The 57,671-nt window shown below is 73.2% G+C and carries 38 protein-coding genes and 1 pseudogene (2 of these 39 only partly in view); 21 read left to right on the top strand and 18 right to left on the bottom strand.

Annotated elements, in window-relative coordinates; all coding sequences use genetic code 11:
• Nucleotides 1-424 carry the 5' portion of an SDR family NAD(P)-dependent oxidoreductase gene (locus ACE4Q9_RS34030; RefSeq protein ID WP_397988498.1) on the bottom strand. Its footprint begins 368 nt before the window's first position, so 424 of the gene's 792 nt are visible here — the first part of the coding sequence; its start codon is at nucleotides 422-424; its stop codon lies off the left edge, out of view.
• Between the two features lie 96 nt (nucleotides 425-520).
• Between ACE4Q9_RS34030 and ACE4Q9_RS34025 the strand changes: the two genes are divergently transcribed.
• From ACE4Q9_RS34025 to ACE4Q9_RS34015, 3 genes and pseudogenes are all read left to right on the top strand, one after another.
• Nucleotides 521-1,114, top strand: coding sequence for a TetR/AcrR family transcriptional regulator (locus ACE4Q9_RS34025; RefSeq protein WP_397988496.1), 594 nt, complete (start codon nucleotides 521-523; stop codon nucleotides 1,112-1,114).
• Nucleotides 1,115-1,222: 108 nt separating this feature from the next.
• Nucleotides 1,223-1,485, top strand: a pseudogene (locus tag ACE4Q9_RS34020) (helix-turn-helix transcriptional regulator); the annotation flags it as partial.
• A 504-nt stretch (nucleotides 1,486-1,989) separates the two neighbouring features.
• On the top strand, nucleotides 1,990-2,784 hold the full coding sequence (locus ACE4Q9_RS34015; RefSeq protein ID WP_397988494.1) for an SDR family NAD(P)-dependent oxidoreductase: 795 nt from the start codon (nucleotides 1,990-1,992) through the stop codon (nucleotides 2,782-2,784).
• A gap of 50 nt (nucleotides 2,785-2,834) precedes the next feature.
• Here the strand turns inward: ACE4Q9_RS34015 and ACE4Q9_RS34010 are convergent, their stop codons facing one another.
• Nucleotides 2,835-3,944: an FAD-dependent oxidoreductase gene (locus ACE4Q9_RS34010; RefSeq protein ID WP_397988492.1), complete on the bottom strand. Its 1,110-nt coding sequence runs from the start codon at nucleotides 3,942-3,944 to the stop codon at nucleotides 2,835-2,837.
• A gap of 341 nt (nucleotides 3,945-4,285) precedes the next feature.
• On the opposite strand from ACE4Q9_RS34010, the gene ACE4Q9_RS34005 reads away from it, so the two are divergent.
• From ACE4Q9_RS34005 to ACE4Q9_RS33965, 9 genes are all read left to right on the top strand, one after another.
• Complete coding sequence (locus ACE4Q9_RS34005) at nucleotides 4,286-4,417, top strand: hypothetical protein (protein WP_397988490.1); 132 nt, start codon at nucleotides 4,286-4,288, stop codon at nucleotides 4,415-4,417.
• A 2-nt stretch (nucleotides 4,418-4,419) separates the two neighbouring features.
• A complete protein-coding gene (locus tag ACE4Q9_RS34000) occupies nucleotides 4,420-5,334 on the top strand; it encodes an NAD(P)H-binding protein (protein ID WP_397988488.1) in 915 nt (304 codons plus the stop codon).
• A 313-nt stretch (nucleotides 5,335-5,647) separates the two neighbouring features.
• On the top strand, nucleotides 5,648-5,833 hold the full coding sequence (locus ACE4Q9_RS33995) for a hypothetical protein (RefSeq protein WP_397988486.1): 186 nt from the start codon (nucleotides 5,648-5,650) through the stop codon (nucleotides 5,831-5,833).
• Between the two features lie 90 nt (nucleotides 5,834-5,923).
• Nucleotides 5,924-6,691: a hypothetical protein gene (locus ACE4Q9_RS33990; RefSeq protein ID WP_397988484.1), complete on the top strand. Its 768-nt coding sequence runs from the start codon at nucleotides 5,924-5,926 to the stop codon at nucleotides 6,689-6,691.
• 11 nt (nucleotides 6,692-6,702) lie between these two features.
• A complete protein-coding gene (locus ACE4Q9_RS33985) occupies nucleotides 6,703-7,596 on the top strand; it encodes a DUF692 family multinuclear iron-containing protein (protein WP_397988483.1) in 894 nt (297 codons plus the stop codon).
• Nucleotides 7,593-10,730 (top strand): carbamoyltransferase C-terminal domain-containing protein, encoded by a 3,138-nt coding sequence (locus tag ACE4Q9_RS33980; protein WP_397988482.1) that lies wholly within the window; start codon nucleotides 7,593-7,595, stop codon nucleotides 10,728-10,730. Before ACE4Q9_RS33985 ends, ACE4Q9_RS33980 begins: the two co-directional genes overlap by 4 nt.
• Nucleotides 10,727-11,965, top strand: a complete 1,239-nt coding sequence (locus ACE4Q9_RS33975) for a YcaO-like family protein (protein WP_397988481.1) — start codon at nucleotides 10,727-10,729, stop codon at nucleotides 11,963-11,965. Before ACE4Q9_RS33980 ends, ACE4Q9_RS33975 begins: the two co-directional genes overlap by 4 nt.
• Nucleotides 11,952-12,725, top strand: coding sequence for a TfuA-like protein (locus ACE4Q9_RS33970; RefSeq protein ID WP_397988480.1), 774 nt, complete (start codon nucleotides 11,952-11,954; stop codon nucleotides 12,723-12,725). Before ACE4Q9_RS33975 ends, ACE4Q9_RS33970 begins: the two co-directional genes overlap by 14 nt.
• A gap of 28 nt (nucleotides 12,726-12,753) precedes the next feature.
• On the top strand, nucleotides 12,754-14,028 hold the full coding sequence (locus tag ACE4Q9_RS33965; RefSeq protein WP_397988479.1) for an MFS transporter: 1,275 nt from the start codon (nucleotides 12,754-12,756) through the stop codon (nucleotides 14,026-14,028).
• Here ACE4Q9_RS33965 and ACE4Q9_RS33960 read toward each other — a convergent pair.
• Genes ACE4Q9_RS33960 through ACE4Q9_RS33950 form a run of 3 tightly spaced genes read right to left on the bottom strand, consistent with a single transcriptional unit; the run spans nucleotide 13,961 to nucleotide 16,615 of the window.
• Entirely contained in the window at nucleotides 13,961-14,521 is a 561-nt protein-coding gene (locus tag ACE4Q9_RS33960) for a GNAT family N-acetyltransferase (RefSeq protein ID WP_397988478.1), read from the bottom strand. The two genes, ACE4Q9_RS33965 and ACE4Q9_RS33960, sit on opposite strands and share 68 nt — an antisense overlap.
• Nucleotides 14,522-14,556: 35 nt before the next feature.
• Nucleotides 14,557-15,879: an erythromycin esterase family protein gene (locus tag ACE4Q9_RS33955; protein ID WP_397988477.1), complete on the bottom strand. Its 1,323-nt coding sequence runs from the start codon at nucleotides 15,877-15,879 to the stop codon at nucleotides 14,557-14,559.
• 52 nt (nucleotides 15,880-15,931) lie between these two features.
• Nucleotides 15,932-16,615: a CatB-related O-acetyltransferase gene (locus ACE4Q9_RS33950; protein WP_397988476.1), complete on the bottom strand. Its 684-nt coding sequence runs from the start codon at nucleotides 16,613-16,615 to the stop codon at nucleotides 15,932-15,934.
• A gap of 85 nt (nucleotides 16,616-16,700) precedes the next feature.
• On the opposite strand from ACE4Q9_RS33950, the gene ACE4Q9_RS33945 reads away from it, so the two are divergent.
• Nucleotides 16,701-17,345 carry a TetR/AcrR family transcriptional regulator gene (locus tag ACE4Q9_RS33945; protein ID WP_397988475.1) on the top strand — a complete coding sequence of 215 codons (645 nt, stop codon included), beginning with the start codon at nucleotides 16,701-16,703 and terminating at the stop codon, nucleotides 17,343-17,345.
• A gap of 49 nt (nucleotides 17,346-17,394) precedes the next feature.
• On the opposite strand, the gene ACE4Q9_RS33940 is transcribed toward ACE4Q9_RS33945, so the two are convergent.
• From ACE4Q9_RS33940 to ACE4Q9_RS33925, 4 genes are all read right to left on the bottom strand, one after another.
• A complete protein-coding gene (locus ACE4Q9_RS33940) occupies nucleotides 17,395-17,601 on the bottom strand; it encodes a ferredoxin (protein ID WP_397988474.1) in 207 nt (68 codons plus the stop codon).
• Nucleotides 17,601-18,812, bottom strand: coding sequence for a cytochrome P450 (locus ACE4Q9_RS33935; RefSeq protein WP_397988473.1), 1,212 nt, complete (start codon nucleotides 18,810-18,812; stop codon nucleotides 17,601-17,603). The genes ACE4Q9_RS33940 and ACE4Q9_RS33935 overlap by 1 nt, the downstream gene beginning before the upstream one ends.
• An 83-nt stretch (nucleotides 18,813-18,895) precedes the next feature.
• Nucleotides 18,896-20,428 carry an FAD-dependent monooxygenase gene (locus ACE4Q9_RS33930; protein WP_397988471.1) on the bottom strand — a complete coding sequence of 511 codons (1,533 nt, stop codon included), beginning with the start codon at nucleotides 20,426-20,428 and terminating at the stop codon, nucleotides 18,896-18,898.
• Nucleotides 20,429-20,502: 74 nt separating this feature from the next.
• Nucleotides 20,503-21,264 carry a thioesterase II family protein gene (locus tag ACE4Q9_RS33925; RefSeq protein WP_397988469.1) on the bottom strand — a complete coding sequence of 254 codons (762 nt, stop codon included), beginning with the start codon at nucleotides 21,262-21,264 and terminating at the stop codon, nucleotides 20,503-20,505.
• 819 nt (nucleotides 21,265-22,083) lie between these two features.
• On the opposite strand from ACE4Q9_RS33925, the gene metK reads away from it, so the two are divergent.
• From metK to ahcY, 5 genes are read left to right on the top strand one after another with little or no spacing between them, the layout of a single operon-like run.
• Complete coding sequence (gene metK, locus ACE4Q9_RS33920; RefSeq protein WP_397988467.1) at nucleotides 22,084-23,292, top strand: methionine adenosyltransferase; 1,209 nt, start codon at nucleotides 22,084-22,086, stop codon at nucleotides 23,290-23,292.
• Between the two features lie 30 nt (nucleotides 23,293-23,322).
• Nucleotides 23,323-24,306, top strand: a complete 984-nt coding sequence (locus ACE4Q9_RS33915) for a carbohydrate kinase family protein (protein WP_397988465.1) — start codon at nucleotides 23,323-23,325, stop codon at nucleotides 24,304-24,306.
• Nucleotides 24,294-27,755: a methionine synthase gene (gene metH / locus ACE4Q9_RS33910; RefSeq protein ID WP_397988464.1), complete on the top strand. Its 3,462-nt coding sequence runs from the start codon at nucleotides 24,294-24,296 to the stop codon at nucleotides 27,753-27,755. Before ACE4Q9_RS33915 ends, metH begins: the two co-directional genes overlap by 13 nt.
• Nucleotides 27,752-28,609 carry a methylenetetrahydrofolate reductase [NAD(P)H] gene (gene metF / locus ACE4Q9_RS33905; protein ID WP_397988463.1) on the top strand — a complete coding sequence of 286 codons (858 nt, stop codon included), beginning with the start codon at nucleotides 27,752-27,754 and terminating at the stop codon, nucleotides 28,607-28,609. The genes metH and metF overlap by 4 nt, the downstream gene beginning before the upstream one ends.
• Complete coding sequence (gene ahcY / locus ACE4Q9_RS33900) at nucleotides 28,599-30,002, top strand: adenosylhomocysteinase (RefSeq protein WP_397988462.1); 1,404 nt, start codon at nucleotides 28,599-28,601, stop codon at nucleotides 30,000-30,002. Before metF ends, ahcY begins: the two co-directional genes overlap by 11 nt.
• A gap of 75 nt (nucleotides 30,003-30,077) precedes the next feature.
• Here the strand turns inward: ahcY and ACE4Q9_RS33895 are convergent, their stop codons facing one another.
• A complete protein-coding gene (locus tag ACE4Q9_RS33895; protein WP_397988868.1) occupies nucleotides 30,078-30,749 on the bottom strand; it encodes a DUF4097 family beta strand repeat-containing protein in 672 nt (223 codons plus the stop codon).
• 220 nt (nucleotides 30,750-30,969) lie between these two features.
• The gene (locus tag ACE4Q9_RS33890; RefSeq protein ID WP_397988461.1) at nucleotides 30,970-31,293 is read right to left on the bottom strand and encodes an acyl carrier protein; all 324 of its coding nucleotides are present in this window, start codon (nucleotides 31,291-31,293) and stop codon (nucleotides 30,970-30,972) included.
• A gap of 198 nt (nucleotides 31,294-31,491) precedes the next feature.
• Between ACE4Q9_RS33890 and ACE4Q9_RS33885 the strand changes: the two genes are divergently transcribed.
• Nucleotides 31,492-32,718 carry a cytochrome P450 gene (locus tag ACE4Q9_RS33885; protein ID WP_397988459.1) on the top strand — a complete coding sequence of 409 codons (1,227 nt, stop codon included), beginning with the start codon at nucleotides 31,492-31,494 and terminating at the stop codon, nucleotides 32,716-32,718.
• Nucleotides 32,719-32,733: 15 nt separating this feature from the next.
• On the opposite strand, the gene ACE4Q9_RS33880 is transcribed toward ACE4Q9_RS33885, so the two are convergent.
• Entirely contained in the window at nucleotides 32,734-33,468 is a 735-nt protein-coding gene (locus ACE4Q9_RS33880; RefSeq protein ID WP_397988457.1) for a helix-turn-helix domain-containing protein, read from the bottom strand.
• A 232-nt stretch (nucleotides 33,469-33,700) separates the two neighbouring features.
• Here ACE4Q9_RS33880 and ACE4Q9_RS33875 point away from each other — a divergent pair, with 232 nt between their 5' ends.
• Nucleotides 33,701-34,363, top strand: a complete 663-nt coding sequence (locus ACE4Q9_RS33875; protein ID WP_397988455.1) for a DUF4097 family beta strand repeat-containing protein — start codon at nucleotides 33,701-33,703, stop codon at nucleotides 34,361-34,363.
• A gap of 125 nt (nucleotides 34,364-34,488) precedes the next feature.
• On the opposite strand, the gene ACE4Q9_RS33870 is transcribed toward ACE4Q9_RS33875, so the two are convergent.
• Nucleotides 34,489-35,691 (bottom strand): cytochrome P450, encoded by a 1,203-nt coding sequence (locus ACE4Q9_RS33870; protein ID WP_397988454.1) that lies wholly within the window; start codon nucleotides 35,689-35,691, stop codon nucleotides 34,489-34,491.
• 251 nt (nucleotides 35,692-35,942) lie between these two features.
• Here ACE4Q9_RS33870 and ACE4Q9_RS33865 point away from each other — a divergent pair, with 251 nt between their 5' ends.
• Nucleotides 35,943-36,698 (top strand): thioesterase II family protein, encoded by a 756-nt coding sequence (locus ACE4Q9_RS33865; protein WP_397988452.1) that lies wholly within the window; start codon nucleotides 35,943-35,945, stop codon nucleotides 36,696-36,698.
• Nucleotides 36,699-36,801: 103 nt separating this feature from the next.
• Here the strand turns inward: ACE4Q9_RS33865 and ACE4Q9_RS33860 are convergent, their stop codons facing one another.
• From ACE4Q9_RS33860 to ACE4Q9_RS33840, 5 genes are all read right to left on the bottom strand, one after another.
• The gene (locus tag ACE4Q9_RS33860) at nucleotides 36,802-39,939 is read right to left on the bottom strand and encodes an AMP-binding protein (RefSeq protein WP_397988450.1); all 3,138 of its coding nucleotides are present in this window, start codon (nucleotides 39,937-39,939) and stop codon (nucleotides 36,802-36,804) included.
• Nucleotides 39,940-40,006: 67 nt separating this feature from the next.
• Entirely contained in the window at nucleotides 40,007-43,138 is a 3,132-nt protein-coding gene (locus ACE4Q9_RS33855) for a type I polyketide synthase (RefSeq protein WP_397988867.1), read from the bottom strand.
• Nucleotides 43,139-43,143: 5 nt separating this feature from the next.
• Nucleotides 43,144-49,695 (bottom strand): type I polyketide synthase, encoded by a 6,552-nt coding sequence (locus ACE4Q9_RS33850; protein WP_397988865.1) that lies wholly within the window; start codon nucleotides 49,693-49,695, stop codon nucleotides 43,144-43,146.
• A gap of 60 nt (nucleotides 49,696-49,755) precedes the next feature.
• Nucleotides 49,756-55,302 (bottom strand): SDR family NAD(P)-dependent oxidoreductase, encoded by a 5,547-nt coding sequence (locus ACE4Q9_RS33845; protein ID WP_397988448.1) that lies wholly within the window; start codon nucleotides 55,300-55,302, stop codon nucleotides 49,756-49,758.
• Between the two features lie 40 nt (nucleotides 55,303-55,342).
• Nucleotides 55,343-57,671, bottom strand: the 3' portion of a protein-coding gene (locus tag ACE4Q9_RS33840; RefSeq protein WP_397988447.1) for a type I polyketide synthase. It continues 761 nt past the right edge of the window; 2,329 of the gene's 3,090 nt are visible here — the last part of the coding sequence; its start codon lies off the right edge, out of view — the gene reads right to left on this strand; it ends in the stop codon at nucleotides 55,343-55,345.

Raw genomic sequence — 57,671 nt, 5'->3', positions numbered from 1 at the left:
TCACGAGGGCGCCCCGGCCGTCGGCGGCCAGCGACGGGAGGAAGGCCCGCGTGAGGTCGGCGACCGCGCAGACGTTGAGCTGGATCATGCGGCTGATCTGCTCCGGGTCCTGCGTCAGAAAGGCGCCGTGGCTGCCGAAGCCGGCGTTGTTGATCAGGGTCTGGACGGCGATGCCGCGGGCGCCGAGTTCGTCCCGCAGCCCGGCACCGGCGCCCGGTTCGGCGAGGTCCGCGGCGATCGCGGTGGCGGTGACGCCGTACTCCTCATGGAGTTCGGCGGCAAGCGTCTCCAGCCGGTCGAGGCGGCGGGCGACCAGCACCACGTCGGCGCCGCGCGCCGCCCACTGGCGGGCGAATTCCTCGCCGAGGCCCGCGCTGGCGCCGGTGATCAGGGCACAGGTGCCCCGGTACGAGAGGGTGGGCATGGGCGGCGCTCCGTTTTCGTCGTCCGTATGCGATGACATGGCAATGTAGGCACGTGACATCATTGTAGTCAATCGACAACATCGAGGAGGAAGTCCGTGCAGGAAGGCTCTTACCATCACGGCAATCTGCGGTCCGCCCTGCTGCAACGGGCCGAGGCGGTGCTGGCCGGGGCCGGGGTCGCCGGGATTTCGCTGCGTGGACTCGCTCGGGACGTCGGCGTCAGTCATGCCGCGCCCACCCGCCACTTCCGCGACCGCCAGGCCCTGCTCGACGCCCTCGTGCTCGACGGGTTCACCGACCTCGGCCAGCGCATGCGGGCGGCGGCCGGCGGTCCGGGGCCCGTGGAGCGGCGGCTGACCGAACTGGGCCGCGCCTACGTCGGGTTCGCGACCGAGCGCGCCGCGCTGCTCGGGCTGATGTTCGCCGCGAAGCACGAGGAGCCGGTCGGAGAGGAACTGCACCGGCTCGGCCACACGTGCCTGGAGATCACCGCCGAACTGATCGCCGAGGCGCAGCAGGTGGGAGTCGTGCGCCCCGGTGATCCCGTCCGCCTCGCACAGGTCGCCTTCTCCGCCGCGCACGGGCTGGCCACCCTCGCGGTGGGCGGGCTGCTGGACGACACGCCGGTGGACGAGGCCACCGACCTGGTCCTGGAGACCGTGCTGGCGGGGCTGCGGAATCCCCGGTGACACCGTCCGGGCTGCTCGCGGCCAAGGTCCGCCGGAGCGGGTCGGGGGAAGGGGTACGGGAGGCTGCCGTACCCCTTCTCTGTCAGTGCCCCCCGGCATCATGGGGCCATGCGTGCGCCCCGGCTCATCAAGGTGATGCTCCTCCTCCAGGCGCGGTCCTGTATGACCGCCGGCGAGCTGGCGCGGGAGCTGGAGGTGTCGGAGCGGACGGTGATGCGGGACACGCAGGCGCTGTCGGAGGCGGGGGTGCCGGTGTACGCGGACCGGGGCGCTCGGGCGGGTACCGGCTGGTCGGCGGGTACCGAGCGGGGTTGGCGCGCGGCGAGGCGGAGGCGCTGTTCCTCAGTGGCCTGCCGGGGGCGCTGCGGGAGAACCCTTGAGGTGTTGACCTTGAAAATCCGCTTCTGTTTCCCGGCTGCGGGAGCAGGCTCCGGCGGGCTTGCCGGGCCCGGTCCGGCGGTCAGCCGGGGCAGGTGCGAAGACGCGCTGACTCGCGCGATGCGGGCCAGTTCTTCCGGATCCTCGTGACGGACATCGCCCTCGACGTGCCGCGGCCGACGGCCTCCTCCTCGGCGGCACCGCTTCGAGTCCCAGCAGGCCCCGCCTGAGATCGTCGGGAAGGTCGCCCATCTGAAGGAGGCGGCCCGCACAAGTACCGCGCGTCCGTCGAAGGCGCCGCCCTCCCGCGGTGCGATCGTGGGAAAACGCTGGGGCGAACGGCGTAACCCCCGAGGCCGCTCGTGCCGCGCCCGCGCCCGCACCCGCGCCCGCGCCCGCGGGCCGACCATCGTGATCCCCGAGTCCGCCATCACCCCACGGGTACAGCAGGAGCGGCACCGGTGCATCGCCACCGCCTCGACGGGAAGACACCCATCATGAAGATCGATCTCTCCGGCCGCACCGCCCTGGTCACCGGCTCCACCCAGGGCATCGGCCTCGCCATCGCCACCTCGCTCGCCCGCGCGGGAGCCCGCGTCGTCGTCAACGGCCGCGGCGAGGAGCGCGTCGCGGACGCCGTCGGCACCGTGCGCGCCGGCTCCGGCAGCGAGGACGTCACCGGCGCCGCGGGCGACCTCGCGGCCGAGCAGGGCGCCGCCGGCGTCCTGAAGGCCGTGCCCGCGGTCGACATCCTCGTCAACAACCTCGGCATCTTCGGCAGCGCGGCGCCGCTGGAGATCGACGACGCCGAATGGCGCCGCTACTTCGAGGTCAACGTCCTCTCCGCCGTCCGGCTCATCCGCGCCTACCTGCCGGGCATGAAGGAACGCGGCTGGGGGCGGGTCCTGAACCTCGCCAGCGACTCCGCCGTGGTCACCCCCGCCGAGATGATCCACTACGGCATGACGAAGACCTCGCTGCTCGCCGTCGGCCGCGGGTTCGCCAAGGACGCCGCCGGTACCGGGGTCACCGTCAACTCCGTCATCGCCGGGCCCACCCACACCGGCGGGGTCGAGGAGTTCGTCCGCGAACTCGTGGGCGACAAGCTGCCCTGGGACGAGGCGCAGCGCGCGTTCATGGTCAAGTACCGTCCCCAGTCGCTGATCCAGCGCCTGATCGAGCCCGAGGAGATCGCCAACATGGTCGTCTACCTCGCCTCGCCCCTCGCCTCCGCCACCACCGGCGGCGCCCTGCGCGTCGACGGCGGCTACGTCGACTCCATCCTCCCCTAGCCACCGGCCCGGGTCCTGCGCGGGAGCGCGCCGGGGGGGAGGCCGCGGCGTCAGGGCTGTTCGGGGCCGGCGAACACGGCGGCCAGGGCGGGGGCCGTCATGGCGCCGATGTCGATCCCGTCGGTGTCGGCGAACTCCAGGGCGCGTTCGAACATGGCCTGCTCGTACGCGGTGAGCGCGGTCTCCGTGTCGCCGGGGTGGGCGGCGAGGGCCCGGCCGAGTTCGGCGCCGTCGAGCATGGCCAGGTTGGCGCCCTCGCCATTGGGGGCGGCGAGGTGGGCGGCGTCGCCGAGGAGGGTCACTCCGGGGACCCGGTCCCACCGGGTGCCGGCCGGCAGGGCGTACAGGGAGCGCAGGGTCGGCGCGGTGTCACCGGCGGTGATCAGCGTGGTGAGTTCCGGCGCCCAGTCCTCGAACTCGGCTGCGATCCGCGCGGCGGGGTCGGCGGGATCGAGGGCGTCGAACCACTCCTGCGGCTTGGCCAGGCCGACGTAGACGTGCAGGGTGTCGTTCCGCTCCCGGTGGGCGAACAGCTGCTTGCCCGGCATGGGTGCGATCATCGAGCCGCCGCCGACCGCCTTCGCGGCGGCGGGGTGCCGGGTGGTGGCGTCGTACAGGTACGTCTCCATGACCGACCTGCCGGTGTATTCGGGGGTGGCCGCGGTGAGCAGGGGGCGGACGCGTGACCAGGCGCCGTCCGCGCCGACCAGCAGGCCCGTGACCAGGCTCGTGCCGTCGGCGAAGGTCACATCGTGGCGGCCCTCGCCCAGGGCGCGGACGCGGACGGTCTTGCGGCCCCAGCGGACGGTGCCGGGCGGGAGCGAGTCGAGCAGGAGCCGCCGCAGTTCGCCGCGCTGTACCTCGGGGCGTCCGCCGGTGCCGTCGTCGGCCTTGTCGAGCAGGACGGTCCCGTCCGTGTCGAGGATGCGCATCGCCTGCCGGCCGTCCAGCACGATGGCACGGAATTCCTCCATCAAGTCGGCTTCCTGGAGGGCGAGTTGGCCGTTGTAGTCGTGGATGTCGAGCAGTCCGCCCTGCGGGCGCGCGGCCGGGGAGGGCTCCGCCTCGCAGACCGTGGCCGGTATGCCGTGCAGATGCAGGACGCGGGCGAGGACGAGGCCGCCGAGTCCGGCACCGATGATCGTGACGTCCGTGTTCATGAGGGGGCCTCCCGGTGGTGAGTTGCTCTGGTGGCCGGGTCCGGCGAGGGCCGGCGCCCGGTGGGCTCCACTGTCCGGGCAGCCACCGACAAACCACCGACACGTCACCGACAGGCCGCCGTCAGCGCCGACAATCCGGCGACGGCGGCCCTGGCCTGAGTCCGAAGCTGGGGATCGGGGGCCCCAGGTGAGGGCGGGGACGCGTTCGGTGCCGGGCGCGGGGACGACCGCGCGCCGGCGGCCAGGACGACGTCGCCAGGGCAGGCAGTGGTGACTGACCGCCGGCCGCGGGGGCCGCGCTAACATTACGTCCTCTCATTTTGTCGGGGACTGGACAACCTGTGACGACCACCACCGCGGAACGCGCCGCACGGGCCGAGGCGCTGATGAGCACTCAGGCCACCGCCGGCAGCCTGGCCGCCGCCGTACGCGCGGACATCAGCGTCGGCCCGCGACCAGTCCGGGCCTCGTGACGATGGCGCGCGAGACCCGGCACATCGTGCTGACGGGGGCCACCGGAAAGGTCGCCCCGCTGGTGGCCCGTCACCTGGCAGCGGCCGGGCACCGGCTCACCCTCACCGGCCGAAGCGTCTTGCGGGACCGCCCGCCGCAGGGCCCGAACGGTACGCAGGGCGGCCTTCAGCCCGCGCCACGGCGCCTGGTGTGCGACTACGACCGGCCCGCGAGCCTCCGCGAGGCGTTCAGCGGGGCGGACGCGGTCTTCGTCGTCACGAACGACCCCAGCCGCCCCCAGCACGACCAGAACATTGTCCGGGCGGCCTTGGACTGCTCCGTCGGACACATCGTCAAACTGTCCGCGGCCGCCGTCCGTGATCCGGCGGCCAATGACCTCGTCACCACGTGGCAGCGGGAGAACGAGGAGCTCATCCGGAGCAGCGGCCTTCCCTGGACGATGCTCCAGCCGCGGTCCTTCATGACGCACGCCCTGGCCTGGGCTCCGGGCATCCGCGACAACGCGACCACCGAGGCGCTGCACCCGCACAGCCGCAATGCCTGCATCGCGCCGGAGGACATCGCCGAGGTGGCCTCACTGGTCCTCGGTGACGACACCCATCACGGCCGGTCGTACCAGCTCACCGGCCCCGAGGCGTTGTCCGCCGAGGACCAGACCCGCATCCTGGCCGGTCTCCTGGGCCGGCCCCTGACGTGCCGGGCCCTGTCCCCGAGTGCGGCACGCGCCGCCTACCTGCGCCGCTATCCTGCGGCGTTGGCGGACGCGCTGCTCGCCAGCGCGGAACGGCAGGCCGCGGGCGCCAAGAGCGCGACCACGGAGACGGTCGCACGTCTCACGGGCCGGGCGCCCACCACCTTCGCCCAGTGGGCCACCGCTCATCTCGGTCGCTTCACGTCCGGGGACAGGCACGTCTGAGGGTCTGCCGCGCCTTCGCGTACCGACCCGTCGCTCAGCCGGCCGCCGCCGCGACGACGGGCGTCCCGGACCGCGTCGCGGACCACTCGGAGCCCCCGGCCGGCGGTTGATCGCGCACTCCGGCGTGCCGTGGGTCGGCTCCCTGGCGTGATGGCCCGCCCGTTTTGACTCCGGCTCCGTCCAGCGGTGCCGGCGTACGGCAGCAGCACCTCACGCCACCGGTCCAGTGAGGTTCAGACGGGGCTCGAGGCCGCCCTCCTAGCTTTGGCCCTTGCCAGCGAGACGACGTTCTCAACTGCCACAGGGAGACCCGATGTCCGACAAGACCGCTGCCATCCTCGCCGCCCTCGACGGTGACAAGTCACTGCGTTCGGCGATCATCCAGCACCTCGCCACCACGCACGCGCAGGAGTTCGTCAACCCGATGCGCGCCGAGCTCGGCGGCAACGACGACCTTTCGCTGGGCTCCGTGACCTCCAACAAGGAGTGGCAGGAGTAACGAGCCGCGGCCCCGGCCGGGTTCCCTCCGGGGGGCCCGGCCGCCGGTCTTTCCTCGTCCCTCGTCCACGTCGAAAAGGCGGTGATCGTCTTGCCCACCCTCGCCCCCGACGCGTGCGCCGTCGGGCCCGGTACGACTCGTGCGCTGCTGCTGCGCGACGACCGGGAGGCCCGCACGGAACTGCTGCTGCGCCTGCTCTACTCGAAGTCGTCCGCCGGCGTGGTCGCCGACGCGCTGGCCGCCGGCGAGGGGCAGGTGTGCCCGGAGACGGCCGCGGTGCTCGCCACCGTCGACTTCCACGCGCTGACCGTGGAGCGCGCGGCCCGGCTGCGGAACCTGGACCGCCAACTCCAGCGCACGTGCCCGCCGTTGTGGCAGTGCCTCGGCAAGGAGACGCTCACCCCGCTGGTCGAGGGCTACGCGGACGCCGACGCGTTCTGGCGCAGCACCGGCCGCACGCTGTTCGAGAACTTCTGTCTGTACGCCCATGGCGCCGTCCGGGGCGAATCCGCGCTGCTCGCGGACGTCTTCCAGCTTTTCGGACTGGTGAGCCGCTTCTCGGCGCCCGAGCTGATCGCGCCGCCCGAGGACGTGTGCGCCTGTACCACCGGGATCCCCGGCGAGGGCATGGACCTGACGAAGTCGGCCTTCTCCCCCTGGGACGACGGGGGGCTGCTGCCGCCGGTCGTGCCGGGCGCGCTCCAGGTCGAGACGTTCCGGTCCGCGTGGCGCTTGGTAGACGAGCGGGGCCGGCTGCCGCGCTCCGCGGCGCCCGGCGCGCTCGAAGCCGGTGACCACCAGATCGTCGTCGCCGCTTTCCCCGGTCACCGGGTGACGGCCGCGGCCCTTCCGCTGTGAAGCAGGTCAACATGACACCAGCCCAGGCACACCCCGTCGCCCGGCTCGGCTTCGGGCTCGACTGGCAGTACCGCGACCGCTACCCGCAGAGCATGGCCGAGCTGCGTACCAAGTACGACGGCCGGCTGAGCCACCTGTCCGTGGTGTCGCTGCCCAGCACCGCGGACGCGCGGGTCTTCATGGACGAGTGCGCCCGCGGCCTGCCCGTGGTGCATCACCTGCCGGGCGTGGCACCGGCGGCGCCCGGTGGTCCCAACCTCGATCTGCACACCCGTCTGGAGGCGGTGAGCGACGTCCTGGACGCCGTGTGGACGTGCGAGGACATCGGTCTGTGGTCGATCGGCCCGTACCCCCTGCCGTACTTCACCCCGCCCCTGTTCGAACGCGAGCTCGCCGACCATGTCGTCGAGGGCATCCGCACCCTGCACCGCCTCAGCCGCTACCGGTTCGTGCCGGAGATCCCCTCCTGCACACTGGCCGTCGGGCGGATGAGCCTCGGCGACTTCTTCCACCGGGTCACCGACGGCGCCGACTGCGATCTGCTGCTCGACGTCGCTCATGTCTTCTCGTACGCGGTCGCCGCGCGCCGGCCCTTCGCACAGGTGCTGCGCTCGCTGCCGCTGGAACGGGTGGTGGAGATCCATGTGGCGGGCGGCTACATCGACCCGACCTTCGACAACCGCTACCTCGACACCCACAGCCACGCGGTGGCCCCGGCCGTCATCGACCTGCTCCAGGAGGCGGTAGCCGCCTCGCCGCGACTGCGCGCGGTGACGTACGAGATCGGGGTCGGGCTCGACGCCCAGGACCTGGACGAGGACTTCGGCCGGATCGAGGAGCTGCTCGACGAGGCCGACTGGACGCCGGCGGCGTCGGACGGCCTGGCCCGGGCGGGTGCGGCATGACGGGGACCGGGACGGCCGTCCGGGTCCTCGTGGTCAGCGACGGGTCCGTACCGGCCGCGGCGGGCTCGCCCACCGACGGCCACACCGAGCGAGTGGCCCGCCTGTGCGCACGGCTCGCGCCCGGCGCGGAGATCGGGTACGCCAGCGCCGCGGACCTCGGGGCGCGCACGCTCGCGGCCGATCTGCGCCGCGTCGTCACCGGCTGGGACATCGTCGCCATGCCCTGGTCCTGCCCCGAGGCGGACGCCGAACGGCTCGGTGTGCGGCGCGCCTTCGAGGAGGTCGCCCGCGATCCCGCCATGCCCCTCTTCGCCGCCGCCGCCGGTCACGACGGTCCGGGGCGGCTGCGCTTTCCCGCCTCCTGTACGTCGGTGCTCGCGGTCGGCGTGACGGGGGCCGACGGGGCGCCGACGGCGTACTGCGGGAGCGACCTGGTGGGCCGCAAACCGCAGGTGCTGGTCGCGGACGGGGCGTATCCGACGGAGTCCGCGTCCGGCGGGTTCGAACCGATGCGGGGGACCTCGGCGGCGGTCGGCGTGGTCGCCGGGTGGGCGGCCGTGGTGCTGGGCCGGTTGCGGAGCGGCGGCCAGGCCGTGCCCTCGGCGTCGCTGCGGGCCGCGCTGCTGGCCGGCACCGGGCCCGGTGGTGTGCTGGAGGGCGGCCCCGAGGAGCTGGACGCGCTGGCCGCTCAGGGCGCCGGCGTGCGGGTGTTCGCTTTCCAGGGCGGCGAGTTGCCGCTGCGCGTCGGCGGCGGGCCGGCGCGGGTCGCCGTCGTCGCGGTGGGTGCCGCGGAGCCCCTCTGCGGCGAGGAGCGGCCGCTGTGGTTGCCGCCCGCGGCGGAGGTGTCCGTGACGGCTTCCGAGGGGGAGCGCGCGACCGGTGCCGGGTGGCTGGTGGCGGACGCCGGGCAGGGCACCGTCGTGGTGGAGTGCTCCGGTCCGGCCTATGCGGCCGTGTACGGAACGGCCGTGGACGGAACGGCCGTGGACGGAACGGCCGGGGCGCGGGAGATCGGGCGCGCCGCGTCCGCCGCATCCGCCGCGCCCGCCGCCTCCGCCGCTCGGCGCGGGCCCGTCGTGCTCGGGCTGTCCGCCAGTCACGACGCCTCCGCGTGCCTGCTGAGCGACGGAGTGCCGCGCGTCGGTGTGCAGCAGGAGCGGATCACGCGGCGCAAGCACGACGGCGTCGGCTATCTGGACTCCCGTGCGGCCGCGGACTACTGCCTGGACTCGGCCGGGGTGGACCCCGCCGGTGTCGACGCGTTCGCGTTCAACGCGCAGCCGCTGCTGCCCGGTTACGTGGGGCTCTCGGTGCCGTCCGCGGCACGGGACTTCGACCTCTTCGATCCGTTCGGCGAGCGGACCGTGTACGTCTCGCACCATCTCGCCCACGCTTTCTCGGCGTTCTGGACCTCGCCGTTCGAGGAGGCGGTGGTCGTCGTCTGCGACGGCTCCGGGGGTTCCGTGCTGGGCGCGGACGACCTGCTGGTCAGCGGGCCGGAGCTGAAGGAGTACCTGGAGCGGCGGCCGGCCGGCCGGCTGCCGCGGATCCATGTCTTCTCCGTCTACCACTTCGACCGCGGCGGGTACCGGCTGCTGTTCCGGGAGCTGGCCGACTCCTTCAACGTACGCGTCGGTTCGTCGTCGATCGGGGAGACGTACGCGGCGGTCAGCCAGTACGTCTTCGGGGACTGGCAGGAGGGCAGCGGCAAGCTGATGGGCCTCGCCCCCTGGGGCAGGCCCGGAGGCGCGGGGCCCAGTCTGCTCGAGGAGGGCCCCGACAAGCTGCCGCGTTTCCGCACCGACTGGAAGGACCTGTACCGCCGGCCGTCCGACGGCAGCGACCCGCTGGACCACGCCGACCTCGCCGCCCGCGTGCAGGCGGACCTGGAGGAGGCGCTCCTCGCGCGGATGCGGTACGCGATGTCGCTGGTCCCCGGCTGCCGGAACCTCGCCTACGCGGGCGGTGTCGCGCTCAACTCCGTCGCGAACGACCTGATCGCCCGGGAGAGCGGCGCCGACCGCTTCTTCGTGGTGCCGGCGGCGAGCGACGCCGGTGTCTCGCTGGGCTGCGCGGCGGCCGGGCACTTCCGGCTGACCGGCTCGACGCGCCGGGACATCGGCGCGTTCGACGACTATCTGGGCCATCCCTACACGCAGGAGGACCACGACAGCGCCCTCGCGCTCGTCGGGGACCGGGTCGGGGCAGAGCCGCTCAGTCTGCCCGCTCTCGCGGACCGGATCGCGGCCGGCGAGGTGATCGGCTGGTTCCGGGGCGGCTCGGAGTTCGGGCCGCGCGCGCTGGGCCACCGGTCGGTGTTCGCGGACGCCCGCAGCCGGGACACCTGGGACTTCATCAACGCGCAGGTCAAGTTCCGGGAGGACTTCCGCCCGCTGGCGCCGATCGTGCCGGAGGAGGTCGCCGCGAAGTACTTCGAACTCGACGCGCCCTCCCCGCACATGCTGCGCGTGGTCAAGGTGCGCGAGGAGTACCGGGCGCAGCTGGCGGCCGTCACCCACGTCGACGGCACGGCCCGGGTGCAGACCGTGTCCGAGGCCGCCAATCCCGAGGTGCACCGGCTGCTGCACCTGGTCGGGGAGCGCACCGGCTTCCCGGTGATGGTCAACACGTCCCTCAACCGGCGCGGCGAGCCCATGATCGAGACCGCCGGGCAGGCCCTCGACATGCTGCTGGCCACCCATCTGAGCGGCATGGTCCTCGGCGACCGGTTCGTGCGCCGGCTCGCCGGACTGGGTACGACGCTCGGCCTCGACTCCTGTATCGCCCTGGCACCCGGCGCCAACCTGCGGTGGGAGCAGGACGGGTCCGGCGCCCTGCTGCGCATCACCGGCGGAGCGGAGGGGAAAGCCGGGCTGCGGCTGCCCCGGTGGGCGTTCACCGCGCTGTCGCGGGCCGAGTCGGGGGTGCCGTTGTCCGCGTATCTGCCGCAGTGCCTGGCGGGCACGGGCACCGGAGTCGACGCGGCGCTGGCCTTCCTGACGGCGCTGCACGCGCGCTGCCTGGTGGTCGTGACGCGGGAGCGCGTCGTGGCCGGCCGGACGACCGCGCCGGCCGGCGACGGCGTTCCCGGCCCCCCTCCACCCGTACGCCCTCGTGAGGAAGCCATGTCATGACCGACCTCCTCGCCCCCGCGCGCACCCATGCCCTGAGCTGGCTCGAGGAGCGCGGCGGCGCCCCCGCCATGATGTCGTGCGGCACCTCGCACCGGTCCGTCGGCGCCGAGGAGGCCGTCGCCCGGGTATGGCCGCTGCGCAACCGGCTCGGCATCAGCCGGGTCGCCGACCTCACCCCGCTGGACTTCCTCGGCATCCCGGTGTTCAGTGTGACGCGGCCGGGTGCCCGCACCGGCCAGATCACCCTGTGCCAGGGCAAGGGCAACGGGAAGACCGAAGCGCTGGCCTCCGCTCTGTTCGAGGCCCTGGAACGGCACTGCGGTGCGCTTCCCCGGCCGCTGCGGTCCGCCCGGCCGTCCGAACTCGACGCCGCCGGCCTCGTCCGGCTGGACGCCGCCGACCTCGGGCTGCCGGCGCTGCCCGACGAACCCATGGAGTGGATCGGCGGCACGGACGCGCGGGACGGCACCGACGTACTGCTCCCGGCCGCCGAGGTGGTCTTCCCCTACGACACCCCGCCGGGCCATGTGCGGCCCGTACGCCCGAGCACCACGGGGCTGGCCTCCGGCGCGACCTTCGCCGAGGCCGTACTGCACGCCCTGTACGAGGTGGTCGAGCGGGACGCCACCTCCCGCTATCTGCACGGCGGTCCGGGGCGGCTGGTCGGCCTCGACACCATCACCGGCACCGCCGAGACCGAGCTGCTGCACAAGTACGCGCGGGCGCGCGTCGACACCGTGGTCATCGACCTGACCCATACGACGGTCCTGCCGACGTTCGCCGTGTTCCTGTCCGACCTGAACTCCGCGCAGGCCCATCTCGCCGTCTCCGGCTTCGGCACCCATCCCAACGCCGGGGTGGCGCTGCGCCGGGCGCTGACCGAGGCGGCACAGGCCCGGGCCACCGCGATCCAGGGCAGCCGCGAGGACCTTGACCGGGTTGCCGACGTCTACCGCGCGGACCCGGCGCGGCAGCGCTCGGCGTTCCTGCGGCGCGCGCTGGTCGCCAAGGCCGAGGGCGTCACCGACTTCCGCGAGCTGCCCGACCCGCCGCCCCGGTCGACCCGCGCCACGCTGCGGCATGTCGCCGCTCGGCTGGCGCACGGCGGTTACTACCGCGTCGTCTGCACCGATCTGACCGTCCAGGAGTTCGGCCTGCCCGTCGCCCATGTCGCGGTGCCCGGCATGGCCGACTCCGTCGTCGACCCCGGTAGGAGCCATCGTGTGGCCCAGTGACACCGCCCGGCCGATCGTGTTCGGCGCCGCCTCGGTCCAGCCGCTGGACCCGGCCGTGCTGGCCGGCGTGGAGCTGCGCCCGCCGGTGCGCCGCGGCGACCTCGCGCCATTGCTCGGCCGCAGGCCGGGCACGGTGGTGCTGATCGACGGTCTGTTCGGCGGGTCGATGGCCGTCACCCCGACCGAGTGCCGCGAAGTGCTCGACGCGGGCTGGACGCTGGTGGGTGCCTCCAGCATGGGGGCGCTGCGGGCCGCCGACCTGTGGCCGCTGGGCGCGATCGGTATCGGCGACGTCTTCACCCTGTACCGGCTGGGCGTGCTGCGCTCGGACGCCGATGTCGCCACCCTGCTGAACGCCGAGGGCGGCCATGCCGAACTGACGGTGTCCGTCGTCCATCTGCGGGCGGTCCTCGCGGCCGCGGCCGGTGCGGGGATCGTCGCCCCGGCGGTGCGTACGGCCATGTCCCGGGCGGCCGAGGACATCCACTGGACCGAGCGGTCATGGCCGGCGTGCCGGCTGGCCTGGCGTGAGCTGGGGGTGCCCGAGCCGGTGATCGCCGCGGCGCTGCGGCTCGGCCGGGACACGTCCCTGCACCCGAAGGTGCGCGACGCCGACACCGCGCTGCGCTCGGTGCTGTCGGACACCTGGACCGGTGACGGCATCGGCGCGGTGCGGCACTGCCCGGCCTGCCAGGAGCGCCTGGAGGGTGCGGTGTTCTGCCCCACCTGTGTCTCCGAGGCACACGAGACCTGCCTGTGAACCATCCGGAAAGGACCGGTGACTGATCATGCCGATGCCGGTGACCGCGCGGTTCGGGATCCGCCCGACCGGCCCGACCGAACGACGGCTTCTGACGACGGTCGCCATCGACGCCGTCGGCGGTGGTCTCTTCCTGGCCGGGGCCGCCCTCTTCTACTCCCGCGTGGTCGGGCTGTCCGCCGGTGAGATCGGCGTCGGGCTGTCCGTGCTCGGCCTGGTGGCGCTCGCCGCGACCGTTCCCAACGGCGCGCTGGTGGACCGGATCGGGCCGCGGCGCGCGCTGGTCGCGCTGCATCTGTGGCGCGCGGTGTGGTGTTCCGCGCTGGCGTTCGTCGGCTCCTTCTGGCAGTTCCTCACCGTGCTGTGCCTGCTGGGGCTCGCCGAGTACGCCGGCATGCCCGCCCTCCAGACCTACGTCGGTGCCGCCTTTCCGGACGCCGAGCGGATCGGCGTGATGGCCAGGGTGCAGGTGCTGAAGAACACCGGGTTCCTGGTGGGCGCGCTACTGGCGGCGGTGGCCGTGGGCAGCGGCACGGATCTCGGGTACCGCTCGCTGCTGCTGGGCGACGCGCTGTCCTTCGTCGTCGCGGCCGTGCTGATGATGCGGGCACGCGAGGTGGGCGGCCACCGCAAGGTCCGGGCGCGCACCGGGTTCGCGCCGTTCCGCGACCGCCGGTTCCTGCTGCTGACGTGCTGCAACGGTTTCCTCCAGCTCAACTTGTCGGTGCTGGTGATCGGCATGCCGCTGTGGGTGACCCAGCGGACCGAGGCGCCGGCGGCGATCGCGCCGCTGCTCATCGCGGTCAACACCGTGATCGCCATCGCGCTCCAGGTGCCGCTGAGCAAGGGTGCGGAGACGGTGCCCGGCGCGGGTCGGCACATGCGGCGCGCCGGGGTGTTCCTCGCCCTGATGTGCGGCACGCTGACGCTCGCGTCCTGGGTGCCGCCGGCCGCGGCCGCGGCGCTGATGCTGGCCTCGGTGGTGCTGCACACCCTCGCCGAGATCTGGCACTCCTCGGGCGGCTGGGGGCTCCAGTTCGCGCTGTCCCCCGAGGCGGAGCGCGGAAGTTACGCCGCCGCCTACAACCTGGGCCCGACCGCGGAGGGCATGGTGGGGCCGTCGCTGGTCGCGGGCGGTGTGGTGGCCGCGGGGGCGGCCGGCTGGACGGTGCTGGGCGTGCTGTTCGCGGCGGCGGGGCTGGGCGCGCACGCCGTGGCGGTGCGCGCCGCCCGGCTCACGCGACCGGGTGTTCGTCGTGCAGCACCCGCTGGAAGATCCGGTGATCCCGCCACCGTCCGTTGATGTGCAGATAGTGCGGGGCCAGGCCGATCACCTCGAACCCGCACTTCTCCAGCACCCGTGCGGAGCCGGTGTTCTCCGGGAGGATGGTCGCCTCGATCCGGTGCAGCCCGATCGTGTCCCGCGCGATCCGGCAGACCCGCCGGACGGCGCCGGTCGCGATCCCCCGGCCCTGCTGGTCCGCGGCGACCCAGTAGCCGAGATAGGAACTGCAGAAGGCGCCCAGGGCGATGCCGGACAGCGTGATGGTGCCCACGATCCGGCCGTCGCGTTCGAACAGCCACGGCACGATCCGGCCGTCCGCGTACTGCCGTAGCTGTTCCTCCAGGCGCCGCTGCTGACCGGCCACGGTGAAGAAGGACTCCGGGCGGCGCGGTTCCCAGGGTTCGAGGTGCGTCCGGTTCCCGGCGTAGGCGGCGCACAGTGCGGGGGCGTCCGCCGGTTCGGCGAGCCGGAGTATCACGCCGTCCGCGATGTCTTCGCTTTCGATCTCCATGCGCGCACCCTAGTCTCGGCCGCGGCTTCCCGGTCTCAGCCCCGGCTTCCTGACTGGCAGAGCAGGGAGCCGGTGTCGGCGACGGTGGAGGTCGGGGTGTGCAGGACGGCGTCGAACGCCTCCAGGACCGGGGTGTGGAGGTAGGCGCTCTGGATCCGGATGCGGTCGGGACCCGAAGCGGGGCCGGAGTCCTCCCGGCCCGCCTGCGGGCGGGCCCGGCGCAGATCGGCGACGCTCAGCCCGAGTCCGGCGTCGGCGAAGGCGGCCTCGACGCTTCCCGGCTCGGCCGGCTCCAGCGCGGTGGCGTCGATGGTGAAGCCGAAGGGGGTGTTCTCGTCGCGGGGCATGTCCGCGGTGTGTCCGGTGGTGCTCACCATGCCGACGGCGACGTAGTCGTCGCCGAGCGCGTGGTGCAGGTGGTGTCCCATCGGGAGTCCCGTGAGCCAGCCGTCGAAGGACACTGGTGTCCGCTGGATGTGGGCGTTGTGGGCCGCCAGCACGACGCGGGTGCCGGGTTCGTGGCGTTCCAGGTGCCACAGGAGGGACCCGGCCATGTAGGCGTCGCGGGCCGAGGTGTCGGCGGTCAGCCCGTTGCCGGCGAAGAGACCCGCCATGGCGCGGAAGGAGTGGTCGGCGTGGCAGGCACCTTCGAGCCGGCGCACGGCGATGTCGTAGTCGCGCTGGTCGCCGCGGGAGACGTACAGCGGTTCGAGGGAGCGGAACCGGATGAGCAGGCGGGTCAGGGTCGCGCTGAGGGCGTCCTGCTCGGCGGTGGCCAGGCGCGCCCACGCGGGCGCGGCGACGGCCGCGGAGCCGCCGGCGAACGATGCGGCGATCCGCATCGCCTCCTGGAGGAGCGGCAGGGTTTCGGGGTCGATCCGGCGCAGGTAGTCGGCGACCGGGGTCAGGGCAGGCAGCAGGGAGCCGCCGGCCGCCGGGATGTCGACGCCCGCGAAGCGCACCGGTGCCGGGGCGGTGCGGTTGTGCCGGCGTATCCAGCGCAGCGGCCCGTCGGCTCCCACGGGGATCGTCCCGGCGAGGTGCGCCGTTAGGTCGTCGTCCGTGCCCTCGCCCTGGGCCCACGTGTCGAGGGCGAAGCCTTCGCTGAAGCCGAACTCGAAGGCCAGGACGGTGAACCCGCAGCGCTCGGCCAGGAAGCGCAGGATGCGCTCGCGCAGGGCGGCGAACTCCTCGATGAAGTGGGAGCTTTCGCCGAGCGCGACGACCCGTGCGTCACCGATGACGGCGCGCAGCGGCTCCAGATCGTCGAGCGGCGCCTCGGGGTCGAGGTGGTCGAGGGGGGCGGCGTGGGCGCGGAGCCAGTCGGTGAAGGTGTCGCGGTGCGGTGCGGAAGGCATACGGGCAGCTCGATTCTCGGTGCTTGGAACGGTGGTTCGTGGTGCAACTGGCTCAAGAGCCGAGGGGCGTTGGGGACTGCTGCGCCTTCCCCGCGGGTCCGGGCGCCGCCTTCTCCAGGTCGTCGACGCTGCCGGACATGATCGTGCGGATGTGCTCGGTGATGTGCTCAAGCGGCCAGTCCCACCAGGCCACGGCGAGGAGCCGGTCCACGTCGGCGTCGCTGTAGCGGCGGCGGATGAGGCGGGCGGGGTTGCCGCCGACGATGCCGTAGTCGGGGACGTCGTCGACGACGACGGAACCGGAGGCGATGATCGCTCCATGGCCGATGCGGACGCCGGGCATCACCATGGACCGGTAGCCGAACCAGACGTCGTGGCCCACCACGGTGTCGCCCCGTCCGGTCAGGCCGGTGATGAGGTCGAAGTGCTCGGACCAGGAACCGCCCATGATCGGGAAGGGGAACGTGGAGGGGCCGTCCATGCGGTGGTTGGCGCCGTTCATGATGAACCGCACGCCCTCGCCCAGCGCGCAGAACTTCCCGATGACCAGCTTCTCCGGCCCGTAGTGGTACAGCACGTTGCGGGTCTCGAACGCGGTCGGGTCGTCGGGGTCGTCGTAGTAGGAGAAGTCTCCGACCTCGATCAGCTCCGAGGTGATCAGCGGCTTCAGCAGCACCACCCGCGGCTGGCCGGGCATCGGGTGCACCACGGTCGGGTCGGCGGGTACAGGCGGCATCACGAAGGTCGTCTCCCTACTAGTGCGACAGATGTTGCTTTAATAGCCTGCCATCAGGTCGACGCCCCGAGCAAAGGTTTTTGTGATGACTCCCGCAGACCCGGAACCGGAAAGCACCCGTCCGCCGACCCGCCGCCGACCCGGGGGCCGCACCGCCCGCATCCGTCGGCTGGTGCTCGACGCGGTCGTCGCCGAGCTCGGCGAACACGGTTACGACAGACTCACCACCGACGCGGTCGCCGCCCGCGCCGGTGTGCACCGCACCACGGTGTACCGGCGCTGGGGAGACGTCGGCGGCCTGCTCGCCGACTTCCTCGACGCGGCGTCCGACGACGACTGGGAGCCGCCGGACACCGGTTCACTGGAAGGCGACCTGGCAGCGCTGAACGAGGAGATCCAGACGGCCCTCACCGCACAGCCGCCGATCGTGATGGCGCTGATCGCCGCCTCGTTCCGCTCCGAGAAGGCCGCCCGGGCCCAGCAGCGCCTGTGGGAGGACCGGTACGCGCGCTGCGAGATCGCCGTCAGCCGGGCGGTGCGGCGCGGCGAGCTGCCCCCGGACACCGACGCCCGGCGCCTGCTCGTCGCGGCCACCGCACCGCTGTACCACCAGCTGGTGCTCTTGCGCACGGCACCCGATGCGCGACTGCCCGGCCAGGCGGCGCGGACCGCCGCCCTCGCCGCGGCCGCGGGCGCCTTCGCCGAGTCCCCGTCGGCGGGGGCCGATTGAGGGGGACTTCACCGGTTCCGCATCTCTTCGAGGTGCTCCAGCCGAGCGTTCAGCTCTCGATGGTGATCCGTACGGCTCCGGAGGGGCAGGAATCGGCGGCGCGGCGGACGGACTCGTCGCCCGCGCCCGCCGCACGCAGCAACGTCACCCGCCCGTCCTCGTCCTGGTCGAAGTCCTCGGGCGCGATGAGGGCGCACATGCCGGCGCCGACGCAGCGGCTCGGGTCGACGACGAGCCTGAGAGTGCCGCTGTCCATCACTCCTCCCCCCACGTGACCGGGAGGTTCCAGACGCCGTAGATGTTCTCGCGGGTGCGCATGGGGATGTCCTCGGCGGAGGCGGCCAGCCGCAAGGACGGGAAGCGCTCCAGCAGCGCGGGGATGGTGACCCGCATCTCGACGCGGGCGAGCTGCTGGCCCAGGCACTGGTGGATGCCGTGCGAGAAGGCCAGGTGGCCGGAGGGCTTGCGGCGCAGGTCGAGCCGGTCCGGGTCGGGGTACTTCTTGGGGTCCCGGTTGCCGACCGCGAGGGAGAACACCAGCGTCTCCCCGGCCTTGATGGTCTCGCCGCCCACCTCGACGTCCTCCAGGGCGGTCCGGAACGCCATGTCCGCCACGCTCAGGTAGCGGAGCAGTTCCTCGACCGCGTCGTCGATCAGGGTCGGGTCGTTCCGCAGCTCGGTGAGCTGCTCGGGGTGGTTGAACAGCACGAACATGCCGGTCGCGATCATGTTGGACGTGGTGTCCATGCCGGCGCCCAGCAGGAACGCGCAGAAGCCCGCGATCTCGTCGAGGGTCAGGTCCGTGGCGGCCAGATCGCTGATCATGTCGTCCGTCGGGTCGGCCCGCTTCTCCACGACCAGGCTGTGCAGGTAGTCGTGGACGGCGTTGTGCGCCGCGCCCCGCTCCTCCAGGCTGACGTCCCAGCTCATCACCGTACGGGCCTGGTTGAGGAACTCCTCCCGGCGGTCCTCCGGGACGGCGAGCAGTTCGCAGATGGTCAGCGACGGAATGGCCTCCGCGAACACCTTCACCAGGTCCACCGGCGGGGTCAGCTTCTCCATGGCGTCCAGATGCTCGTTCGTCATCTTCTGGATGCGCTCGGTCAGCTGCCGCATGCGCCGGACGGTGAACAGTCCGGTCACCGCCTGGCGGATCCGGGTGTGGTGCGGCGGGTCGATCCCCGACGGGTCACCGACCATCGCGGGCGGCAGGGTGCCGCCCTCCTCGACGAACGGGAACGGGAGGTGCCACAGCTCGTAGCGGGCGCTGAAGCGCTTGTGGTCGGCCAGCACCTTCCGCATCAGCTGGTAGTCGGTGAGTATCCAGGCATAGTGGCCGTCCGGCAGCCGGACCCGGTGCACCGGGGCGGAATGCTGTAGTTCCCGCCATGCCGGGGACGGCTCGATGGGGCTTTCCTGGGTACGGGTCGAGGGCTGGAGCATCAGCTCGATCAGCTGCGCGGTCATGCGTACACCCTCCTGGGCAACGGTGTTGTGGGCGATGTCGACACTCGTCAGTCCTTACGTCTCATGGCGTCGGTCCGTGATCGTCAGTGCGGAAGCCGGCTCGTCGCGTCGGTGGGACCGCCGAACCAGGTGGTGAGGGCGGTGCGCAGGGCAAAGGTGCCGGGCACGCCGTCGTCGGCCGCCCAGGCGACATGGCCGTCGGGGCGGACGAGGAGCGCGGCGGGGGCGGGGATCTCGCCGACGGCCGGGACGACCCAGTGGTCGTCCACGCTCCGCGCCTCGACGAGGTCGACGCGATCGGCCCAGGCCCGCGCGAGCGCCGCCGCCTCGGCGCCGCCGCCCAGGTCGAGCAGGACGGGACGGGCGGTGTGCAGCAGCGCGTGGACGCGGGTGGCGCCGTCGGGCGTCTTGAGGTCGGCGTCGGGGACCCGGCGGCCCGTCAGCTCGTGGTCGCCGTCGGCGGGGTAGCGGATGTCCAGGGCGGTGAGCATGCCGCACAGCTTCCGGTTGACGTCGTCGAAGACGAGGAGCGAGCCGAACACCTCGCGCAGCGCGTCGGTCTGCGGGCCGGGGCGGGCCAGGGCCGACTGCGCGCGGGTGTTGAGCAGGACGCGCTCCGCGACGGGGTGGCGCTCGTCGTGGTAGCTGTCCAGCAGGGCCTCCGGGGCCTGGCCACGCACCACCGAGGCGAGCTTCCAGCCCAGGTTGACCGCGTCCTGGACGCCCATGTTCAGCCCCTGCCCGCCGGCCGGGAAGTGGATGTGCGCCGCGTCGCCCGCGAGCAGGACCCGGCCCTTGCGGTACTGGGCGGCCTGCCGTGCGGCGTCGTTGAACCGGGAGACCCAGCGCGGGCTGTGCATGCCGAAGTCGGTGCCGGCGAGCCGGACCAGCGACTCGCGCAGCTGCTCGAACGTCACGGGTTCGTCGCGGTCGGCGACGTGGTCGTACTCGGAGGTGATCACCCGGTACCAGCCGGGCTCGAAGGCGATGGCCGAGTAGTCGCCGCCCGCGCAGCGCCGCACCCAGATGTAGTCCTCGGTCAGGTCGGGGAGTTCGACGTCGCCGATCAGCGCGGTCATGGTGGGCTCGGTGCCGGGGAAGTCGATGCCTGCCAGTTTGCGTACCGTGCTGCGGCCGCCGTCGCAGCCCACGAGGTAGCGGGCGCGCACCGGCGCGGAGGCCGCGTCCGGCGTCCGCAGCTCGACCGTCACGCCGTCCTCGTCCTGCCGGACCCCGCTCACCTCGGCGGACCTGCGCACCCGCACGCCGAGTTCGGCGGCCCGCTCCTCCAGCAGCCGCTCGATCTCGGACTGGAGGATCATCAGCGGGTAGGCGTGCCGGGACTCGGCCGGGTCGAACTCCAGGTAGAGGCCGGAGAAGTGGCCCACCGGCTGGAGTTCGCCGGCGGCGAGGAAGCGGTCCAGGATGCCGCGCTGGTCCAGCACCTCCAGGGTGCGCGAGTGCATCCCGCCGGCCCGCGACTCGCCCGTCCGCTCCGGGAGCCGCTCGACCACCACCACGTCGACGCCCGACAGCCGCAGCTCGCAGGCGAGCATCAGTCCCGTCGGCCCGGCGCCCGCGATCACCACGTCGGTGTCCGTACCGGTGTTTCCCACGTCGTTTCCCCTCGTTGCGTGGTGCCTTGACTTCGTTGGATCGGTGCCGGCCGGCGGCCGGTGGCGAGGTGCGGTCAGGGGGCGGCGGTGCCGGCGAGCAGACCGCCGGTGACGGCCCGCGCGACCGCGTCGACGTGGTCGAAGAGGTAGAAGTGGCCGCCGGGGAAGACCCGCAGGTCGAAGTCGCCGGTGGTGTGCTCCCGCCATGCCTCGGCCTCGGGGAGCGCCACCATCGGGTCGTGGTCCCCGATCAGGACGGTCATCGGGGCGGTGAGCGGCTCTCCCCCGCGCCAGCGGTACGTGCCGAAGGCCTGGTAGTCGCCGCGCAGCGCCGGCAGCACCATCTCCTGGATCTCGGGGTCGTCGAGCACGGCCCGGTCGGTGCCGCCGAGCCGGCCCACGTCGGCCAGGATCTCGGCGTCGTCGAAGAGGTCGTAACGGGTCCGGTCGCGGACGGCGGGGCCGCTCCGGCCGGAGAGGAACAGCCGCCGCGGGGAGGGCAGTTCGCCGCGGGCCAGCAGGCGGGCGGTCTCGAAGGCGACGAGTGCGCCCATGCTGTGGCCGAACAAGGCGTACGGCCGTCCCGGATCCGCGGCCAGTTCGCGGGCCAGTTCCCCGGCCACCGCCTCGGCGAGCGGGGCCAGCGCGGTGAACGGCTCCTCCTCGTAGCGGTCCTGGCGCCCCGGATACTGGACGGCCACCACGTCGAAACCGCCGGCGAGTGCGCGCGCCAGCTTCAGGTAGGCCGTCGCGGAGCCCCCCGCGTGCGGGAAGCAGACGAGCCGCGGTCCATCCCCCGCGGCCGTGGTGAAGCGCCGGAACCACGTGCTGTTCACTGTTGTGTCCCTTCGTCTCGGCCCCGCCGGACCCGCTGTCGCCGCCGGTCGCACCGGTCGGCACGACGGCGCGCAGGAGGAGGGCCCGCCGGTGCCCATCGGGGGAAATGGGGGCGCCGGCGGGCGGTCCGCGGCTCCGTGAGGGCTCGTTCCGGTCCGCATCGGAGCGCACGCCCGAGGTTGCCGCGCCGGCCTCGACAGGTGCTCGCGGAGCGGTGGAGGGGCCGCGTGTCCGGGGCGTCCCAGGCGCTCCGACCGCCGTCGGGCGGCGGGCCGGACGCTGGCCGGTGGACATGCCGCGGGGCACCGCCGCGGTCGTACGGCCGTGCCCCCCACCTCGTGGGTCCCCTCGGTGTGTGCCCCGCCGACCGTGCGGGGCTTCCCGGTGTGCACCGCGCCGTGGCGGCCCGGTCCGGGGTCTCGGGACCGCGCCGCGCGCGACGTCGAGCGGTCCTCCAGCCGCCCTCCACGGGCCGAGGACACGCTGATGCCGCCGTGGCACCGCCAGGGAGGGGGACGACAGCACGCGTACGGGCCCCGCCGCCGTCCGTGTGCTGCCGGGGACGTCTCCCGGCCGGTCCCGCGGCACGGACTCCGGTGCGGCCGGCCCCGATCGCGGCGTCCGCGTCCCGCCCTCGCCGGCGGCGGCCGGACACGGCCCAGGGGGTCGGCCGCCGTCCGGGCCGCCGCGACCGCGCGGCCGCATCCCCAGCCGCGCCGCCGGCTTCGTACGGATCTCACGGCCGCCGCCCGGCGAGCCCGCCGGCCGCCCGGACCCGGGCGGCACGTTGGACACGACTGCTCACGCCTAGGAGAGACATGGCAACCCGGTTGTTCACCTCGGAGTCCGTCACCGAGGGCCACCCCGACAAGATCGCTGACCAGATCAGTGACGCCGTCCTGGACTCCCTCCTGCGCGAGGACCCGACCTCACGGGTGGCGGTGGAGACCCTGATCACCACGGGCCAGGTGCACGTCGCCGGGGAGGTGACCACCTCCGCCTACGCGGACATCCCCGGCATCGTCCGCAAGACCGTCCTGGACATCGGCTACGACTCGTCGGCCAAGGGCTTCGACGGCGCCTCGTGCGGCGTGTCGGTGTCCATCGGCGCCCAGTCCCCGGACATCGCCCAGGGCGTGGACACCGCGTACGAGCAGCGGCTCGGCCACAGCGATGACGAACTCGCCGCGCAGGGCGCCGGTGACCAGGGGCTGATGTTCGGCTACGCCACGCGGGAGACCCCCACCCTGATGCCGCTGCCCATCGAACTGGCGCACCGGCTGTCGCGCCGGCTGGCCGCGGTGCGCAAGGACGGTGTGCTGCCCTACCTGCGCCCGGACGGCAAGACCCAGGTCACCATCGAGTACCGGGACGACCGCCCGGTGCGCCTGGACACGGTGGTGGTCTCCTCGCAGCACGCGGCCGACATCGACCTCGACCACCTGCTGACCCCGGACGTGCGCCGGCAGGTCGTGGAGCCCGTGCTGGCCCGGCTGGCCGAGGACGGCATCAAGCTGGAGACCGACGACTACCGGCTGCTGGTCAACCCCACCGGCCGGTTCGAGATCGGCGGCCCGATGGGCGACGCCGGCCTGACCGGCCGGAAGATCATCATCGACACGTACGGCGGCATGGCCCGGCACGGCGGCGGCGCCTTCTCCGGCAAGGACCCGTCCAAGGTGGACCGTTCGGCCGCCTACGCGATGCGCTGGGTCGCCAAGAACGTCGTCGCGGCGGACCTCGCCGAACGCTGCGAGGTGCAGGTCGCCTACGCGATCGGCAAGGCCGAACCGGTGGGCCTGTTCGTGGAGACCTTCGGCACCGAGCGGGTGCCGCGCACCGTGATCGAGCGGGCCATCCGCGAGGTGTTCGATCTGCGTCCGGCCGCCGTCATCCGCGATCTGGATCTGCTGCGGCCGATCTACTCGCGCACCGCCGCCTACGGCCACTTCGGCCGTGAGCTGCCCGAGTTCACCTGGGAGCGCACGGACCGTGCCGACCAGCTCAACGCCGCCGCGGGTCGCTGACCGGCCGGACCGACAGGGACGGGAGTTCCCATGCGCATCGCGGTGACCGGCTCCATCGCCACCGACCACCTCATGACGTTTCCCGGCCGGATCGCGGATCAGCTGATCCCCGACCGGCTCGACCGTGTGTCGCTGTCGTTCCTGGCCGACGACCTGGAGGTACGCCGCGGCGGGGTCGCCGCCAACATCTCCTACGGGCTGGGCGGGCTGGGGCTCGGCCCCGTGCTCGTCGGCGCCGTCGGCAGCGACTTCGCCGAGTACGAGGTGTGGCTCAAGGAGCACGGCGTCGACACCGGCGCCGTGCATGTCTCGGCCCGGCGGCAGACGGCCCGGTTCCTGTGCCTCACGGACCAGGACGCCAACCAGATCGCGGCCTTCTACGCCGGTGCCATGGCCGAGGCGCGGGACATCGACCTGAGCCGCCTCGATCCGGTGCCGGACCTCGTGGTCGTGGCGCCGGACGACCCCGAGGCCATGGTGCGGCACACCGAGCGGTGCCGCGCGCTCGGCATCGCCTTCGCGGCCGATCCCTCGCAGCAGCTGGCCCGCCTCGACCGCGACCAGACGCGCACCCTGGTGACCGGGGCGCGCTGGCTGTTCACCAACGAGTACGAGTCGACCCTGCTGCTGGAACGCACCGGCTGGAGTCACGAGGACGTCCTGGTACGGGTGGGGTCCTGGGTCACCACGCTCGGCGCCGACGGGGTCCGGATCGAGACCGCGGACGGCCCGGTGCTCATCGTGCCCGCCGTCGCCGGTGTCCGGATCGCCGATCCGACCGGAGTCGGCGATGCCTTCCGCGCGGGCTTCCTCGCGGCCCTCGCCTGGGGACAGAGCCGCCTGCGCGCGGCCCAACTGGGGTGTGCGATGGCCTCGTTGGCGCTCGGCGAGGTCGGTTCCCAGTCCTACGAAGCCGATCCCGCCCTGCTGTGCGCCGTGCTCGCCGCGTCCTACGGCACGGCGGCGGCCGACGAGCTGGCGGCGCACCTGGGAGGTGTGCTGTGGCCGCGGTGACCGCAGGCTCCGAGACGCTCCGTGCGGCGCTCGCCTCCCGTGTGGTGGTCGCGGACGGGGCCATGGGCACGATGCTCCAGGCCCACGACCCGACCCTGGAGGACTTCCAGCAGTTGGAGGGCTGCAACGAGGTCCTGAACGTCACCCGCCCCGACATCGTGCGTTCGGTGCACGCCGCCTATTTCGACGCGGGCGTGGACTGCGTCGAGACCAACACCTTCGGGGCGAACCATTCCGCCGCGTCCGAGTACGACATCGCGGACCGGGTGTACGAGCTGTCCGAGGCGGGCGCCCGGATCGCCCGCACGGTCGCCGACGAGTTCACCGCGCGGGACGGCCGCGTCCGCTGGGTGCTGGGCTCGATCGGTCCCGGCACCAAGCTGCCCACCCTCGGCCACATCGGGTTCACGACCATCCGGGACGGCTTCCAGGCCAATGCCGAGGGGCTGCTCACCGGCGGTGCGGACGCGCTCCTCGTGGAGACCACCCAGGACCTGCTCCAGACCAAGGCCTCCGTGCTCGGCGCGCGCCGCGCCATGACGGCCCTCGGCGCCGAGGTCCCGCTCCTGGTCTCGATGGCCTTCGAGACCACCGGCACGATGCTCCTGGGCTCGGAGATCGGCGCGGCGCTGACCGCCCTGGAGCCGCTGGGCATCGACATGATCGGCCTGAACTGCTCGACCGGGCCCGCGGAGATGACCGAGCACCTGCGCTATCTCACCCGGCACGCCCGCGTCCCGCTGCTGTGCATGCCGAACGCCGGCCTGCCGGTCCTCACCAGGGACGGCGCGCACTTCCCGCTCGGACCGGAGGGCCTGGCGGACGCTCAGGAGACCTTCGTCCGCGAGTACGGCCTGTCGCTGGTCGGCGGCTGCTGCGGTACGACCCCCGAGCACCTGCGTCAGGTGGTGGAGCGTGTCCGGGGTCTGACCCCGCCGGCGCGTGACCCGCGCCCGGAGCCGGGCGCCGCGTCCCTGTACCAGTCGGTGCCGTTCCGGCAGGACACCTCGTACCTGGCGATCGGTGAGCGGACCAACGCGAACGGGTCGAAGAAGTTCCGCGAGGCCATGCTGGAGGGCCGCTGGGACGACTGTGTGGAGATGGCGCGGGAGCAGATCCGCGAGGGCGCGCACATGCTCGACCTGTGCGTGGACTACGTCGGCCGCGACGGCGTCGCCGACATGGCGGAGCTGGCCGGGCGCCTGGCGACCGCGTCGACGCTGCCGATCGTGCTGGACTCCACCGAGGTCAACGTGATCGAGGCCGGTCTGGAGCGCCTCGGCGGCCGCGCGGTGATCAACTCCGTGAACTACGAGGACGGCGACGGCCCCGACTCCCGGTTCGCGAAGGTCACGGCGCTGGCGCGGGAGCACGGCGCCGCGCTGATCGCGCTGACCATCGACGAGGAGGGCCAGGCCCGCACGGTCGGGAACAAGGTCGCCATCGCCGAGCGCCTGATCGCGGACCTGACCGGGAACTGGGGCATCCATGAGTCGGACATCCTGATCGACACCCTGACCTTCACGATCTGCACCGGCCAGGAGGAGTCCCGTGGGGACGGCATCGCCACGATCGAGGCGATCCGCGAGCTCAAGCGCCGCCACCCGGACGTGCAGACCACGCTCGGGTTGTCGAACATCTCCTTCGGTCTGAACCCGGCCGCCCGCATCCTGCTCAACAGTGTCTTCCTGGACGAGTGTGTCAAGGCGGGCCTGGACTCGGCGATCGTGCACGCCTCGAAGATCCTGCCCATCGCCCGGTTCAGCGAGGAAGAAGTCGCCACCGCCCTGGACCTGATCTACGACCGGCGCGCCGAGGGCTACGACCCGCTCCAGAAGCTCATGCAGCTGTTCGAGGGCGCGACCGCGAAGTCGCTCAAGGCGGGCAAGGCGCAGGAGCTGGCCGCGCTGCCGCTGGAGGAACGCCTCAAGCGGCGGATCATCGACGGTGAACGCAACGGTCTGGAGGCCGACCTCGACGCCGCGCTGCGGGAGCGTCCCGCGCTGGACATCGTCAACGAGACGCTGCTGGACGGGATGAAGGTCGTCGGGGAGCTGTTCGGGTCGGGGCAGATGCAGCTGCCGTTCGTGCTCCAGTCCGCCGAGGTGATGAAGGCGGCCGTCGCCCATCTTGAGCCGCACATGGAGAAGTCGGACGCGGAGGGCAAGGGCACCATCGTGCTGGCCACCGTGCGTGGCGACGTCCACGACATCGGCAAGAACCTGGTCGACATCATCCTGTCCAACAACGGCTACAACGTCGTCAACCTCGGGATCAAGCAGCCGGTCTCCGCGATCCTGGAGGCCGCCGAGGAACACCGCGCGGACGTGATCGGGATGTCCGGGCTGCTGGTGAAGTCCACGGTGATCATGAAGGAGAACCTGGAGGAACTCAACCAGCGCGACCTGGCCGGCAAGTACCCCGTCATCCTCGGCGGCGCCGCACTGACCAGGGCGTACGTCGAACAGGACCTCCACGAGATCTACCAGGGCGAGGTCCGCTACGCCCGCGACGCCTTCGAGGGTCTGCGCCTGATGGACGCCCTGATCGGCGTCAAGCGCGGCGTACCCGGCGCGAAACTGCCCGAACTGAAGCGACGCCGCGTACCCGCGCGGCCGGCGGTCCCTCAGGAGCCCGCGGAGGCCGGCCGCTCCGATGTCGCCACCGACAACCCCGTGCCGGCACCGCCGTTCTGGGGCACCCGTGTCGTCAAGGGCATCCAGCTCAAGGAGTACGCCTCCTGGCTCGACGAGGGCGCCCTCTTCAAGGGGCAGTGGGGGCTCAAGGGCGAGACCGTCGAGGGCGAGGGACGGCCGCGGCTGCGCATGTGGCTCGACCGGCTGCTGACGGAGAACCTGCTGGAAGCGGCCGTGGTCCACGGCTACTTCCCCTGCGTGTCCAAGGGGGACGACCTGATCGTCCTGGACGAGCACGGTGGTGAGCGCACCCGGTTCACCTTCCCCCGCCAGCGCCGCGGCCGGCGCCTGTGCCTGGCCGACTTCTTCCGTCCGGAGGAGTCCGGCGAGCGGGACGTCGTCGGCTTCCAGGTCGTCACCGTCGGCTCCCGCATCGGCGAGGAGACCGCCAAGCTGTTCGAGGCCGACGCCTACCGCGACTACCTCGAACTGCACGGCCTGTCCGTCCAGTTGGCCGAGGCGCTCGCCGAGTACTGGCACGCCCGCGTGCGCACCGAACTCGGCATCGGCGGCAGCGATCCGGCCGCCATGGAGGGCATGTTCCGCACGGAGTACCAGGGCTGCCGCTACTCGCTCGGCTACCCGGCGTGCCCGGACCTGGAGGACCGCGCCAAGATCGCCGAGCTGCTGGAGCCCGAGCGGATCGGCGTCCACCTCTCCGAGGAGTTCCAGCTGCACCCCGAGCAGTCCACGGACGCGATCGTCGTCCATCACCCGCAGGCGAGCTACTTCAACGCGGGAGGCCGCGCATGACGACGTTTTCCTTCGAGTTCTTCCCACCGAAGTCCGCCGCGGGCGAGCGGACGCTGTGGCAGGCGATCCGCCGAGTGGAAACGCTGCGGCCGGACTTCGTCTCCGTGACCTACGGCGCGGGCGGCTCCTCGCGGGACCGGACCATCGACGTCACCCGCCGCATCGCCACGCAGACGACCCTGCGTCCGGTCGCGCATCTCACCGCCGTGGGCCACTCGGTGACCGAGCTGCGGCAGATCATCGGCGCCTACGCGGACGCCGGCATCAAGGATGTCCTCGCCCTGCGCGGCGATCCGCCCGGCGGCCCCAGGCAGCCGTGGGTGGCGCACCCGGACGGCTTCAGCCACGCCTACCAGCTGGTCAAACTCGTCCGCTCGCTGGGGAACTTCACCATCGGCGTCGCCGCCTTCCCCGAGCGGCATCCCCGCTCGTCCGACTGGGACACCGACATCCGGCACTTCGTGGCCAAGTGCCGGGCCGGCGCCGACTACGCCATCACGCAGATGTTCTTCCACGTGGAGGACTACCTGCGGCTGCGCGACCGGGTGGCCGCGGCCGGCTGCGACATCCCGATCGTCCCCGAGATCATGCCCGCCACCGACATCCGCCAGGTCCGCCGGTTCGCCGAGCTGAGCGACGCCGCCTTCCCCGAGGACCTGGCCCACCGGCTGGAGGCCGCGCGCGACGACCCCGCCGCGGGCCACCGCATCGGCGTCGAGTACGCCACCGCCATGGCCGAACGCCTCCTCGCCGAGGGCGCGCCCGGACTGCACTACATCACCCTGAACAGGACCACCGCGGCCCTGGACATCCACCGTAACGTCATCAGTTCAAGGAGCATTCGTGTCGCCTGAGTTCACGGATTTCAAGGTCGCCGATCTCTCGCTGGCCGAGTTCGGCCGCAAGGAGATCGCCCTCGCCGAGCACGAGATGCCGGGCCTGATGGCGATCCGCAAGGAGTACGCCGAGCGCCGGCCGCTGGCCGGCGCCCGGATCACCGGCTCCCTGCACATGACGGTGCAGACCGCCGTGCTGATCGAGACCCTGGTCGCTCTCGGCGCCGAGGTCCGCTGGGCGTCCTGCAACATCTTCTCCACCCAGGACCACGCCGCCGCCGCCATCGCCGCCGCCGGCATTCCGGTGTTCGCCTGGAAGGGCGAGACCCTCCAGGAGTACTGGTGGTGCACCGAGCAGGCGCTGACCTGGGCGGAGAGCCCCACCGGCGGCCCGAACATGATCCTGGACGACGGCGGCGACGCCACCCTCCTCGTCCACCAGGGCGTCGAATACCGCAAGTCCGGTGAGCTGCCGCCGGCCGACAACGAGGAACTGGCCGTTGTGGCCGCCCTGTTGAAGGCGAGCACCCTCGACTGGACCGGCATCGCCGCCGAGATCCGCGGGGTGACGGAGGAGACCACGACGGGTGTGCACCGGTTGTACGAGATGCAGCGTGACGGTGTGCTGCTGTTCCCGGCGATCAATGTCAACGACGCGGTGACGAAGTCGAAGTTCGACAACAAGTACGGCTGCCGGCACTCCCTGGTCGACGGCATCAACCGTGCCACGGACGTGCTGATCGGCGGCAAGACCGCCGTCGTGTGCGGTTACGGCGACGTCGGCAAGGGCTGTGCGGAGTCCCTGCGGGGCCAGGGAGCTCGCGTGATCGTCACGGAGATCGACCCGATCTGCGCGCTCCAGGCGACGATGGACGGTTACCAGGTCACGACGCTGGACGAGGTCGTCGAGACCGCCGACATCTTCATCACCACGACGGGCAACAAGGACATCATCATGGCCTCGGACATGGCCAGGATGAAGCACCAGGCGATCGTGGGGAACATCGGTCACTTCGACAACGAGATCGACATGGCCGGCCTGGCGAGGATTCCGGGCATCGTGAAGGACGAGGTCAAGCCGCAGGTCCACACGTGGACGTTCCCGGACGGCAAGGTGATCATCGTGCTGTCCGAGGGCCGTCTGCTGAACCTGGGCAACGCGACCGGGCACCCGTCGTTCGTGATGTCGAACTCCTTCGCGGACCAGACGCTGGCGCAGATCGAGCTGTTCACCAAGCCCGACCAGTACCCGACCGGCGTGTACACGCTGCCCAAGCACCTGGACGAGAAGGTCGCCCGCCTCCACCTCGACGCCCTCGGCGTCAAGCTGACCACGCTGCGCCCGGAGCAGGCCGCGTACATCGGCGTCGAGGTCGAGGGCCCGTACAAGCCCGACCACTACCGCTACTGAGCCGACATGACAGCGCTCATGCCACCGGATGCGGTGGCATGAGCGCGCGGTCTTCGGTCCCTCGCTCGCCCCTGCTCAGAGGCTGCGGGCGGTGATGTCGCCGTAGGAGGTGGTGGCGCGGATGGTGAGGCCCGCTCCCGAACCGGCGGAGTTCTTCAGCGCGTTGCTGATCCGGCCGTAGTTGGTGCTGGCGTCCAGGGTGGCGGAGACACCCGCGGCGGCGCCGACGGAGATCCCGCCGTGCTGGGTGGTCAGGGTGACGGCGCCCTGCACGGCCTCGCCGACGGTGAGGTCGCCCTTCTGGGTGCTGATCTCGGCGGGGCCGTTCACCCGGCCGACGGTGATGTCGCCGGTGGCGAGGGTGAGCCGGGCGCTGCCGGTCTCCTCCAGCTTGACCGTGCCGGTGGCACCCTCGTACGTGACGTCACCGAGGCGGCCGACGCTGCTCAGTTCGGCGACGGAGGTCTTGGCGTCGACGCGGGAGCCGGCGGGCAGTTCGACCGTCACGTCGAGGGAGCCGGGGTGGCCGAGCATCCGGTTGCGCTCGGCGGAGACCTCGACCCGCAGCACACCGTTGTCGAAGGCGACCGTGACCTGCTCCGCGGCCTTGACGTCACGGCTCTTGGAGGGGTTCGCGGGCAGCACCTCGACGGTGGCCTCGGCGCGGTCGGTGGCGATGAACCGGACGTTCCCGATGGGGATGTCCAGGACGGCCGCGACGGGGGCGGGGGTGTCGAACGTACGGATGGTGCCCTGGTTCTGCTGCATCGCGCGCTCCTTCGGTGCGTTTTTCCGATGATGGAAACGCTACGTTGCTTTCCGAACCTCTGCAAGCCAGGTGTTGCGCAACTCCGTTGATTTCGCAGGTAGATGCAGGAAAACTGTTGCATCAGCCTTGAGGCTAACGCAACGGTCGGCAGGGCAAATGTTGCAACAGAATGAGAGTGAACGCTCGGCGGCCCGAGGCTCAGGCGGTGATCCAGGGCGCTGGGCCGCGCGTCGGGCCGCCCGTGGGCAGGGCCCGGCCCGTCTCCCAGGCCGGCTGCGTCGCGGCCGAGACGATCCCCCACAGATGACCGGCGGTCAGCGAGCGCACCGCGACGGTGACCTGACCGGCGAGGCTGACCCCGTAGGCGGCCTCCAGCGCGCAGACGATGCCGATGAGGGACATGGAGTCGAGGCCGTACGCCTCCATCGGCACATCGGCGGCGGGCACCTCGTCCTTGCCCAGGCCGGGCAGGCCCTGCCGGAGAATCGTCTCGAACCTCGCGTTCCACGGACTTGGGGCCATGGGTACGGACTTCCTTCCGGCTGGCGGGACGGTCCAGCTCGCGCACACGGCTGCGCGGCCGCCTCCACGGTGCCCCCGCCCGCTCGAGCCGCCGTGGAGGGGCGTTGGAACGCGGGGCACGGTGTCCGCGCGGTGTCCGCGGCGCGTCTGGCCCCCCGGCGATCCTGGCCCCGCCGACCACCAGGAAGGGAAAGACCGATGAGCCTCACGCCCGCCATCCCCCACAGCCTCCCCATGGACCGCGACGCGGGCCCCTTCGACCCGCCCCGCGACATGACCCGGCTGCGCGAGGCTCGCCCCGTCAGCCCGATGGTCTTCCCCGACGGGCACGAGGGCTGGCTGGTCACCGGTCACGAGGAGGCCCGCCGACTGCTGGCCGATACGCGGTTCAGCTCCCGCACGGACCTCGGCGTGCTCCACATGCCGTACGAGCTTCCCGGCATGCCCGCGGTCACCGAGCCGTCCCCGCAGGTGCCGGGCCTGTTCATCACCATGGACCCGCCGGACCACACCCGGCTGCGGCGCATGCTCGCCGGCGCCTTCACCGTCAAACGCATGAAGGAACTCGAAGGGCGCGTCCGCGACATCGCCGAGCGGCAGCTGGCGGAGATGGCGCGGCTGACCCCGCCGGTCGACTTGGTCGAGGAGTTCGCACTGCCGGTCCCGGTGCTGGTGATCTGCGAACTGCTCGGCATCCCCTACGAGGATCGCCGGAGCTTCCAGGCCGACTCGGCCAAGTTCATGGAGAAGGACGTGGTGCTGGAGGAGAAGACGGCCGCCTACACCAGCCTGACCACCTACCTGTCCGGACTGGTCACGCGCAAGCGGGCCGAACCCGGCGAGGACATCCTGTCCGACCTGGCCCGCCGTGCCGGCCTCACCGTCGAGGAGTTGACCGGCATCGCCTTCCTGCTGCTGATCGCGGGCCACGAGACCACCGCCAACATGCTGGGGCTGGGCGCGTTCGCGCTGCTGGAGCACCCCGAACAGGCGGCCGCGCTGCGGGCCGACCCGGCCCTGATGCCGCAGGCTGTCGAGGAGCTCCTGCGCTATCTGTCCGTGGCCGACATCTTCTTCCGGTACGCCACGGAGGACATCGAGCTGGGCGGCGTGACGATCGGCAGGGGATCGACGGTCGTCGTCTCGCTGCTGGCCGCCAACCGTGACGGCCGGCGCTTCGAGCAGCCCGACGCCCTGGACGTCCACCGCGCGACCCGCGGCCAGTTGTCCTTCGGGCACGGCGTCCACCAATGCCTCGGCCAGCAACTGGCCCGCATCGAGATGCGCGCCGCCTTCGCCGGCCTGCTGCGCCGCTTCCCCACGCTCCGACTCGCCGTCCCCGCCGCCGAGGTGCGGCTCCGGACCGACATGAACGTCTACGGCGTCCACGCGCTGCCGGTCACCTGGACCACGACGGCCCGCTAGGAACGGCGTGCCCGGTCACCCGGAGTCGTGACCGGGTTCGGCCGTTCTCGTGTAGAGGACCTCGCGGCCCTGTTCCGCGGCGCGGATGAGGGCCTCGCTGACGAAGTCGAGGAAACGGGCGGAGTTTTCGAGGCGGGCGGCGGCCGGGGTGCCGCGGCCGAGGACGCCGACGCCCTGGCGCGCGGTCTCGATGAACTGGTCGTTGGCGCGGGCGCTGCGGATCATCGCCTGGTACCACAGGTCGTCGTCCACGGTGTAGCGCTCGCGGCGTCCGCCGCGGTCGCGGCGGACGAGGTCGAGGCCCTCAAGGAACGTGATGGCCTTGGAGATGGAGGCCGGGCTGACCTCCAGGCGCTGGGCGAGCTCGGCGGCGGTGAGGCTGCCGGTGTCGGTGGTGTAGAGGCAGCCCAGCACCCGCGCCATCATCTTGGGCAGGCCGGAGGTCATGAACACCGTGGTGAGCGCCTCCTGGTAGTCCCGCACGGCCTCCGCGTCCCGTCCGTACGGCTGCGCGGACGACGCCTGCCCGCCCCGGGGTGCCGCCTTGCGGCGCTGGCGGGTGCGCTGCTGGGTGGCGCGGTGGGCCAGGTCGGCGCGGTAGCCGGTGGCGCCGCCGTTGCGCGTCACCTCGCGCGTGATCGTGGAGGTCGGACGGTCCAGACGGCGGGCGATCTCGGCGTAGGCCAGCCCGTCGGCCAGTCCCGCCGCGATCTGCTGGCGCTCCTGCTGGGTGAGTCTGCCTCCCGGCATCACGGCCCCCTTGTGCGTGTGGTGTTCCCGCTGACCCCTCCACCATAGCGTTCACACTCACCACATTGCAACGAACACTCTCACGGTCGTTGCGTTATCCAAGAAGACGGTGCAACGATTATTGCCATCTGACCTGCGAACTCGCATTCACTTAGCAAAGTGTCTGTTGCCAGAAGATGGAAAGCAACATAGCGTTTCCATTGTTCTGAACAACGTCACGAGGAGAGCCACGATGCAGAAGTTCGACACCACCGCCCCGATCTCCGTCGTCCTGGACATCAACGCCGGGCGTGTGCAGTTCATCGCCGCCCAGCGCACCGACACCGTGGTCGAGGTGCTGCCCGCCAAGGCCGGCAAGGGCCGCGATGTGAAGGCGGCCGCGCAGACCAGCGTCGAGTACGCGGACGGGGTGCTGCGGATCGCGAACGCCGTGAAGAACCAGTACCTGGGCCCCACCGGAGCCGTCGAGGTCACCGTCAAGCTCCCCGCCGGCTCGCGTGTGCAGGGCAAGGCCGCCAGCGCCGAACTGCGCACCGTCGGCCGCCTCGGCGACGTGGCCTTCGAGGGCGCCTACCGCGAGATCAAGCTCGACGAGACCGCCGGCCTGCGCCTCACCGCCGTCGACGGCGACGTCGAGATCGGCCGCCTGGGCGGCTCCGCCGAGATCAGCACCGCCTGCGGCGACATCCGCGTCTCCGAGGCCACCGGCGGCACGGTCGTGCTGCGCACCCACTCCGGCGACATCACCGTCGGCGCCGCCCCCGGCGTCTCCGCCGCCCTCGACGCCGGCACCAGCCACGGCCGCGTCGACAACGCCCTGAAGAACGACGGCACCACCGCGCTCGACATCCGCGCCACCACGTCCAACGGTGACATCACCGCCCGCAGCCTCTGACGCGCGGCCCGCCGTGGCGAACGGACGGCGCGCACCGGACCGGGAAAGACGACGGTTCCCTCCCTGCCCGGCCGGGTCCGGGCCGTGCGGGGAGGGAACCGTCGTGACGAGCGGGTGATCCGGCGTCACCAGGTGACCGGCATGTTCTTCACGCCGGCCATGGAGGCGGTGCCGCCCAGCACGATCTCCTCCTCCGGCACCGCGAGCCGGAGGTTCGGGAAGCGGTTGAGCAGCGCCGGCAGCGCCACCCGCAGCTCGACCCTGGCCAGTTGCTGGCCGATGCACTGGTGGATGCCGTGGCTGAAGGCGATCTGGCTGACCGCGTCACGCCCGACGTCCAGGGTGTCCGGGGAGGAGAAGTACTTGGGGTCGCGGTTGGCCTGCGCCAGGTGCAGCGTGACGCTCTCGCCCTTGCGGATGAGCTGTCCGTCGAGCTCCACGTCCTCCAGCGCGGTGCGGATGATGACCGGCACGATGGTCAGGTAGCGCAGCAGCTCCTCGACGGCGGACTCGGTCTTGCCCGGATCGGCGCGCAGCGCGGCGAGTTGCTCCGGGTTCCTGAGCAGGGTCCAGGTGCCGAGCGAGATCATGCTCGACGTGGTCTCCAGCCCGGCGCCGAGCAGCATGACGCCGATGTTGGCCAGTTCCTGGTCGGTGAGATCGCTCTTGGTGAGACCGCTGAGCATGTCGTCGGTGGGATGCGCGCGCTTCTTCTCCACGAGCCGGCCGATATAGGCCTGGAGATCGGTGACCGCCTTCGCCCAGTCCTCGGCCGAGATGGTCTCCCCCGGCCTGCTGGCGGTGATCACGATCGCCTCGCGCAGGAACTCCTCCTGGTCCTCGAAGGGGACGCCGAGCATTTCGCAGATCAACGCGGTGGGCACCGGCAGCGAGAAGGCCTGCACCAGGTCGGTCGGGGGGCCCACCCGCTCCATCTCGTCGAGCTGGGCGGCGGTGACCTCTTCGATCCGCTGGGTGAGCTTGCGGATGCGGCGCACGGTGAACTCACCAGCCAGCAGCCGCCGGTAGCGGTTGTGCTCGGGCGCGTCCATCCCCGTGAAGTCGCCGGGCTCGGCGGGCGGGTAGGGGCCGACCGTGCCGGTCTCGTAGGGCAGGTGCAGCAGGTCGTAGCGGATGCTGAACCGCGGATCGGCGAGTACCGCGCGCGTCACGTCACGGGTGGTGGCGAGCCAGCCGATGTGGCCGTCGGGATAGGCGAGCCTGCCAAGTGCGGGACGCTCGCGAAGCTCGGCGGGAGGATCAAAGGGACAGCCACCTGGCCGTTCGACCGGCAGGGCGGGGATGTCCGAGCGTTCCGTCGTGTCCATGGCGCAACACTGGCCCAGCTGACGGGTGCTCACAATGCTTCGACCGCCGGGACGGCACCGCTGGGCGTGGCAGGGCGATCGGCCTTGACATCCCCCTCGCCCATCGCTCCCGGCCTGTCCTGTCCACAGGACACGCGCGCGGCGGCCGGGTACACGCAGGCGCGGAATTCCACAACAGCGCTCCAGCCGGGCACGAGCGGAGCGAGAGAGCCTGAGCGTCCGGGACGGCAACGAAAGGGCGGCACGATTCCATGACCACGGCCACCGTGAACCCCGACACCCTGTGGATACGCCGGTACCAGCACGCGGATCCCGGCGCGGCCCAGCTCGTCTGCCTCCCGCACGCCGGCGGCAGCGCGTCCTTCTTCGTCCCGCTGTCCCGCGCTCTCGCCGGCCGGTGCGAGGTGCTGGCGGTCCAGTATCCGGGACGGCACGAGCGGCTCGGGGAACCGCTGCTGGACTCGGTCGAGAAGCTGGCCGACGCACTCTTCCCCGTACTGCGGCGCCAGCTCCGGGAGCCGGTCGCCCTGTTCGGCCACAGCCTGGGCGCGACCCTCGCCTTCGAACTGGCCCGCCGCCTCGAGGAGTCGGGAACGGTACCCGCCGCGCTGTTCGTCTCGGCCCGCCCCGCGCCCTCCCGGCAGCGGACCGGTTCCGTCCATCTCGGTACGGACGCCGAGCTGATCGCCCGGATGCGCTCGCTGGGCGGCACGGACGAGGAGATCCTGGAGGACGGGGACCTGCTGCGGCTGGCGCTGCCCATCGTCCGCAACGACTACAAGGCCGCCGAGACGTACCGCTACCGTGCCGGCCGACCCCTGAGCTGCCCCGTGCACGCGCTCATCGGCCGCGAGGACGCGGTGCTCGGCGAGGACGACGCACGCGCCTGGGGCGACCACACCACCGGGCCCTTCGCCCTGCACGCCTTCGACGGCGGGCACTTCTACCTCGTGGACCACGAGGAGGATGTCGTGGACACCATCGCCGGGCAGCTCCCGCCGGTCTGAGCCCGTACCCGGTGCGGCCCCGCCGGGGCCCGTCCCGTCGCCGTGGCCACCGGGTGCGGGAACCGGCTCACGCCCCGGTTCCCGCACCCGGTGGGCGTCGGGCTCAGAGGACGGCGCCCTCCTTCGTCCTCCTGCGCAGCGTCGGCCGGCTCGACCGGCCGAGGGCCGCCCCCATGTCCGCCAGTCCGCTGACGGTGCGCGCCACGAACAGCGTGCGGATGGACACCTCCAGGCCGAGCTCCGCCCGGATCAGACCGGTCAGCCTGATCGCCCGGAGCGAGTTGCCGCCGAGGTCGAAGAAGTCCTGGTCGATCCCGACCCGGTCGAGTTCGAGCACCTCGGCGAACGCCGCGGCCAGCACCTGTTCGGTGTGGTTGCGCGGCGCCCGGTAGCGCCCCTCGTCGAGCTCGGGCTCCGGCAGCGCCGCCCGGTCCACGCGCCCGTCGGCAGTCACCGGCAGGCTGTCCAGTACCGCGAACACCGACGGCACCATGAACTCGGGCAACCGCCCCGTGGCGAACCGGCGCAGCTCGTCGGCCGACACGCTGTGGCCGGCCGCCGGGACCACATGGGCCACCAGCCGCTGCTGCCCGGCCTCGTCCTGCCGGACGGTCACCGCGGCCCGGGCGAGACCGGGGTGTTCGGACAGCGCGTCCTCGACCTCGGCCGGCTCGACCCGGACGCCCCGCACGTCCACTTGGGCGCCGGCCCGGCCCACGTACTCCAGCCGGCCGTCGCCGACCCAGCGCACCCGGTCCCCGGTGCGGTACATGCGCGCGCCCGGCGGGCCGAACGGGCAGGGTACGAAGCGCTCCGCGGTCGGTCCGGGGCGACCGGCGTAACCGCGTGCCACCTCGGGACCGGACACGTACAGCTCCCCGGTCACGCCCACGGGGACCGGGGCCAGCCCCGGACCCAGCACATAGCGGGCGGTGCCGTCCACCGGAGTGTGACCGGTGACGACCGTCAGTCCGGGGCAGGCCTCGCGCACCCGGCGCAGCGCGGCCGGGGAGACGCGCTCACCGCTGATCCACACCGCGCTCAGCCCGGCCAGGCATTCGGGGCGCTGCGCGGCGATCACCGAGAAGAGTCCCGCGGGCAGCCGCACCGCGAAGGTGCCGTACGCCGTCCGCGCCGCGGCCAGCGCGTCGATGTCCAGCTCGCCCGCCGGGGCCACCACCACCCGGCCGCCGTTCAGCAGCGGCACCCACACATCGAGGGCGAACGCGTCGCCGGTGTGCGGGGCGTGCCACAGCACACCGCCCCGGCCGGCCGGCTGCCGGCGGCGGTCCAGGGCGAGGCTCACCAGGTTCCGGTCGGTCAGGGCGACCGCCGTGGCGGTACCGGCCGACGCGGAGCCGTGCCCGACGGCGAGCAGGGCGTCGCGGTGCGAGGAGGCCGGGGCGGCCGGCACATCGGTGTCGCCGTCGGCGGTCCCCGGCCAGAGGTCGTCGAGCACGAGCGCCGGTACGCGCAGGCCCGCGGAGAGAGCGCCGGCCGTCGCCGCGTCGGTGAGCAGCGCGTGCGCCGAAGCCCCGGCGATGTTTTCCGCGATCCGCTCGGCCGGGGACGCCGGGTCGAGGGGCAGGTAGGCCGCGCCCGCCTTCACCACGGCCAGCAGGGCGACGGCCAGGTCCACCGACCGGGGCAGCGCCACCGCGAGGACCGTCTCGGGTCCGGCGTGCCGGCGCAGCGCCCCGGCCAGGCGGTCCGACCGCTCGTCCAGCTCACGGTAGGAGACCGTCGCCTCGCCGAAGACCAGTGCGACGGCGTCGGGATCGCGCGCCACCTGCCGGGCGAACAGCTCCGCGACCGTGGCCCGCGGCAGCTGTACGTCCGCCTCGTGCGGCGCCGTCGGTGCCTGTTCCCGCCCGGTGCCGCGCACCACGTCCAGCGCGCCGACCGGCCGGTCACCGGCGGCCACCGCCGCGCGGATGTACGCGATCAACTCCTCGCCGATGAACCGCAGTTCGGCACGATCGTACAGGCTCAGGGGGGCGTCGAGCCGGATGTAGAGGTCGCTGTCGGGGCCGCCGTCGGTGTAGACGCCGATCGACAGCTCCTCGAAGGTCCCGGTCGTGGCGCCGAAGTAGCGAGCCGGGCTGTCGCCGAAGTGCAGCCGGTCGGCGAACTCGACGACGTTCACGACGGCGCCGAAGCTGCCGCGGCCGCTCATGGCCGTACCACTCGCGCGCTGGATGTCCGAGTAGTGGCAGGCGGAGTGACCCGAGATCTCGTACGTCTCGTCGACGATCGCGTCGGCGATGTCGGTGAAGGTCGCGCCGAGCGGGACCCGCACCCGCACCGGGACCACGTTCACGGCCAGGCCGGGCGTCCGGCTCGCCACCCCGATCCGGTTGCCCACGGCCAGCGAGAGAAGGAACTCCGGGCGGTCGCAGCGGTGCCGGAAGAACACCGCGGCCGCCGCCGCCAGCAGTTGGGACATCCAGACGCCGGCGGACCTGGCGGCCTCGGTCCACTGGTCCGCCTCGACGCGCGGCACGGTCAGGGTGCGGCTCGCCATGCCGATGGTCTCGGCCACCTCCGACCAGCGGTCGGCGCTGCCGAGCGGTTCGTTCAGCGCGGCCCGCAGCGCGTCGGGCAGCGCGACGCGCGGCACCTGGGCGGGCGCGGGCGCGTCGGCCAGATAGTCGCGCCAGAACTCGGTGTCCTCGGTGAACCGCGGGGAGGCACGGTAGTTCGCCGCCTCGGCCGCGAACGACTCGGCGTCCCAGGGGTGCGGCAGCCGCGGTACCGGCTCGCCGCGCAGCAGTGCCGTGTACACCTCGGCGAGGCGCCTGGAGAGGAGGCCGCCCGCGCCGTACCCGTCCGAGACCAGGTGGTGGTAGGCGATCACCAGCAGGGAGCGGGTCGCCGAGAGCCGGACCACGCCGAGCCGGAACAGCAGGTGCCGGGCCAGGTCGAACGGCTCGCGCACCAGGTCGGACAGTCGCTCGCGGGCCGCCTGTTCGGGGTCGGCCTCGGCACCGAGGTCCAGGAAGAAGGGCCGCCAGTCGCCGAGTTCGCGCGTGCGCAGGCGCAGTCCGTCGCCGTCGTCGACGAAGTTGACGCGCAGCACCTCCGCCTCGTCCATGACGTGCAGGAACGCGGACTCCATGACCGCGGCGTCCAGTTCGCCGTCCACGTCCCACATGGTCAGCGCATGGTTCGGCGTGTCAGGGGCCAGTTGCTGCGCCCGCCACATCCCTTCATGCGCGGAGGACACACCGAACGTACCCACACAGATCAACCCCTCAGCAGGAAGTGAGACAGCGGTTCAGGACAACGTGGCGCGCGGCGCCGGGAGTTCACCGCGGGCCATCCTGGGCCAGCGCGGTCGTGATGTGCTCGGCCATCAGTCGCGGCGTCGGGTGGCGCAGCACCGCGTTCGCCCGCAGTTTGAGTCCGGTCGACGCGGTCAGGCGCTTGCTCAGCTCCGATGACAGCATCGAGTCGAACCCGATCTTCATGAACTCGTCGTCGGGTCCGACGGAGTCGGCGCCGGAATGTCCGAGCACCAGAGCCACCCGCTCGACGACATGGTCGAGGACGAGCGCACGCGCCGCGTCGCCGGGAAGGTCCGCCAGCCGCTCCGACAGGGGGATCCGGCGGTCGTCCTCGTCCGTGGCCGGCTGTGCCGGGGACGCCGCGGCCGCCGGTGCGTGCGCCGGTGCCAGCCAGTACCGCTGCCGCTGGAACGCGTACGTCGGCAGGTCCACCCGGCGGCGCGTCCGGAACAGGGTGTCCCAGTCCACGGTCCCGCCCCGGACGTGCAGCGCGGCCAGCGAGCCGAGCACGGCCGCCACCTCGCCGCCGCCCCGCCGGGAGGAGGACAGCACCAGCGCGTCGGCCACGTCCTCGACCGTCTCCTGGACCGGTACGGTCAGCACGGGGTGCGGGCTCATCTCGATGAACACCCGGAAGCCGTCCTCGGCCAGGCGCCGGACGGACGTCTCGAAGCGGACCCGCTCGCGCAGGTTGTCGTACCAGTAACCGGCGTCCAGCCGCGCGGTATCGATCGCCTCGCCGTACAGGGTCGAGTAGAAGGGCAGCTTCGACGTCGTCGGCCGCACGTCGGCCAGCGCACCGGTGACCTGGTCGCGGACGCGGGTCACGTGGGGGGAGTGGGAGGCGTACTCGACCGCGATCCTCCGGGCCTGGGCGCCGTCGGCCTTCATCTTCTCCACGAATTCGTCGATCGCGTCCGGTTCCCCGGAGACCACCACGGAACGCGGTCCGTTGACCACGGCGACGCCGATCCGGTCGCCCCACGGTGCCAGCCGCTCCTCCACGACCTCGGCGGACTCCGCGACCGACGCCATCGTGCCGTGCCCGATCAACTCCACCAGGGCCTTGCTGCGCAGCGCCACGATCTTGGCGGCATCCCGCAGGGACAGCGCGCCGCACACATGGGCGGCGGCTATCTCGCCCTGGCTGTGGCCCACCACCGCGGCCGGTTCCACGCCCCAGGACCGCCACAGGGCGGCCAGCGACACCATGACCGAGAACAGCGCCGGCTGTACGACGTCCACCCGCTCCAGGTTCGGGGCGCCCTCGGCGTCGCGCACCACGTCGAGCAGCGACCAGTCGACCCACTCGGCCAGTGCGGCCGCGCACGCGTCGAGGCTCTCTGCGAAGACCGGGAAGGCGTCGTACAGCTCCCGGCCCATGCCGATCCACTGGGAGCCCTGTCCCGGAAACACGAAGGCGACGCCACCGACGTTCCCGGCTTCCCCCCGGACCACCCGCGGGGAGTCCACGCCGGCGCTCAACGCCGTCAGGGCGTGGACCAGTTCGTCCCGGTCACGGCCGAGGACCACCGCGCGGTGCTCGAACCGCGACCGGCCCGAGGCCAGCGACCAGCCCGCGTCGGCGATGTCCGCCTCCGTGCCGGCGGCGGCGAAGTCGCGCAGCCTGCCCGCCTGCTGTTCCAGGGCCTTCGCGGTCCGGCCCGACACCAGCCACGGCACCAGGCCACCGACGACGCCGGCGCCGGACCCGTGCGCCTGCTGCTGCTCCGGCCGCTGTTCCTGCTCCGGGGCCTCTTCGAGGATCACGTGCGCGTTGGTGCCGCTGACCCCGAACGAGGACACACCGGCCCGCCGCGGGCTGTCCCCGCGGGTCCACTCCCGGCCCTCCACCAGCAGTTCGACCCCGCCGGACGACCAGTCCACGTGCCGCGAGGGGGCATCGACGTGCAGGGTCTTCGGGAGGTACCCGTGGCGCATGGCCTGCACGGCCTTGATGACCCCGCCGACTCCGGCGGCGGCCTGCGCGTGCCCGATGTTCGACTTCAGGGAGCCGAGCCACAGCGGCCTGCCCTCGGCCCGGTCCTGCCCGTAGGTCGCGAGCAGCGCGCCCGCCTCGATGGGGTCGCCCAGGGTGGTTCCGGTGCCGTGGGCCTCGACCAGGTCCACGTCGCGGGCCGCGACCCCGGCGTTGGCCAGGGCCCGCCGGATCACCTTCTCCTGGGCGCGGCCGTTGGGAGCGGTCAGTCCGTTGCTGGCGCCGTCCTGGTTCACCGCGGTGCCGCGTACGACGGCGAGCACCGGGTGGCCGTTGCGGCGGGCGTCGGACAGCCGCTCCAGCAGCAGGACGCCCACCCCCTCGGCCCAGCCGGTGCCGTCGGCGGTGTCCGCGAAGGCCTTGCAGCGGCCGTCGGGCGACAGCGCGTCCTGCCGGGCGAACTCGATGAAGGCCGCGGGCGTGGACAGCACCAGCGCCCCGCCCGCCAGCGCCAGCGAGCACTCCCCGGCGCGCAGCGACTGCACGGCCAGGTGCAGGGCCACCAGCGACGACGAGCACGCCGTGTCCAGGGACACCGCGGGCCCGGTCAGGCCCAGCTCGTAGGAGACGCGGCCGGTGGCGACGCTCAGCGAGCTGCCGTACAGCAGGTAGCCCTCCAGCTCGCGCTGGCCCGACTCCAGGAAACGCCACCCGTACTCGGTGGAGCTGACCCCGGAGAAGACGCCGACGTCGGCTCCGCGCACCTCGGCGGGGACGATGCCGGCGCGCTCGAAGGCCTCCCACGACGTCTCCAGGAGCAGCCGGTGATGGGGGTCGACCGCGAGCGCCTCGCGCGGGCTGATGCCGAAGAACTCCGGGTCGAAACCGGCCACGTCGGCCAGGAAGCCGCCCTGGCGGGTGTAGGTGCGGCCGACGGCGTCGCGGTCCGGGTCGTACACGTCCCGCCAGCCGCGGTCCTCGGGGAAGGCGCCGACGACGTCCCGGCCCTCCCGCACCACGTCCCACAGCTCCTCGGGCGAGGACACGCCGCCCGGGTAGCGGCACGCCATGGACACCACGGCGATCGGCTCGCCGCGGCCCGCTTTCAGGGCGTCGTTCTCCTGCCGGAGGCGGTCGCGCTCCTCCAGCAGCGTGCGCAGCGCCCGCTGGATCCGGTCCCCGCCGTCAGCCGGGCGGTCGCCGGAGTTGGTCATGTCGCTCACCGCTTCTCCTCCAGAGCCAGGTCGACCAGTGCTTCCAGGTCCATCGCCGACAGTTCCTCCGCGCCGGTGTCCGCGTCCCCGCCCGTGGCCGGGTCCGCCGCCTGCCCGTCGCCGCCCGGTGTGGGCGGCCCGGCGCAGGCCAGGACCTGCTCCAGGAGGCCCGCGCTGCGCAGGCTGTCGACGGAGATGGTGTGCAGGACCGCGCGGATCCGCGCGTCCTCGGCCGCCGGGTCCGCGGTCCGTTCCGGGCGCAGCAGGCCGGCGAGGTGGCCGGCCAGCTCGCGGGGTGTCGGGTAGCTGAAGACGAGGGTGGACGCGAGGCGCAGTCCGGTCGCGGCCGCCAGGCGGTTGCAGAGTTCGACCGCGGTCAGCGAGTCGAAGCCGAGCTTGGTGAACGCCTGGTCGACGTCCACGGCCGTGCCGGAGGGGTGTCCGAGGACGAGGGCGGCCTGCTCGCGGACCCAGTCCAGGACGGCCGCCGCCGCCTCGTCGTCCGGCAGCGCGGCCAGCCGGGCGGTCAGGTCGGGCGCCCCGGCGTCCTGGGGCGTGCCCGCCCGGCTGCGGCGCGGACGGCCGCCCTCGACCAGGTCGCGCAGCAGCGGCGGCAGTTCGTCGCCGCCGCGGTGGCGCAGCGCGGCGAGGTCCAGCCGGGCCGGGACGAGAACCGGCGTGCCGAGCGCGGTCGCCGCGTCGAACAGGGCCAGCGCCTCGGCGGTCGGCATCGCGGCGACGCCCAGCCGCCGCAGCCGGGACAGGCCGGCCCTGTCCAGTTCCCCGGTCATGCCGCTGCTCTGCTCCCACCAGCCCCAGCACAGCGAGGTGCCGGGCAGGCCGGACGCCCTGCGGTGGGCCGCCAGTGCGTCCAGGAAGCCGTTGGCCGCCGCGTAGTTGGCCTGACCGCCGTTGCCGAGCTGGCCGGCGAGGGCGGAGAACTGGATGAACGCGGACAGGGGGAGTCGCCGGGTCAGCTCGTGCAGGTTGATCGCGCCGCCCACCTTGGCGTCCAACGCCCGGTCGACGCTCTCGGGGGTCAGCGTCTCGACGGTGCCGTCGGCCAGCGCCCCCGCCGCGTGCACGACCGCCGTCAGCGGGTACCGGCCGGGCAGGTCCGTGAGCAGGTCCGCCACGGCGGCCCGGTCCGCGACGTCGCAGGCGGCGACGCGCACCTCGGCGCCCGCGGCCTCCAGGTCCGCGACCAGTTCGGTGACGCCGTCGGCAGCCGCGCCCCGGCGGCCGGCCAGCAGCAGGCTGCGGACGCCGTGTTCGGCGACGAGGTGCCGCGCCACCAGCGAGCCGACTCCCCCGGTGCCTCCGGTGACCAGCACCGTGCCGCCGCCGAAGCCGTGTCCCAGCTCGAAGACCAGCTTGCCGACGTGGCGGCCCTGGCTCATCTCGCGGAACGTGCGGCGCGCGTCGCGGATGTCGCGGACGGAGACGGGGTTCAGCCGCACCCGCGAGTCGGCGAACAGCTTCATGACGGCGCCGAACATCTCCTGGATGGTGTCCGGGCCCGCCGCGTAGAGGTCGAAGGCCCGGTAGTCGACTCCGGGGTGCTCGGCCGCCACCTGGCCGGCGTCGCGGATGTCCGTCTTGCCCATCTCGATGAAGCTGCCGCCCCCGGACAGCAGCGTGAGCGAGGCGTCGACGAACGTGTGCGCGAGGGAGTTCAGGACGACGTCCACACCGCGGCCGCCCGAGGTCCTCAGGAACTTCGCCGCGAAGTCGAGGTCGCGCGAGGACGCGAGGTGCTCGTCGTCCAGTCCCAGGGCGCGCAGGGCGGGCCACTTGGCCGGGCTCGCGGTCGCGTAGATCTCGGCGCCGGCCCGCTGCGCCAGCTGGACGGCGGCCATCCCGACGCCGCCGGCCGCGGCGTGGATGAGGACGCGCTGTCCCTCCTTGAGCCGGGTCACCCGGTTGAGCGCGTAGTAAGCGGTGAGGAAGGTGCACGGCATGGACGCCGCCTCGGCGTAGCTCCAGCCGTCGGGTACGGGGACGAGCATGCGGTGGTCCGCGACGGCCACGCGGCCGAAGGCGCCGGAGAAGATGCCGGTCACCCTGTCCCCCGGTGCCAGGTTCGTGACGTCGTCCGCGACCTCCAGCACGACTCCGGCGCCCTCGCTGCCGAGCCCGGCGTCGATGGCCGTCCGGTCCACGAGTCCGAGGGCGATCGTGATGTCCCGGAAGTTGAGTCCGGCGGCCTGGACGGCGATGCGGACCTGGCCGCTCGCCAGGGGTCCGGTCACCTCGGGGCACGGCACCCAGACGAGGTTCTCCAGCGTGCCCTTGTCCGGGATGCCCAGCCGGTGGCCGTCCGCCGGGGGTTCGAGCCGGTGGTCCGCGGGTGCGGCGGGCGCCATCCGGGGCACCAGCAACGCGCCTGCGCGCAGCGCCAGTTGGTCCTCGTCGAGAGTGAGCGCGTCCGGGAACCGGGCCCAGGAACTCTCCTCGTCGTCGATGTCCACCAGCCGGAACCTGCCGGGGTGTTCGGTCTGGGCGGAGCGGATCAGGCCCCACACGGAGGCGCCGGGGAGGCTTTCCACGCGCTCGCCGCCGCCGGTGTCGAGTGCCAGGCGGGTGAGCACCACCAGCGTGGTTCCGGCGGCCCGGTCCGCGGCGAGGAAGCGCTGCACCCGGTCGAGCACGTACTTGTCCGCGTCGCCGACCGCCGTGCGCAGGCCGGGGCCCCCGTCGGTGGAGTCGTCCAGGCACAGGACGAGGTGGCGGGGTGCCTGCCCGGCGAGGGCGTCCTCGAGGGACGCGTGGTACGCCACGGGTCCCTCGCCCACCGCGGCCAGCCCGGCGGCCAGTCCGTCCCGCGCACCGAGCACGGCCCACTGCCCGGCCGGGGTCTTCGTCCCGCGCTGCCGGACCGGCCGCCAGCGCACCTCGTACAGCGACCGCTCCCGGCCGCCGCGCGCCGCGCGCACCTGTTCCGCGCCGGCCGGACGGAAGGTCAGCGCCCCGATGTGCGCGATCGGGCGGCCCTGTTCGTCGGCGATCGCCAGGGACACCACGCCCTCGCCCGCCGGGCGGAGCCGGACCCGCACGCTGGAACCCGCCGCCCGGGACAGCACCGCCCCGGACCACGAGAAGGGCATCCAGCCCCGCTCGCCCGTCACCTCGATGACCCCGCCGGCCACCGCCGCGTGCAGCACCGTGTCGAGCAGCGCCGGATGCAGCAGGAACCCGCCGCCGGCCGGGCCGTCGGCGGCATCCGGCAGGGTGGCGAGGGCGAAGAGGTCCTCGCCCTGCCGCCAGACCTCGCGCAGCCCGCGGAACACCGGCCCGTAGTCGAACCCGGCGTCCGCGAACGTGTCGTAGAGGTCTTCGGTGCCGATCCGCCGCGCCCCGGCCGGCGGCCAGGCGGCGAGCGCGTGGGGGTCGTCGGTCGACGCGGGCGCCGGCGCCGTGTCCGGTGCCAGGCTTCCTCGCGCGTGCCGTACCCAGCCGCCCGCGTCCCCGTCGTCCTCGCCTGAGCGCGAGTACACCTCCAGCGAGCGGTGTCCTCTCTCGTCCGCACCGCCGACGACGATCCGCACCTGTACGTCGCCCGGTTCGGGCAGGACCAGGGGTACTTCCAGGGTGAGTTCCTCGACCGCGGGGCAGCCGACGCGCTCGCCCACCGACAGCGCCAGGTCCAGGTAGGCCGTCGCCGGTACGACGACGGCACCGAACACCGCGTGGTCGGCCAGCCAGTCGTGGGTGCGCAGCGACCACAGTCCGGCGAACACCGCCTCGTCGGTGCCGGGTTGCTCCACCATGGCACCCAGCAGCGGGTGCCCCGGTGCCGCGAGACCGGCGGCGGCGACGTCCGCGGAGCCCATTCCGGCCAGCAGGTCCAGCCAGTAGCGTTGCCGCTGGAAGGCGTACGTCGGAAGGTCCACCAGACGGCCCGTGCCCAACAGGGCGCGCCAGTCCACCTCGACGCCCTGGACGTGCAGCCGGGCGAGCGCGCCGACCAGTGCCTGCCGCGCCCCGCGGTCGCGCCGCGAGGCCGACAGGACCAGCGCGTCGTGCACACCCTCGCCGGCGAAGGCCTCCGTGGTGATGCTCGCGAGTGCGGCACCCGGACCCACTTCGAGGAAGACGCGCGCGCCGGCCGCGCGGGCGCGGTCCACCGCGTCGTGGAAGCGGACGGGTGCGCGGACGTGGTCCACCCAGTGCGCGACCGACGTCAGCTCCTCGGGCGTGGCCTCGCGGCCCAGCCGGGTGGAGACGACCGGGATCGACGGGGTGCCCGCCGGGAGGGTGCCGAGCGCCGCCGCGAACTCGTCCAGGACCGGGTCCATGAGCGGGGAGTGGAAGGCGTGGCCGACGGCGAGGAGCTTCGCGGACGTGCCCTCGGCGACGAGCCGGTCCCGGAGCGCGTGGACCTGGTCGCGCAGGCCCGAGACCACGACCGACTCCGGGCCGTTGACGGCGGCGACGCCGACGCGGTCGTACTCGCCGAGCAGCGTGGCGACGTGGGCCTCCGAGGCGCGTACCGCGAGCATGGCACCGGGTTCGGTGACCGTCTGCATGACCCGGCCGCGGGCGGCCACCAGCCTGGTCGCGGTGTCCAGGTCGAGGGCGCCGGAGACGTGGGCGGCGGCGATCTCGCCGACGGAGTGACCGATGAGGTGGCCGGGGCGCGGAGCGTACCGTGTCAGGAGCCGGTACAGGCTGACCTGGAGGGTGAACAGCGCCGGCTGTGCGATGTCCGTGCGTTCGCGGCCCTCGGGCTCGTCGGCGAGGAGCAGGGGTTTGAGGGCGAAGGGCAGATGGGCGTCGAAGCGGGCGCAGATCTCGTCCAGGCTGCGCGCGAAGACGGGGTAGGCGTCGTACAACTGCCCCGCCACACCGGCCCATTGGGCGCCCTGGCCCGGAAACATGAAGGCGGTGCCGCCCGGTTCGCCGACGACCCCGCGCACCACGCCGGCGGCCTCCGCGCCCTCGCCCAGCGCGGCGAGTGCGGCCAGCAGCTCGTCCCGGTCGTGGCCGAGCACCACGGCACGGTGTTCGAACCGCGCCCGGCTCGCCACCAGCGACCAGCCGATGTCGGCGAGGTCCGTGTCCGGTGCGTCGGCGGCGAACTCGCGCAGCCTCTTCGCCTGGGCCCGCAGCGCCTGCTCCGAGCGCGCCGACACGACCCAGGGCACCGGTGCGCCGGTGCAGGCCGGTGCCGTGCCGGCCTGCGGCGCGGTCTCGTCCTGCGGTTCCGTCCCGTCCCGCGGTGCCTCTTCGAGGATGAGGTGTGCGTTGGTGCCGCTGGCCCCGAAGCTGGACACGCCCGCGCGCCGGGGCCGTCCGGGTGTGCCGGGCCACTCACGGGCCTCGGTCAGCAGCTCGACCGCCCCGGCCGACCAGTCCACATGGGACGAGGGACGGTCCACGTGCAGCGTCCTCGGCAGCACCCCATGACGCATCGCCATGATCATCTTGATGATGCCGCCGACCCCCGCGGCCGCCTGCGTATGCCCGATGTTCGACTTGAGCGACCCCAGCCACAACGGACTGCCCGGCTCCCGCTCCTGCCCATAGGTCGCCAGCAGCGCCTGCGCCTCGATGGGATCGCCCAGGGTGGTACCGGTGCCGTGCGCCTCCACCGCGTCCACGTCGCGGGCCTGCAACCGGGCGTTCGCCAGCGCCGCCCGGATCACGCGCTGCTGGGCGGGCCCGCTCGGCGCGGTCAGCCCGTTGGACGCCCCGTCCTGGTTGATCGCCGAGCCCCGGATCACCGCCCAGACGCGACGCCCGTTGCGCCGCGCGTCCGAGAGCCGTTCCAGCACCAGCATGCCCACGCCCTCGGAGAAACCGGTACCGTCCGCCGCGTCCGCGAACGCCTTGCACCGCCCGTCCGCCGACAGCCCCCGCTGCCGCGCGAACTCCCGGAACACCTGCGGCATCCCCACCACGGTGACGCCGCCGGCCAGGGCCAGACCGCACTCGCCCTGCCGCAGCGACTGCACCGCCTGGTGCACCGCCACCAGCGACGAGGAGCACGCGGTGTCGACCGACACCGCCGGGCCCTCCAGACCCAGCGTGTACGACACCCGGCCGGACGCCACGCTCAGCAGCGAACCGGTCTGCCCGTAGCCCGAGATGGCCTCGGGGGTGAAGAAGTGGTTGCCGTACCCGAAGTAGGCGATCCCGGCGAAGACACCGGTGTCGCTGCCGCGCAGGGAATGCGGGTCGATGCCGGCCCGCTCCAGGGACTCCCACGAGGTCTCCAGGAGCAGCCGCTGCTGCGGGTCGGCGGCGAGTGCCTCGCGCGGGTTGATCCCGAAGAACTCGGCGTCGAAGTCACCCGCGTCGTACAGGAATCCGCCCGAGCGGGTGTAGCAGGTGTTCGGCCGGTCCGGGTCCGGGTCGTACAGGCTCTCCAGGTCCCAGTGGCGGTCCCGCGGGAAGTCCGACATGGCGTCGGTGCCCGTGCGCACCAGCTCCCACAGTTCCTCCGGGGAGGCCGCGCCGCCCGGGAAGCGGCAGGCCACGCCCACCACCGCGATGGGCTCGGCGGCGGCGTCCGTCAGCTCCCGCAGGCGCTTGCGGGTCTCCATCAGCTCGATCGAGGTCCGCTTGAGGTAGTCGAGGACCTCGGCGTTGTTGTCGTTCGTCATCGCTCTCCCCTAGCCGAGCTCTTTGTCCAGCAGCGAGAGCAGCTCGCCCGCTGATGCGGAAGTGATCTGGTCGACGATGCCGACCGGTGATCCGGCGCTCGCCAGCGAACGGACCCGGCCCTGAAGTTCGCCGAGCAGGGTGGAAATGGTGGCCTGGTCCGGCTCGGCGAGCCGCGCGAACGCGTCCTCCAGCCGGGCGCCCAGCCCCTCGATCTCCTTCACCAGGCCGTCGGCCGGGGACTCCGGGCCTGCGCCGGGGGCGATGCCCGCGGTGAGGAACCGGGCGAGGGCGGCCGGGTTCGGGTGGTCGAACACGAGTGTGGCGGGGAGCTTCAGACCGGTCACCGCCGACAGCTTGTTGCGCAGTTGCAGTGCCGTGAGCGAGTCGATCCCCAGCTCCTTGAACGTGGCGGCGGGGCCGATCCGCCGGCTGTCGGCGTGACCGAGGACGAGCGCGGTCTGCGCCCGCACGGCATCGAGCAGCGCCGCCTCGGCCTCGGCCGCCGGCAGCGCGGCCAGCGTCTGCGCCAGTGCGGTGCCGCCGGACTCCCCGGGCGCCGGACCGCCGCCGGGTCCGGCAGGCGTGCCGGTGCCGGGCAGGGCGCGCAGGAGCGGTGCGGCCGTGTCGAGGGCGGCGAGGTTCAGGCGCGCGGGCACCAGCACCGGCTCGGCCAGCGCGAGCGCCGCGTCGAAGAGCGCGAGCCCCTCGTGGGAGGCCATCGGCTGCACGCCTTGCCGTTGCAGGCGTACGACGTCCTCCTCGCCGAGGCCGGCCACCATCTCGCTGCGGTCGGCCCAGAAGCCCCAGCACAGCGAGGTGGCCGGCAGGCCCGCGGCGCGGCGGGCCTCGGCCAGGCCGTCGAGGAAGGCGTTGGCCGCCGCGTAGTTGGCCTGTCCCGCCGTGCCGAGCACGCCGGCGACCGAGGAGAACAGGACGAACGCGGACAGGTCCAGGTTCCGGGTCAGCTCGTGCAGATGCCAGGCGCCGCGCACCTTCGGCGCGAGGACCGCGTCCACGCGCTCCTCGGTCAGCGCCTCGACGACGCCGTCGTCCAGCAGGCCGGCGCAGTGGATCACCGCGGTCAGCGGGTGTGCGGACGGCTGGGCGGCGAGCAGCGCGGCGACGGCGTCACGGCTGGTGACGTCGCAGGCCGCGATCTCGACCTCGGCCCCGGCACCGGTCAGTTCGGCCCGCAGCGCCGCCGCCTCCGGGGCGTTCCGTCCCCGCCTGCTGGTCAGTACCAGCCGGCGCACATCGTGCCGCGCCACCAGGTGCCGGGCCAGTCGCGCCCCGAGGCCGCTGGTGCCTCCGGTGATCAGCACCGTGCCGGAGCCGAGCGCGGGCACGTCCCGCGGCGCGCCGGGGGCCGGCCTGCCGGGCGCCCCGAGGGCGTGGACCAGCCGCGGGGTGGTCACGGTACCGTTCCGGATCTTGAGCTGGGCCTCCCCGGTCCCGGCCGCGGCGGCGACGAGGGCCCAGGAGCCGGGCTGGTCGTCGATGTCCACGAGGACGAAGCGGCCGGGGTTCTCGGTCTGCGCGGTGCGGACGAAGCCCCAGACCGCGGCCGACGCGGGGTCGGGGTGCGGGACCTGCTCGTCGTGGAAGGCCCGCCGCGTCACGACGACCAGGCGGGAGTCGGCGAACCGGGCGTCCGAGAGCCATTCCCGCGTCCACCGCAGCACCCGGTGCAGGCCGCGCTCGACGGCGGCGGGCAGGTCGGTGCCGTCCGCGGGCGCCGGGTCGACGGCGGCGAGGACGAGCGGGGGTATCTCCCCGCCGGCGGCGGCTAGTTCACCGGGGCCGGTGAAGACCGCCCCGCCCTGTGCCAGGGCCGCGGTGACCGCGTCGGACGCGCCCAGCACCGCGCGCTGCCCGGCGGCAGCGGAGGGCGGGAGGGGGACCGGAACCCAGTCCGCGCGGTACAGCGCGTCCCGGTGGTCGAAGCTCAGTTCGGTCAGTTGGGTGACGTCCGCGGGCCGCAGGGTCAGCGACTCGATACCGCCGAGCGGTGCGCCGTCCTGGTCCGCGAGGATCACGGACAGCGTGTTCTCCCCCGCGGGCGCGAGCCGGACACGCAGCACGTCCGGCCGGGCGGCACGGTGCACGCGAAGGCCCGTGCAGCGCAGCGGCAGCCAGCCCTCGGGCCGGTCGTTGTCGACGAACCGGCCGAGGCCGACCGGGAGCAACGCGGCGTGCAGCAGCGCCGGATGGATGCGGAACCGGCCGCGGTCCGCGCCGTCGGTGGTGGCTTGCGCGACCTCGGCGAACAGGACGTCGCCCCGGCGCCACACCCGCCGCAGACCGCGCAACAGGGGTCCGTTGCCGAACCCGAGGGCGGACAGCCGCGCGTACTCGTCCTCGAAGGGCACGTCGGCGGCGCCCGCGGGCGGCCACGCGGCGAGGCCCTCCGCGCCCTCGGACCGGACGCCGGATCCGGCGACACCGGCGGCGTTGCGCGTCCACGCGGTCTCGCCCGCGCCGCGCGAGTGGACACCGAGGACGCCCTCGCCGTCGATCACGACGCGGATCTCGCGGTCGCCCGTGCGGCAGAGCACCAGCGGGCTCTCCAGGGTGAGTTCGCCGACGGCGTCGTACCCCGCCCGGTCCGCCGCCCACAGCGCCAGCTCCGCCAGCACCGCCGCCGGCACCAGGACGGCGCCGTGCACCACATGCTCGGCGAGCCACGGATGGCGCTCCAGCGACAGCCGGCCGCTGCCCGCGATCCCGCAACGCCCCTCGGTGGCCGGCAGCTCGATCACGGCATCGAGCAGCGGATGGTCCGAGGTGCTCCCGGCGGTGGTCTCCCGCGGCGCGTCCAGCCAGTAGCGGTGACGCTCGAAGGCGTACGTGGGCAGCTCGGTCCAGCGGCCGCCCTGGTCCGGGAAGGCCGCCTGCCACGACACCGCGGCGCCCGCCACGAAGGCCTCGGCCGCCGACCGGTACAGCCGCGCGAGACCGCCCTCGTCGCGCCGCAGGGTACCCACGACGGCGGCCTCCACACCCGCGCCGTCCAGGGTCTGCTCCACCCCCACCGTCAGGACCGGATGGGGGGATGCCTCCACGAAGCAGCGGAAGCCCTGCTCGGCCAGGGCACGGGTCGCCTCCTCGAAGCGGACCGTGCGGCGCAGGTTGGCGAACCAGTACCCGGCGTCCAGTTCCGTGGTGTCCAGCCAGTCGGCCGTCACCGTCGAGAAGAAGGGGATCTCGGCCGGGCGCGGCTCAAGTCCCTTGAGTCGCCGGGCCAGTTCTTCCTTCAGGGCGTCCACGTGTGCGGAGTGGGAGGCGTAGTCCACCGGCACGCGCCGCGCCCGCACCCCGTCCGCCTCGCAGGCGGCCAGCAGCGCGTCCAGCGCGGCCACGTCACCGGAGACCACCACGGCGGAGGGCCCGTTGACGACCGCGACGGACAGCCCGTCCGTCAGCCGTGCGCGTACCTCCGCCTCCGGCAGCGCGACCGACACCATGCCACCGCGCCCGGACAGCGCCAGGATCGCCTTCGACCGGAGCGCGACCACCTTCGCCGCGTCCTCGACCGACAGGGCGCCGGCGACGCACGCGGCGGCGATCTCGCCCTGCGAGTGGCCCACGACGGCCGCGGGCCGCACCCCGTACGAGCGCCACACCTCGGCCAGCGACACCATCACGGCCCACAGCGCGGGTTGTACGACGTCCACCCGCTCCAGCGCCTCGGCGTCGCCGAGCACATCGAAGAGTGACCAGTCCACGTACGGCGCCAGCGCGTCGGCGCACTCACGCATGCGCCGCGCGAACACCGGGGAGGAGGCGCACAGTTCCTGCCCCATTCCGGCCCACTGGGAGCCCTGGCCCGGGAAGACGAACACCGTCTTGCCGGCCGGCCGGGCGACCCCGGACACCAGGGCGGGGTGGCCGTCGTCGTCGCCCGCGGCCGCGGCCGCGAGGCCCGCGAGCAGGTCGTCCCGGCCGGTGCCGATCACCACCTGGCGGTACTCGAACAGCGAGCGCGTCGTCACCAGCGCGTGTCCCACCCCCGCGAGCGGCCGTGCGGCGTCCGCGGCCAGGTGGTCCCGCAGCCGCTGCGCCTGTGCCCGCAGCGCCTGTTCCGAGCGCGCCGACAGCACCAGCGGGACCACACCGGCGGGGGCGGCCGGGTCCTCGGCCGCGGCGCCGGGTTCCGGCTGCGCCTCGGGGGCCTGCTCCAGGATCACGTGTGCGTTGGTGCCGCTGATGCCGAAGGCCGATACGCCCGCGCGCCGGGGCCGGCCGGGTGTGCCGGGCCACTCACGGGCCTCGGTCAGCAGCTCGACCGCCCCGGCCGACCAGTCCACATGGGACGAGGGACGGTCCACGTGCAGCGTCCTCGGCAGCACCCCATGACGCATCGCCATGATCATCTTGATGATGCCGCCGACCCCCGCGGCCGCCTGCGTGTGCCCGATGTTCGACTTGAGCGACCCCAGCCACAACGGACTGCCCGGCTCCCGCTCCTGCCCGTACGTGGCCAGCAGGGCCTCGGCCTCGATGGGATCGCCCAGCCTGGTGCCGGTGCCGTGCGCCTCCACCGCGTCCACCTCGCCGCCCGACAGCCCGGCATCGGTGAGCGCGGCCCGGATGACCCGGCGCTGCGCCAGCTCGTTCGGCGCGGTCAGCCCGTTGGACGCCCCGTCCTGGTTGATCGCCGAGCCCCGGATCACCGCCCAGACGCGACGCCCGTTGCGCCGCGCGTCCGAGAGCCGTTCCAGCACCAGCATGCCCACGCCCTCGGAGAAACCGGTACCGTCCGCCGCGTCCGCGAACGCCTTGCACCGCCCGTCCGCCGACAGCCCCCGCTGCCGCGCGAGTTCCACCAGCAGCCCCGGCGTCGACAGCGCCGAGGCCCCACCGGCCAGCGCCAGCGCGCACTCCCCCGACCGCAGGGACCGTACGGCCTGGTGGACGGCGACCAGCGAGGACGAGCACGCGGTGTCCAGCGACACCGCCGGGCCCTCCAGGCCCAGCACATACGCCACCCGGCCCGAGGCCACGCTGGTGTACGTCCCGGTGCTCGCGAAGCCCTCCGCCTCGCCGGCCGCGCCGCCGCCCATCCGCGGGCCGTAGTCCACGGCGTAGAGCCCGGTGAACACCCCGGTCGCCGTACCGCGCAGGCCGGCCGGGTCGATGCCGGCCCGCTCCAGCGCCTCCCACGCCGTCTCCAGGATCAGCCGCTGCTGCGGGTCCATCGCCAGTGCCTCGCGCGGGCTGATGCCGAAGAACGGCGCGTCGAACTCCGCGAGACCGGGCAGGAACCCGCCCGCGCGCGTGTACGTGGTGCCGGGCGCCTCGGGGTCCGGGGAGTACAGCGCCTCCAGGTCCCAGCCGCGGTCCGCCGGAAAGCCGCTCATCGCGTCCACGCCGTCGGACACCACTTCCCACAGGTCGTCGGGGGACGTCACCCCGCCCGGGAAGCGACACCCCACGCCCACGACCGCGATGGGCTCGCGCGCGGACTCCTCCAGCTCGCGGACCCGCTCGCGCAACTGCTGCGCGTCGCCGACGGCGCGTCGCAAGTAGGACCGGAGCTTGTCGACTTCCTCCACCAGGGCCTCCCTCATCGGTTACTTGGAAGAACGGGTGCGGCTACACGTAACCGCGGTCGATCAGGGCGTAGAGCTCGTCGTCACCGGGGCCCGGCGGGCTCGCTTCCGCCGCCGGTTCCGGGACGCCGGGCGCCGGCTGCTCCAGGAGGGAGAAGATGCGGCAGGCGAGCCGGTGCGGGGTGGGGTAGGTGAACGCGACGGTGGCCGGCAGCCGCACCCCGGTCGCTGCGGTGAGCCGGTTGCGCAGCGCCACGGCCGTCGAGGAGTCGAACCCCAGGTCCTTGAAGGTCTCGGTCGCCCGTGCCACGAGCGCTGCGCCGGTCGGCGCCGGTTCCTTGCCGCCGAGCAGCGCCGCCGTCTCGGCGCACACGAGGTCGAGGACCGATTCCTCCGAGTCCAGGTGTGCGAAGGGGCCCGCGTGCGCGGTGTCGTCGGTGGTGGCGGTGGCGCCGGGCGCCGTCAGCCAGTACCGCTGCCGCTGGAACGGGTAGGTCGGCAGGGCGATCCGGCGCGGTCGGTCCGCGGCGAACACCGCCTCCCAGTCCACCGGCACCCCCCGCACGTGCAGCCGGGCCAGCGACGTCAGGATGTCGCCGGTACCGCCGTCGTTCCGGTTCAGGGTGCCCACCACCACCGGCGGGTCCGGCAGCGCGTCGGCGGCCTCCTCCATCGCCACCTGGAGCACGGGGTGCGGGCTGACCTCCACGAACACGCCGCCGCTGCGGCGCATCAGATCGTCCACGACCTCGCCGAAGCGCACCATCGAGCGCAGGTTGTCGTACCAGTACGAGCCGTCGAGGCGGCGGGTGTCGAGCGGTGCGCCGGTGACCGTGGAGTGGAACCGCACCACCGACTCACCGGGGGTCACCCCCGCGGTGTCCCGGAGCAGCCGCTCACGTATGCGTTCGACGTGGTGGGAGTGCGAGGCGTAGTCCACCTTGACCCGGCGCACCCGGACCTCGTCGCGGGCCGCCAGCGCGGCGAACTCGTCCAGTGCCGCGTCGTCCCCGGAGATCACCACGGACGACGGCCCGTTGACGGCGGCCATGGAGAGCCTGCCGGACCACGGGCCGAGCCGGTCGCGCACCCAGTCGGCGGGCGCGGCCACCGCGCTCATCCCGCCCGGACCGGCCAGCTCGATCAGGGCCCGGCTGCGCAGGGCGACGACGTGCGCCGCGTCCTCCAGCGAGAGCGCGCCGGACACGCAGGCCGCGGCGATCTCGCCCTGCGAGTGCCCGACCACCGCCTCGGGGACCACGCCCAGCGACCGCCACACCCGCGCCAGCGACACCATCATGGCGAACAGCGCCGGCTGGACCACGTCCACCCGGTCCAGGGACGCGGCCCCCGGCGCGCCGGTCACCACGTCCACCAGCGACCAGTCCACCCACGGCGCCAGGGCCCGCCCGCACTCGTCGATCGCGCGCGCGAACACCTCCGACTCCGCGTACAGCCGCCGTCCCATGCCCGGCCACTGCGAGCCCTGGCCGGGGAACACGAAGACGACCGGACCCGCCGGAGCCGTGGCCGTACCGCGCACCGCGCCCGCCGCGTCGCCGCCCGCAGCCAGCGGGGCGAGACCGGCGAGCGCCTCCTCGCGGTCCCCGGCCAGGAGCACCGCCCGGTGTTCGAACGACTGCCGCGTGGCCACCAGCGAGTGGCCCACATCGGCCGCCGGCACGGACGCGTCGGCGGCCAGGAGCTCCCGCAGCCGGGCCGCCTGCTCCCGCAGGGCGGCCTCCGACCGCGCGGACAGCACCCACGGCACCGGGCCGCCGCCCCGGACGGCCGCCGGTTTCCGCGACGGAGCGTCCGCGGCGGGGCGTCCGGCCGTCCGGTCGGGGGCCTGTTCGAGGATCAGGTGCGCGTTGGTGCCGCCCATGCCGATCGAGGTCACCCCGGCCCGCCGCGGCCGGTCCGGCGCGGCCGGCCAGGGCCGGGCGGTGCGCAGCACCTCGAAGTACTCGTGGAAGTCGGGCACGGCGGGGTTCGGGGAGTGGAAACCCGGATTGGGGACCAGCTCGGCACGGTCCACGCAGAGCGCGGCCTTCACGAAGCCGACGATGCCGGCGGCCGGTTCCAGGTGCCCGACGTTCGCCTTCGCCGAGCCGACCGTCAGGGGGCGGCCGCGGCCGGTCTCCCGGAACACCTCACGCAGGCCGGACAGTTCGGCCGGATCGCCGAGCCGGGTGCCGGTGCCGTGGGCCTCGACGTAGTCGACGCCGTCGAACGGTACGGCCGCGCGGCGCAGCGCGGACAGCACCGCGGCCGCCTGCGCGGTGGGGCTGGGGTCCGGCATGCGGGAGGTCGCGCCGCCGCTGCCGACGCCCCAGCCGCGCACCACCGCGTAGATGTGATCGCCGTCGCGG

The sequence above is a fragment of the Streptomyces sp. AM6-12 genome (genome assembly GCF_044327085.1).
Lineage (GTDB): Bacteria > Actinomycetota > Actinomycetes > Streptomycetales > Streptomycetaceae > Streptomyces.
Note: the sequence above shows the minus strand (reverse complement) of the source record. Positions and strands in the feature narration are given on the sequence as shown.

What these genes read in the sequence shown, in the direction of transcription:
- ACE4Q9_RS34015 (WP_397988494.1), top strand. Translation starts at nt 1,990, where the DNA reads ATGAAGATCGATCTCTCCGGCCGCACCGCCCTGGTCACCGGCTCCACC.
- ACE4Q9_RS34010 (WP_397988492.1), bottom strand. Translation starts at nt 3,944, where the DNA reads ATGAACACGGACGTCACGATCATCGGTGCCGGACTCGGCGGCCTCGTC.
- ACE4Q9_RS34000 (WP_397988488.1), top strand. Translation starts at nt 4,420, where the DNA reads ATGGCGCGCGAGACCCGGCACATCGTGCTGACGGGGGCCACCGGAAAG.
- ACE4Q9_RS33995 (WP_397988486.1), top strand. Translation starts at nt 5,648, where the DNA reads ATGTCCGACAAGACCGCTGCCATCCTCGCCGCCCTCGACGGTGACAAG.
- ACE4Q9_RS33985 (WP_397988483.1), top strand. Translation starts at nt 6,703, where the DNA reads ATGACACCAGCCCAGGCACACCCCGTCGCCCGGCTCGGCTTCGGGCTC.
- ACE4Q9_RS33980 (WP_397988482.1), top strand. Translation starts at nt 7,593, where the DNA reads ATGACGGGGACCGGGACGGCCGTCCGGGTCCTCGTGGTCAGCGACGGG.
- ACE4Q9_RS33975 (WP_397988481.1), top strand. Translation starts at nt 10,727, where the DNA reads ATGACCGACCTCCTCGCCCCCGCGCGCACCCATGCCCTGAGCTGGCTC.
- ACE4Q9_RS33965 (WP_397988479.1), top strand. Translation starts at nt 12,754, where the DNA reads ATGCCGATGCCGGTGACCGCGCGGTTCGGGATCCGCCCGACCGGCCCG.
- ACE4Q9_RS33960 (WP_397988478.1), bottom strand. Translation starts at nt 14,521, where the DNA reads ATGGAGATCGAAAGCGAAGACATCGCGGACGGCGTGATACTCCGGCTC.
- ACE4Q9_RS33955 (WP_397988477.1), bottom strand. Translation starts at nt 15,879, where the DNA reads ATGCCTTCCGCACCGCACCGCGACACCTTCACCGACTGGCTCCGCGCC.
- ACE4Q9_RS33950 (WP_397988476.1), bottom strand. Translation starts at nt 16,615, where the DNA reads ATGCCGCCTGTACCCGCCGACCCGACCGTGGTGCACCCGATGCCCGGC.
- ACE4Q9_RS33945 (WP_397988475.1), top strand. Translation starts at nt 16,701, where the DNA reads ATGACTCCCGCAGACCCGGAACCGGAAAGCACCCGTCCGCCGACCCGC.
- ACE4Q9_RS33940 (WP_397988474.1), bottom strand. Translation starts at nt 17,601, where the DNA reads ATGGACAGCGGCACTCTCAGGCTCGTCGTCGACCCGAGCCGCTGCGTC.
- ACE4Q9_RS33935 (WP_397988473.1), bottom strand. Translation starts at nt 18,812, where the DNA reads ATGACCGCGCAGCTGATCGAGCTGATGCTCCAGCCCTCGACCCGTACC.
- metK (WP_397988467.1), top strand. Translation starts at nt 22,084, where the DNA reads ATGGCAACCCGGTTGTTCACCTCGGAGTCCGTCACCGAGGGCCACCCC.
- ACE4Q9_RS33915 (WP_397988465.1), top strand. Translation starts at nt 23,323, where the DNA reads ATGCGCATCGCGGTGACCGGCTCCATCGCCACCGACCACCTCATGACG.
- metF (WP_397988463.1), top strand. Translation starts at nt 27,752, where the DNA reads ATGACGACGTTTTCCTTCGAGTTCTTCCCACCGAAGTCCGCCGCGGGC.
- ACE4Q9_RS33890 (WP_397988461.1), bottom strand. Translation starts at nt 31,293, where the DNA reads ATGGCCCCAAGTCCGTGGAACGCGAGGTTCGAGACGATTCTCCGGCAG.
- ACE4Q9_RS33885 (WP_397988459.1), top strand. Translation starts at nt 31,492, where the DNA reads ATGAGCCTCACGCCCGCCATCCCCCACAGCCTCCCCATGGACCGCGAC.
- ACE4Q9_RS33880 (WP_397988457.1), bottom strand. Translation starts at nt 33,468, where the DNA reads ATGCCGGGAGGCAGACTCACCCAGCAGGAGCGCCAGCAGATCGCGGCG.
- ACE4Q9_RS33875 (WP_397988455.1), top strand. Translation starts at nt 33,701, where the DNA reads ATGCAGAAGTTCGACACCACCGCCCCGATCTCCGTCGTCCTGGACATC.
- ACE4Q9_RS33870 (WP_397988454.1), bottom strand. Translation starts at nt 35,691, where the DNA reads ATGGACACGACGGAACGCTCGGACATCCCCGCCCTGCCGGTCGAACGG.
- ACE4Q9_RS33865 (WP_397988452.1), top strand. Translation starts at nt 35,943, where the DNA reads ATGACCACGGCCACCGTGAACCCCGACACCCTGTGGATACGCCGGTAC.
- ACE4Q9_RS33855 (WP_397988867.1), bottom strand. Translation starts at nt 43,138, where the DNA reads ATGACCAACTCCGGCGACCGCCCGGCTGACGGCGGGGACCGGATCCAG.